This window comes from Cutibacterium nasicola (assembly GCF_051303185.1).
In the GTDB taxonomy this organism is placed as follows: Bacteria; Actinomycetota; Actinomycetes; order Propionibacteriales; family Propionibacteriaceae; genus Cutibacterium.
Genome location: NZ_JBPPGE010000001.1, coordinates 690,161 through 737,566 on the forward strand (window position 1 = coordinate 690,161; position 47,406 = coordinate 737,566).

Annotated in this window: 45 protein-coding genes, 1 other RNA gene, 3 pseudogenes and 1 riboswitch (1 of these 50 running past the window's edge); of the genes and pseudogenes, 23 read left to right on the forward strand and 26 right to left on the reverse strand. The window is 63.3% G+C overall.

The annotated features are described in order from the left end of the window. The 4 genes from ACSJJT_RS03260 to ACSJJT_RS03275 all read left to right on the forward strand — a co-directional run. Window positions 1-142 carry the end of a lipoyl synthase gene (locus ACSJJT_RS03260; RefSeq protein WP_435916901.1) on the forward strand. The gene continues 851 nt to the left of window position 1, outside the view, so only the last 142 of its 993 coding nucleotides appear in the window; its start codon lies off the left edge, out of view; it ends in the stop codon at window positions 140-142. Between the two features lie 227 nt (window positions 143-369). Continuing rightward, on the forward strand, window positions 370-1,140 hold the full coding sequence (locus ACSJJT_RS03265) for a DUF4191 domain-containing protein (RefSeq protein ID WP_435916902.1): 771 nt from the start codon (window positions 370-372) through the stop codon (window positions 1,138-1,140). Window positions 1,141-1,147: 7 nt separating this feature from the next. Next, window positions 1,148-2,950 carry an ABC-F family ATP-binding cassette domain-containing protein gene (locus tag ACSJJT_RS03270; protein ID WP_435916903.1) on the forward strand — a complete coding sequence of 601 codons (1,803 nt, stop codon included), beginning with the start codon at window positions 1,148-1,150 and terminating at the stop codon, window positions 2,948-2,950. Window positions 2,951-3,039: 89 nt separating this feature from the next. Beyond that, on the forward strand, window positions 3,040-4,134 hold the full coding sequence (locus ACSJJT_RS03275) for a glycosyltransferase 87 family protein (protein WP_435917057.1): 1,095 nt from the start codon (window positions 3,040-3,042) through the stop codon (window positions 4,132-4,134). A gap of 7 nt (window positions 4,135-4,141) precedes the next feature. Here the strand turns inward: ACSJJT_RS03275 and ACSJJT_RS03280 are convergent, their stop codons facing one another. The 4 genes from ACSJJT_RS03280 to ACSJJT_RS03295 form a co-directional block, all read right to left on the reverse strand. After that, complete coding sequence (locus ACSJJT_RS03280) at window positions 4,142-4,594, reverse strand: PTS sugar transporter subunit IIA (RefSeq protein WP_435916904.1); 453 nt, start codon at window positions 4,592-4,594, stop codon at window positions 4,142-4,144. Continuing rightward, window positions 4,594-4,824 carry a PTS sugar transporter subunit IIB gene (locus ACSJJT_RS03285; RefSeq protein ID WP_435916905.1) on the reverse strand — a complete coding sequence of 77 codons (231 nt, stop codon included), beginning with the start codon at window positions 4,822-4,824 and terminating at the stop codon, window positions 4,594-4,596. The genes ACSJJT_RS03280 and ACSJJT_RS03285 overlap by 1 nt, the downstream gene beginning before the upstream one ends. A gap of 129 nt (window positions 4,825-4,953) precedes the next feature. Beyond that, entirely contained in the window at window positions 4,954-5,202 is a 249-nt protein-coding gene (locus ACSJJT_RS03290) for a PTS sugar transporter subunit IIB (protein ID WP_435916906.1), read from the reverse strand. Next, window positions 5,202-5,924, reverse strand: coding sequence for a GntR family transcriptional regulator (locus ACSJJT_RS03295; RefSeq protein WP_435916907.1), 723 nt, complete (start codon window positions 5,922-5,924; stop codon window positions 5,202-5,204). Before ACSJJT_RS03295 ends, ACSJJT_RS03290 begins: the two co-directional genes overlap by 1 nt. Before the next feature lie 213 nt (window positions 5,925-6,137). On the opposite strand from ACSJJT_RS03295, the gene ACSJJT_RS03300 reads away from it, so the two are divergent. Further along, window positions 6,138-7,526 (forward strand): PTS transporter subunit EIIC, encoded by a 1,389-nt coding sequence (locus ACSJJT_RS03300; protein WP_435916908.1) that lies wholly within the window; start codon window positions 6,138-6,140, stop codon window positions 7,524-7,526. Window positions 7,527-7,590: 64 nt separating this feature from the next. Here the strand turns inward: ACSJJT_RS03300 and ACSJJT_RS03305 are convergent, their stop codons facing one another. From ACSJJT_RS03305 to ACSJJT_RS03315, 3 genes are read right to left on the reverse strand one after another with little or no spacing between them, the layout of a single operon-like run. After that, entirely contained in the window at window positions 7,591-8,199 is a 609-nt protein-coding gene (locus ACSJJT_RS03305; RefSeq protein WP_435916909.1) for a DedA family protein, read from the reverse strand. A 23-nt stretch (window positions 8,200-8,222) separates the two neighbouring features. Further along, window positions 8,223-9,335 (reverse strand): glycosyltransferase, encoded by a 1,113-nt coding sequence (locus tag ACSJJT_RS03310; RefSeq protein WP_435916910.1) that lies wholly within the window; start codon window positions 9,333-9,335, stop codon window positions 8,223-8,225. Window positions 9,336-9,340: 5 nt separating this feature from the next. Next, window positions 9,341-9,763 carry an RDD family protein gene (locus ACSJJT_RS03315; RefSeq protein ID WP_435916911.1) on the reverse strand — a complete coding sequence of 141 codons (423 nt, stop codon included), beginning with the start codon at window positions 9,761-9,763 and terminating at the stop codon, window positions 9,341-9,343. A 112-nt stretch (window positions 9,764-9,875) separates the two neighbouring features. Between ACSJJT_RS03315 and glnA (ACSJJT_RS03320) the strand changes: the two genes are divergently transcribed. Beyond that, a complete protein-coding gene (glnA, locus tag ACSJJT_RS03320; RefSeq protein ID WP_435916912.1) occupies window positions 9,876-11,297 on the forward strand; it encodes a type I glutamate--ammonia ligase in 1,422 nt (473 codons plus the stop codon). A 116-nt stretch (window positions 11,298-11,413) separates the two neighbouring features. Here the strand turns inward: glnA (ACSJJT_RS03320) and ACSJJT_RS03325 are convergent, their stop codons facing one another. The 3 genes and pseudogenes from ACSJJT_RS03325 to ACSJJT_RS03335 form a co-directional block, all read right to left on the reverse strand. Then, on the reverse strand, window positions 11,414-11,821 hold the full coding sequence (locus tag ACSJJT_RS03325; RefSeq protein ID WP_435917058.1) for a hypothetical protein: 408 nt from the start codon (window positions 11,819-11,821) through the stop codon (window positions 11,414-11,416). 356 nt (window positions 11,822-12,177) lie between these two features. Beyond that, window positions 12,178-12,285: pseudogene (locus ACSJJT_RS03330) on the reverse strand (YdcF family protein); the annotation flags it as partial. An 81-nt stretch (window positions 12,286-12,366) separates the two neighbouring features. After that, window positions 12,367-12,993 carry a hypothetical protein gene (locus tag ACSJJT_RS03335; RefSeq protein WP_435916913.1) on the reverse strand — a complete coding sequence of 209 codons (627 nt, stop codon included), beginning with the start codon at window positions 12,991-12,993 and terminating at the stop codon, window positions 12,367-12,369. A gap of 22 nt (window positions 12,994-13,015) precedes the next feature. Between ACSJJT_RS03335 and ACSJJT_RS03340 the strand changes: the two genes are divergently transcribed. After that, window positions 13,016-14,191, forward strand: a complete 1,176-nt coding sequence (locus tag ACSJJT_RS03340) for a Nif3-like dinuclear metal center hexameric protein (protein WP_435916914.1) — start codon at window positions 13,016-13,018, stop codon at window positions 14,189-14,191. Window positions 14,192-14,290: 99 nt separating this feature from the next. Further along, window positions 14,291-15,517, forward strand: a complete 1,227-nt coding sequence (locus tag ACSJJT_RS03345; protein ID WP_435917059.1) for a threonine/serine exporter family protein — start codon at window positions 14,291-14,293, stop codon at window positions 15,515-15,517. Here the strand turns inward: ACSJJT_RS03345 and ACSJJT_RS03350 are convergent, their stop codons facing one another. Continuing rightward, on the reverse strand, window positions 15,518-18,469 hold the full coding sequence (locus ACSJJT_RS03350; protein WP_435916915.1) for a bifunctional [glutamine synthetase] adenylyltransferase/[glutamine synthetase]-adenylyl-L-tyrosine phosphorylase: 2,952 nt from the start codon (window positions 18,467-18,469) through the stop codon (window positions 15,518-15,520). A gap of 129 nt (window positions 18,470-18,598) precedes the next feature. Here ACSJJT_RS03350 and ACSJJT_RS03355 point away from each other — a divergent pair, with 129 nt between their 5' ends. Beyond that, window positions 18,599-19,402, forward strand: coding sequence for a sterol carrier family protein (locus ACSJJT_RS03355; RefSeq protein WP_435916916.1), 804 nt, complete (start codon window positions 18,599-18,601; stop codon window positions 19,400-19,402). A gap of 12 nt (window positions 19,403-19,414) precedes the next feature. Here the strand turns inward: ACSJJT_RS03355 and glnA (ACSJJT_RS03360) are convergent, their stop codons facing one another. Then, window positions 19,415-20,716, reverse strand: a complete 1,302-nt coding sequence (gene glnA / locus ACSJJT_RS03360) for a type I glutamate--ammonia ligase (RefSeq protein ID WP_435917060.1) — start codon at window positions 20,714-20,716, stop codon at window positions 19,415-19,417. Between the two features lie 104 nt (window positions 20,717-20,820). Between glnA (ACSJJT_RS03360) and ACSJJT_RS03365 the strand changes: the two are divergent. Both ACSJJT_RS03365 and ACSJJT_RS03370 read left to right on the forward strand, forming a co-directional pair. Beyond that, window positions 20,821-20,892, forward strand: a pseudogene (locus ACSJJT_RS03365) (hypothetical protein); the annotation flags it as partial. A gap of 396 nt (window positions 20,893-21,288) precedes the next feature. Continuing rightward, window positions 21,289-21,690, forward strand: a complete 402-nt coding sequence (locus ACSJJT_RS03370; RefSeq protein WP_435917061.1) for a hypothetical protein — start codon at window positions 21,289-21,291, stop codon at window positions 21,688-21,690. Between the two features lie 4 nt (window positions 21,691-21,694). Here the strand turns inward: ACSJJT_RS03370 and ACSJJT_RS03375 are convergent, their stop codons facing one another. Then, complete coding sequence (locus ACSJJT_RS03375) at window positions 21,695-21,886, reverse strand: hypothetical protein (protein ID WP_435916917.1); 192 nt, start codon at window positions 21,884-21,886, stop codon at window positions 21,695-21,697. Between the two features lie 69 nt (window positions 21,887-21,955). On the opposite strand from ACSJJT_RS03375, the gene ACSJJT_RS03380 reads away from it, so the two are divergent. From ACSJJT_RS03380 to ACSJJT_RS03400, 5 genes are all read left to right on the forward strand, one after another. Then, the gene (locus ACSJJT_RS03380; protein WP_435916918.1) at window positions 21,956-23,341 is read left to right on the forward strand and encodes an FtsX-like permease family protein; all 1,386 of its coding nucleotides are present in this window, start codon (window positions 21,956-21,958) and stop codon (window positions 23,339-23,341) included. Beyond that, on the forward strand, window positions 23,338-24,066 hold the full coding sequence (locus ACSJJT_RS03385; RefSeq protein WP_435916919.1) for an ABC transporter ATP-binding protein: 729 nt from the start codon (window positions 23,338-23,340) through the stop codon (window positions 24,064-24,066). Before ACSJJT_RS03380 ends, ACSJJT_RS03385 begins: the two co-directional genes overlap by 4 nt. Window positions 24,067-24,298: 232 nt before the next feature. Beyond that, window positions 24,299-25,039, forward strand: a complete 741-nt coding sequence (map, locus tag ACSJJT_RS03390; RefSeq protein ID WP_435917062.1) for a type I methionyl aminopeptidase — start codon at window positions 24,299-24,301, stop codon at window positions 25,037-25,039. Between the two features lie 158 nt (window positions 25,040-25,197). Beyond that, the gene (locus ACSJJT_RS03395; RefSeq protein ID WP_435916920.1) at window positions 25,198-27,471 is read left to right on the forward strand and encodes a carbon starvation CstA family protein; all 2,274 of its coding nucleotides are present in this window, start codon (window positions 25,198-25,200) and stop codon (window positions 27,469-27,471) included. Continuing rightward, entirely contained in the window at window positions 27,468-27,683 is a 216-nt protein-coding gene (locus ACSJJT_RS03400; RefSeq protein WP_435916921.1) for a CstA-like transporter-associated (seleno)protein, read from the forward strand. The genes ACSJJT_RS03395 and ACSJJT_RS03400 overlap by 4 nt, the downstream gene beginning before the upstream one ends. Before the next feature lie 22 nt (window positions 27,684-27,705). Here ACSJJT_RS03400 and ACSJJT_RS03405 read toward each other — a convergent pair whose 3' ends face one another. From ACSJJT_RS03405 to ACSJJT_RS03435, 7 genes are all read right to left on the reverse strand, one after another. After that, complete coding sequence (locus ACSJJT_RS03405; RefSeq protein ID WP_435916922.1) at window positions 27,706-28,338, reverse strand: (2Fe-2S) ferredoxin domain-containing protein; 633 nt, start codon at window positions 28,336-28,338, stop codon at window positions 27,706-27,708. Beyond that, window positions 28,335-29,126, reverse strand: coding sequence for an ABC transporter ATP-binding protein (locus ACSJJT_RS03410; protein ID WP_435916923.1), 792 nt, complete (start codon window positions 29,124-29,126; stop codon window positions 28,335-28,337). The genes ACSJJT_RS03405 and ACSJJT_RS03410 overlap by 4 nt, the downstream gene beginning before the upstream one ends. Further along, window positions 29,123-30,157 carry a FecCD family ABC transporter permease gene (locus tag ACSJJT_RS03415; RefSeq protein WP_435916924.1) on the reverse strand — a complete coding sequence of 345 codons (1,035 nt, stop codon included), beginning with the start codon at window positions 30,155-30,157 and terminating at the stop codon, window positions 29,123-29,125. Before ACSJJT_RS03415 ends, ACSJJT_RS03410 begins: the two co-directional genes overlap by 4 nt. After that, on the reverse strand, window positions 30,154-31,167 hold the full coding sequence (locus tag ACSJJT_RS03420) for an ABC transporter substrate-binding protein (protein WP_435916925.1): 1,014 nt from the start codon (window positions 31,165-31,167) through the stop codon (window positions 30,154-30,156). Before ACSJJT_RS03420 ends, ACSJJT_RS03415 begins: the two co-directional genes overlap by 4 nt. A 41-nt stretch (window positions 31,168-31,208) precedes the next feature. Continuing rightward, window positions 31,209-31,394: riboswitch (cobalamin riboswitch) on the reverse strand. Window positions 31,395-31,729: 335 nt separating this feature from the next. After that, the gene (locus tag ACSJJT_RS03425) at window positions 31,730-32,260 is read right to left on the reverse strand and encodes a site-specific integrase (RefSeq protein WP_435916926.1); all 531 of its coding nucleotides are present in this window, start codon (window positions 32,258-32,260) and stop codon (window positions 31,730-31,732) included. Window positions 32,261-32,475: 215 nt separating this feature from the next. Next, window positions 32,476-32,844, reverse strand: coding sequence for an antitoxin HicB (locus ACSJJT_RS03430; protein WP_435916927.1), 369 nt, complete (start codon window positions 32,842-32,844; stop codon window positions 32,476-32,478). 505 nt (window positions 32,845-33,349) lie between these two features. Beyond that, window positions 33,350-34,495 (reverse strand): HNH endonuclease, encoded by a 1,146-nt coding sequence (locus tag ACSJJT_RS03435; protein WP_435916928.1) that lies wholly within the window; start codon window positions 34,493-34,495, stop codon window positions 33,350-33,352. Between the two features lie 348 nt (window positions 34,496-34,843). On the opposite strand from ACSJJT_RS03435, the pseudogene ACSJJT_RS03440 reads away from it, so the two are divergent. Continuing rightward, window positions 34,844-35,752, forward strand: a pseudogene (locus ACSJJT_RS03440) (N-acetylmuramoyl-L-alanine amidase); the annotation flags it as partial. A gap of 16 nt (window positions 35,753-35,768) precedes the next feature. On the opposite strand, the gene rnpB reads toward ACSJJT_RS03440, so the two are convergent. Further along, window positions 35,769-36,150: RNase P RNA component class A (gene rnpB, locus ACSJJT_RS03445), an RNA gene on the reverse strand. A 52-nt stretch (window positions 36,151-36,202) separates the two neighbouring features. Next, window positions 36,203-36,940: a zinc ribbon domain-containing protein gene (locus ACSJJT_RS03450; protein ID WP_435916930.1), complete on the reverse strand. Its 738-nt coding sequence runs from the start codon at window positions 36,938-36,940 to the stop codon at window positions 36,203-36,205. Between the two features lie 421 nt (window positions 36,941-37,361). Here ACSJJT_RS03450 and ACSJJT_RS03455 point away from each other — a divergent pair, with 421 nt between their 5' ends. After that, window positions 37,362-38,858, forward strand: a complete 1,497-nt coding sequence (locus ACSJJT_RS03455; RefSeq protein WP_435916931.1) for an aminopeptidase P family protein — start codon at window positions 37,362-37,364, stop codon at window positions 38,856-38,858. A gap of 58 nt (window positions 38,859-38,916) precedes the next feature. Here ACSJJT_RS03455 and ACSJJT_RS03460 read toward each other — a convergent pair whose 3' ends face one another. Further along, a complete protein-coding gene (locus ACSJJT_RS03460) occupies window positions 38,917-39,423 on the reverse strand; it encodes a YflT domain-containing protein (RefSeq protein ID WP_435917063.1) in 507 nt (168 codons plus the stop codon). A 107-nt stretch (window positions 39,424-39,530) separates the two neighbouring features. On the opposite strand from ACSJJT_RS03460, the gene ACSJJT_RS03465 reads away from it, so the two are divergent. The 3 genes from ACSJJT_RS03465 to ACSJJT_RS03475 all read left to right on the forward strand — a co-directional run bounded on the left by ACSJJT_RS03465 (window position 39,531) and on the right by ACSJJT_RS03475 (window position 42,530). Continuing rightward, window positions 39,531-40,796 (forward strand): magnesium transporter MgtE N-terminal domain-containing protein, encoded by a 1,266-nt coding sequence (locus tag ACSJJT_RS03465; protein WP_435916932.1) that lies wholly within the window; start codon window positions 39,531-39,533, stop codon window positions 40,794-40,796. Next, window positions 40,789-41,313, forward strand: a complete 525-nt coding sequence (locus tag ACSJJT_RS03470) for a DUF1003 domain-containing protein (RefSeq protein WP_435916933.1) — start codon at window positions 40,789-40,791, stop codon at window positions 41,311-41,313. Before ACSJJT_RS03465 ends, ACSJJT_RS03470 begins: the two co-directional genes overlap by 8 nt. Window positions 41,314-41,375: 62 nt before the next feature. Then, window positions 41,376-42,530: an Mrp/NBP35 family ATP-binding protein gene (locus ACSJJT_RS03475; RefSeq protein WP_435916934.1), complete on the forward strand. Its 1,155-nt coding sequence runs from the start codon at window positions 41,376-41,378 to the stop codon at window positions 42,528-42,530. A 76-nt stretch (window positions 42,531-42,606) separates the two neighbouring features. On the opposite strand, the gene ACSJJT_RS03480 is transcribed toward ACSJJT_RS03475, so the two are convergent. Together ACSJJT_RS03480 and dapA are read right to left on the reverse strand one after the other, a co-directional pair. Further along, the gene (locus tag ACSJJT_RS03480; RefSeq protein ID WP_435916935.1) at window positions 42,607-43,020 is read right to left on the reverse strand and encodes a sec-independent translocase; all 414 of its coding nucleotides are present in this window, start codon (window positions 43,018-43,020) and stop codon (window positions 42,607-42,609) included. A gap of 50 nt (window positions 43,021-43,070) precedes the next feature. Next, on the reverse strand, window positions 43,071-43,952 hold the full coding sequence (gene dapA, locus ACSJJT_RS03485) for a 4-hydroxy-tetrahydrodipicolinate synthase (RefSeq protein WP_435916936.1): 882 nt from the start codon (window positions 43,950-43,952) through the stop codon (window positions 43,071-43,073). A 69-nt stretch (window positions 43,953-44,021) separates the two neighbouring features. Between dapA and ACSJJT_RS03490 the strand changes: the two genes are divergently transcribed. Continuing rightward, window positions 44,022-44,675 (forward strand): O-methyltransferase, encoded by a 654-nt coding sequence (locus ACSJJT_RS03490; RefSeq protein ID WP_435916937.1) that lies wholly within the window; start codon window positions 44,022-44,024, stop codon window positions 44,673-44,675. 78 nt (window positions 44,676-44,753) lie between these two features. Here ACSJJT_RS03490 and glgC read toward each other — a convergent pair whose 3' ends face one another. Beyond that, a complete protein-coding gene (gene glgC / locus ACSJJT_RS03495; RefSeq protein WP_435916938.1) occupies window positions 44,754-45,980 on the reverse strand; it encodes a glucose-1-phosphate adenylyltransferase in 1,227 nt (408 codons plus the stop codon). A gap of 142 nt (window positions 45,981-46,122) precedes the next feature. On the opposite strand from glgC, the gene glgA reads away from it, so the two are divergent. Then, entirely contained in the window at window positions 46,123-47,310 is a 1,188-nt protein-coding gene (gene glgA, locus ACSJJT_RS03500) for a glycogen synthase (protein ID WP_435916939.1), read from the forward strand. Window positions 47,311-47,406 lie beyond the last annotated feature (96 nt).

The following is a 47,406-nucleotide window of genomic DNA, read 5'->3' on the forward strand; positions in this document are numbered from 1 at the left end:
GAGTGGCCCACTGGTGCGCTCCTCCTACCGCGCCGGACGTCTCTACCGTCAGGCCATGGAGGCTCGCGGGGAGAAGCCGGTCACCATCGTCACCGGCTACCGGGACGGGGAGAAACCGGCTCCGTTTGCCGCCAAGGAGTAATCAGAGGAGCTTGATCAGCTTGACGAGGGGCAATGACGACCACCCCGAAAGTCAATGAGGATGATCGACGCGACAACGAACAAGGCCACGGCAACTCCTCCCCGGCCGTGACGCCAGGCGGCGGTGCCCCGGGTACATACGGAGGAACCACGTCGAAGTAGGGTCGCCGTCACGAAACCGGTAGAATGCCGCGGAGTCCGTCCATCAACGTCGTCGGGAGCGTGTCAATGCCCAAGAGCCAGGCAGCCAAGGAACTCGCCGCCAAACAGAAGGCGCAGGCCAAGGCCGAGAAGGAGCGTCGCAAGAATTCCGACAATCCCAAGGACTGGAGCACCGGCAAGCAGCTCGTCGAGACTTTCAAGCTGACCCGCCAGGTTGATCCCCAGCTCCTCTGGTGGGTCATTGGCGCCTTCGCCCTTGTTGTCGTGGCGATCACCGTCCTCGGTCTCATTTTCACTGACCTGTGGTGGGCTTGGCTCATCGTCGGCATCTTCGCTGGCGCCGCTACCGCCATGTGGGTATTCCAGGCGCGCGCCAAGCGTTCCATGTACACCCGCTTCAAAGGCCAGACCGGCTCAGCCGAGGTGGCTCTCTCCCTGCTGGACAAGAAGAAGTGGACCTCCACCCCGGCGATCGCCTTCACCCGACAGCAGGACGTCGTGCACCGCGCCGTCGGACCGGCCGGGATCGTCCTCATCGGCGAGGGCCACGGCAACGGTCTGCGCAATCTGCTGGCCACCGAGACCAAGCGTCACGAACAGGTCGCCTACGGTACCCCGGTGACCTCGCTCATCATGGGCGACGGCAAGGGTGAGGTTCCGCTGGAGGACCTCGACAGGCACATCAAGAAGCTGCCCAAGGCCCTCAACGCCTCCCAGGTGGACGAGGTCGTCAACCGTCTCAATGCCCTCGACGCCATGCGTCCGAAAGTGCCGCTACCCAAGGGCCCGATGCCCAATTCCATGAAGGGCGCCCGCGCCGCCATGCGGGGACGCTGAGCCTCCGTTGGCCGGCACGAATCTCGTCAACGCCGATCGCATCTCGAAGTCTTGGGGCACACGGACGGTCCTCTCGGAGACGTCCCTGGGACTCTCGACGGGAGATGTCATCGGCGTGGTGGGGCGCAATGGGGACGGAAAATCCACCCTCCTGGCCCTTCTCACCGGCTCGTTGAAACCCGATTCCGGGACTGTGACGCGCACCAATGGGATTTCCATCGGGGTGCTCGCCCAGGCCGAATTCCCCAAGGGCGACGAGACCGTCCGTGACCTTGTCGTCGGTGGCCGTCCCGACCATGCCTGGGCGGCGGATCGCAAGGCTCGCCCGATCGTTGAGGACATGCTCACCGACATTGACCTCGACCGTCCCATGGCCGATCTGTCCGGTGGTGAGCGCCGTCGGGTTGCCCTGGTCTCGATCATGTTGGGTGACCACGACCTACTCGTCCTCGACGAGCCCACCAACCACCTCGACGTCGAGGCCGTCGCCTGGCTGGCGGGGCAGCTGCGCCACCTCCAGGAGCGCGGTGTGGCCATGCTCGTCGTCTCCCACGACCGCTGGTTCCTTGACGAGATCTGCACCGACATCTGGGAAGTCCACGACGCCACTGTTGAGGCCTATGAGGGCGGATACTCCGCCTACATCCTCGCCCGGGTGGAGCGAGCCCGCATCGCCGCCAGCAACGAGGCCACGCGTCAGAATCTGGCGCGCAAGGAGCTGGCATGGTTGCGTCGCGGCGCCCCCGCCCGCACTTCCAAACCTCGTTACCGCGTCGAGGCCGCGAATGCCCTCATCGCCAATGTCCCCGAGCCCCGCGACAAGCTGGAACTGGCGCGGTTCTCCGCGGCCCGGCTGGGCAAGGACGTGCTGGATCTCAAGGACGTCACCGTAACCGTCGCTTCCGACGAGCTGGGCGTGCGCACCCTGCTGGACAACGTGACATGGTCGATCGGACCAGGCGACCGAATCGGCCTGGTCGGCGTCAATGGTGCCGGCAAGACCACTCTGCTGAATCTCTTCGACGGATCCCGCCAGCCTGACTCCGGCCGCGTCAAGCAGGGCAAGACTCTGCGGCTTGCCCATCTGCGTCAGGAGGTGGACGACCTCGACGCGACGACGACGGTGCTGGAGTCGGTCAACGATGTCAAGGCGAGGACGAAGCTTGCCACCGGGCGCGACGCCTCTGCCGCGGACCTGTTGGAAGGATTCGGGTTCACCGGACAGAAACTCGTCACCCGTATCGGCGACCTCTCTGGTGGTGAACGCCGGCGTCTTCAACTATTGCGTCTCCTCATGGATGAACCGAACGTCCTACTCCTCGACGAGCCAACCAACGACCTGGACATCGACACATTGCGTCTCCTGGAGGACTATCTCGACTCCTGGCCAGGAACCCTCATCGTCGTCTCCCACGACCGTTGGTTCCTGGAAAGGGTCTGCGACGTGGTGTGGGCCCTCATGGGCGACGGGACGGTCGCCCTGCTTCCCGGAGGGATTTCACAGTATCTGGAGCACCGTCGCAACCGTGCGACCGGCCCGTCGAAGTCGAGCCGCGTGGGCACCGAGAGCTCCCAGCAGAAGGTCAACACCGCTGCTCTGAGGCAGGCTCGCAAGGACATGGACCGGATTGACCGCAAGATGGGCAAGGTCCGCGACAAGCTGGCCTCGTTGCACGAGGAGATGGCTACCAAGGCCGACGACTACCATACCCTCGCCGACCTGCAGACGAAGGCCAATGACCTTGACGAGCAGATGTCGAGTCTGGAGGAGCAATGGCTGGAGGCTGCCGACGTCGTGGAGAATCAGTGATGGCACGCGGTGATGGTCCCCGGATCCGAGGATCCGGGATGTGGCCCACGATCGTTGTCTTGGTCATCACCGTGGCGTGGACGCTCATCATGCCCAATCCGACCGACCTCAGGATCTACCGGGACTGCGTGCGAGCCATGCTGGACGACCCGGACAAGCTGTACACTGCCACCTCGGTCAGTGGTCTGGGATTCACGTACCCACCCTTCGCCGCAATCGCCCTCGTCCCGTTGTCCCTCCTGCCGTTCCGCGCCGCGACGATCCTCCACTGTGCCGTCAGCGCGACCGCTCTCGTCATCATGATCGACGTGACGTGGCGGCACTGCGGACGTCGACCATCGGGCATCGTGACGGCCGCTGTCGCCGCAATCCTGGTGGCCAGCGAACCGATCGCCAAGAGCTTCTCCTACGGCCAGGTCAATCTTCAGCTGGCTCTCCTGGTCATCCTTGACGTCTTCGTTCTTCCACGCGCATGGCGCGGCGTCGGCGTTGGTGTGGCCACCGGATTCAAGCTCACCCCCGGCATCTTCGCGCTGTGGTACCTCGTCACCGGCCAGTTCAAGGCAGCACTGCGGGCCGCTGCTGTCGGAGTGTTAACAATGGCTCTCGGCTTCGCCATCGCACCGACGGCGTCGTGGAGGTACTGGACCCACTACATGGTCTCCCCGAAGCGGCTCGGCGGGCTGACCTGGGCTGGCAACCAATCCTTGTCAGGGATGCTGTTACGACTGGGACGAGGAGAGCTCACCCCAGTCTGGCTCATTCTGGTCGTCCTCTGTTGTCTGCTAGCCGGGATCGCGTCTCGTCGGCTGTGGCAGCAAGGAGGGGCCGATCGGGTGTGGTCCCTGCTGTGCGCGGGAATCTGCGGATGCCTCGTGAGCCCGGTGTCATGGTCCCATCACTGGGTGTGGACCGCGCTGATCATCGTCGCAGGACTGGCAGATCGACGCCGAGCCCGCCACTGTCTCGCCCTACTCTGGGCCTTCGCCACCCTGACATGGATGGTCTGGTGGTTCCCAGCAGGTCATGACCAAGAAGTTGCTGCGCCTTGGTGGCAGAAAGTCCTCACCGACTCCTACGAGATCCTGGGTGCCGGGTCCCTCCTCGCCTTGGCCTGGAGCCACCGTGCATCAGTCGCACGGCATGAGGAGGGCGGACCGTCATCCGGCCCGCCCCACCCGTAACGCTCACTCACGCCACTGTGAACAAGTGATCACTACTGCTCACCGACTGGCCGACAGGGGCGACATCACCGAGCTTGTCAGGGGCGGTGTCGAGAACGATGACTGGGCACACCACGCTGCGCCCTCCCTCGGCGACACGGGCGGGGTTCCACGTGATGAGCTCGTCTCCGACGGAAACCTCTGCGCCCTCCTCGGTGTGAAGGGTGAATCCCTCCCCTCCCAGCTGGACGGTGTTGATGCCAAGATGCACCAGCATCCCGAATCCGTCCGCCTCAATGACGAAGGCGTGCGGGTGCAGCTTGACGAGGCGCCCCGACACCGGCGCCACGACGGTGACATCGCCGTCGCCGGAGGGATGCAGGGCGACACCGGGACCCACTAGGCCCTGTGCGAACACCGGATCGGGGACCTCGGGCAGGGCCACCAGGGTGCCATTGAGAGGAGAGAGGACCGAGGTCATCAGCGCAGGTCCTCGATGTCCTCGGCAAGGGTGTCAGCCTCGGGTCCGACGACCACCTGGACGGACGTTCCCTGCTGGACGACGCCGAATGCACCGGCAGCCCTGAGAGCGGCCTCGTTGACGAGGTCGGGGTCGTCAACCTCAACGCGCAGCCGGGTGATGCAGGCCTCGAGGTCGCCAATGTTGTCGTCGCCACCGAGGGCCGTCAGGATCTGTTCTGCCTTGCTCATGATGTCTCCTTGTCGTGGCTCGAGGTGCACTCCGCCGTGGAGGATCCCCGAACACATACTGACCCACCTTCCAAGTGGTCCAGACAATTAACACTGAACTCCATCGGGCCGCCGGATGTCAAGAGGCGGTCAGGCCTCGTGATCCTCTCCCCACAAATCCTCCAGGTCGGAGGCAAGCAGGTCCGCGTCAGGTCCGACGATCACCTGGACGCCCTGTCCCTGCACCGTCACACCATGGACGCCAGCACGACGCAGCGCTTGCTCGTCGACCTGCCCGCAGTTTCGGACCTGACAGCGCAAACGGGTCACACACGGCTCGATCGACACCACGTTGTCGACTCCCCCCAACGCTGCCAAGATGTGTTCAACACGCTTCATCACGAGCCTCCTCGAGGTGGATACAGGGTCCTGCGCGGCCCGGAGATCGGCACCCACAGTTTGTAACGGTCTCCCCGGTACCAGGACCGGGAGTAGGCAACGGCAAGATCATCGGCATAGGTACGGCGGTTGATGGCCAGCAGAGGCGATCCCACCGGAATGTGCAACAGCTCACAGATCACCGCATCCCCGCTGACGGCCTCAATGGCATCCTCCCCCCAGGTGGGGACGAGACCAGCGTTCGCCAAGACCCCGTAAATGCTCGCGGGTACGCCATTCGCCAGTAGATTCGGCATCACTCGTGTGGAGATCCAGGTTCTCTCGACTACCATCGGAACCCCGTCGGCCAACCGCACCCGGTAGATGAAGTGGACGGATTCACCGGGCTCAATCCCCAGCCAGACGGCCACGTCCGGGGCCGCCGGCAACTCTTCCCCGCGCAGCACCCGTGTATCGGGAATCATGCCACGTTGACGCATTTCCTCGTTGAAGGACGAGATCCGTGACTGGACGTCAACCTTCGGAGCCCGGACATAGGTCCCACTCCCGCGGCGACGTTCCAGCCGTCCGCTGTTGACCAGCGAATCCACCGCCTGGCGGACCGTCATCCGTGAGATTCCGAAACGTTCGGCAAGCTCACGCTCACTGGGAACGACATCTCCGACCGACAGGCGGGTGTCGATGAGCTCGACGAGATAATCCCGCACGGTCACGTACTTCATGCGTGAATTATGCCCCGGATGCAGGGTTGACCACCGAGGGGAGATCCAACCCGACCGAAATGTTCACGTTCACACATTCTGCGCACCCTCTTGAGGTGGCAGTACCGGCGGCCTACACTTCATCAGGTGGTCCATACCACACCATGGACCACCTGATGCCGAACCGATGTGGGCAAAGGCGTCGGACATGAGAACTCACTGCGGAGGAACTCCATGGCGAAAGACGCTGTTACCACCAGCACGAAGAAGAAACGGCAGATACCCGGGTTCTCCCAGATGCAGCGCATCGGACGCTCCCTCATGCTGCCCATCGCATCCCTGCCGGTCGCAGCACTGCTCATGCGATTCGGAGCGGCCGATGTGCTGGGCGCGGACGGCGTGGCCAGGCACGCATCCTGGATGCAGCCGGTCGCTGATGTGCTCGCCGGCGCCGGTGGCGCGATCTTCGACAACCTGCCCCTCATCTTCGCGCTCGGCGTGGCTGTCGGTTACGCCAAGAAGGCCGATGGTTCCACCGCACTGGCCGCCCTCATCGGCTACCTCACCTTCACGGGCGCGGGCACCTCCGACAAGACCCAGGGTGGGGTCCTGCACGCACTGGCCCCATACTTCGCCAAGGACACCGGAGTCATCAACTACGGCGTCCTTGGCGGCATCGTCATCGGCATCATCGCCGCCAAGATGTACGAGAAATACCGCCGCACCAAGCTGCCGACCTACCTGGCCTTCTTCGGCGGGCGTCGCTTCGTTCCGATCGTCACCGCTGCGGCCTCGGTGGTCGCCGGTGTCATCATGGCCCTTGTCTATCCAGCCTTTGACTGGCTGTTCAACAAGCAGGTCGGCGGGTTCATCATGACCCACGGGTCGAACCCGGCCACCGGATTCGTCTTCGGCACCATCAACCGTCTGCTCATTCCCTTCGGCCTGCACCACCTGCTCAACTCCCTGCCGTGGTTCCAGCTCGGTAGCTGCACCAATGCCGCCGGCGAGACCCTGCACGGCGACATCACCTGCTTCTTCAGTGGCACGGCCGGCACCAATGCCTGGACCGGCTCTTTCATGACCGGGTTCTTCCCGATCATGATGTTTGCCCTGCCCGGTGCTGCCCTGGCCATTTACCACACCGCCAGGCCGGAGCGTAAGAAGATCACCGGTGGCGTCATGCTGTCGGTCGGCCTGACCGCCTTCCTCACTGGTATCACTGAGCCCCTCGAGTACGCGTTCGCCTACGTAGCCTTCCCGCTGTACCTCGTGCACGCCCTGCTCACCGGCTCGTCCTTGGCCCTGTGCAACGCTCTGGGCATTAAGGACGGGTTCGGATTCTCGGCCGGCCTGACCGACTACATCATCAACTTCGGACGAGCTGCCGAGCTGTCCGGCAGCGCAGGAAAGGTCCTGCTGCTCCTTCTCATCGGTCTCGTCTACGCCGCCATCTACTACGTGGTGTTCCGATTCGCCATCACGAAGTGGAACCTGCGCACCCCTGGCCGTGAGGAGGACGGTGACGAGTCGAACGCCGGGACCAGCGTCTTCGACGAGGCCCAGCTCGCCGCCACCAAGTCCACCGGCAAGGAGAACGCCCAGAAGGAGGGCCGGGCCTGATTCCACCCCCTCCCATCGCATGACGGCGCCCCCTGCACGCCGGAGGCGTCGTACCCATTTGCCCTCAGTCGTTCTGCGGAGCGGGCATCACTCGCCGCAGGACCTGATCCAGAATGACGCCAATGACGATTGCACCAGTGATCCCGACCGTCGCGGCGAGGATATGGTTGTTGCCCAGAAAACTTGCCGCGCCAGCACCAATCGCGGTGGCATATCCAGCCCACAGAACCCCGGCCAACGTGTCAACAGGAAAGAATACGCGATAGGAAAAGCGGGTGGCCCCCGCCATGGTATTGACGATGACACGCCCGCCGGGAATGTATCGGGCGACCAGGATGCACAACGGCCCGCGCACTCGCAGTTGGTGAGTCGCCCAGGTGACGGTCTTCTGCCGTTTCGGCCCACCGTTGAAAAGTTTGGTGTGTCCGAGCTGACGCCCAATCCAGTAGGCAATGTTGTCCCCGCACATCGCACCGAATGCTGCCACCGGGATGATTAGCCACCACGGCGGATGTCCTATTGCTGCCAGGGCGACGACGAAGGACTCGCTCGGGACGGGTGGGAAGAACCCGTCAATGGCGCACAGTCCCCACAGCACCGCAACAACCCAGGAGTGGGAGGCGTTGGCCGCGATGACGCCGTTGACGCTCGCCATCCATGCGGTCAGATCCATGTCTGCCAGTCTTCCACCCGGGCTCAATAGGTCGTCGCATGGCGGGAGATCGCCCGTCGGTAGACTGCCTCCAGCTGATCAACGACGGGACCAGCCGCGAATCGGGAGCGAGCCTGCCATGCGATCGCCTCGCGGTCCCATGACCGACCGAGCACCTGTTGCAGACCATCTGCCAACGCATCGACGTCCCTCACCGGGACGACCACGCCGTTGCTGTCGTCGATGAACTCCTGCGGACCACCGCAGGCCGTCGTCAGCACCGGTAGGCCAGCCGCCAAGGCTTCGGCACAGGCGACCCCGAAGGTCTCGGAGTGGGAGGCCAGGGCAAAGGCGTCAGCACCCGCGAGCTCTTCCGCTATGCGCTCTCGCGGCTGGGTACCCAGCAGGACGACATTCGTGTTGTTGGCCGCAATGGCCTCCAGGGGCCGACGTTGTGGTCCATCCCCGATGATGCGCAGCTGAATTCCGGGCAACTGCTCGACGGCATGGGCCAGTTCGACCACTCCCTTGCCAGGATTGAGGGTGGCGACGCTGACGACCACCGTTCCTTCATGGCGCCGTGCCGGACGGTCGAAGAGGTCGACATCAACGATGTTGGGCACGACCGTCGAGGTGACCCCGTACCCGGCCAACCTCGAACTCAGGCCTTGGGAGACGCTGATGACGGCGTCAGCCCGGTCCCCGGCGACGGAAATGTCCTCCTGGAGACGTTGGTCCGGGTTCGCCAGATGGGAATCATGTTCGGTCCACACCAGCGGTCCGGGACAATCGGCCCGTGCCGCAGCGGCGGCAAATCGTGCAAAATGAGCATGGACGACGTCAGGTGTCCCCCACTCCGCGATGACGGTCCGGTGCAGCCGTCGGGCTGCTCTGGCGTGCACCCGGTGATCGGCGCGTGCGGACACCGCCCCCAGCGGGACGTCCAGCCTCGCCACCGTGATGCCGTCATTGCGTTCCGCGGCGTGCTCGACACGCGTGCCAAACTTGCGCCAATGCCGAATGGACCGCGCGTCGAGGACAGCCAGCACGACCTCGTGGGCCTGCTGTCGTAGCGCCACTGCCTGGTCATACTCGAAGAGTCCTCGCAGCGGAGCTTCCGGGCTCGGAATCCCCCGAGACAAAACCATGACACGCATATGACTCACTTGCGATCGACGACGACGGTGCCGTGCACGAGGTCGTCGGGACCTCTCCTTTCGGCTCTGATGACGAGAGTGGGAACGACGAGGCTTGTCATAGATGTATGCACGATCGCTCGCCGCCCCCTGATGAGGCCAAGGGCACCAAGCGGGACGCCGGCCATCCGAGCGACAATCTGGCCGAAGGACCCGCCTGCCATTGTCGTGAAGAACAGGAACTCAAGGCAGAAGACCGCCATCGGCATCCACATGGGCCAATCGCCGCCTCGAATCACTGTCTGCCCAACAATCGATCCGGCAAGCACCACGGATGCTCCCAGGCCGACGATGAGCGCACCGATGCGCTCGTCCCGACTCGCCGGCGATCCACACCCTTCCGCGGGCAACCCAATCGGGGTGCCTGGTGCTGCCTCGATCCCACTCACCCGATGAATTCTACCGGCAGCAGCTGTTACACGCTCGAAACACAACGGTGACGGCTGAGCAACCCGTACGGACTACCGTGAACACATCACCAGTCGTGTCGATGGAGGAAAGATGTTCGAAGGTCCCGACGACCTGCTCGCTTATGTCAAGAAGGAAGGCATCGAGATGATCGATGTCCGCTTCTGTGACCTCATCGGTGTCATGCAGCACTTCACCGTACCCGCCCGAGAGTTCGACAAGGACCAGTACGAGAACGGTCTGGCCTTCGACGGATCCTCCATCCGGGGCTTCCAGAAGATCAACGAGTCGGACATGGCTCTGTTGCCCGACCCGACGACCGCCTGGATCGATCCGTTCCGCGAGCGCAAGACGCTCATCGTCAACTTCAACGTCCACGACCCGATCACCAAGGAGGCCTACAGTCGCGACCCGCGCAACATCGCGCTCAAGGCCGAGGCGTACCTCGCTTCCACCGGCATCGGCGACACTGCCTTCTTCGCTCCCGAGGCCGAGTTCTACGTGTTCGACGACATCCGCTTCGACACCCGTCAGAACACCTCGTACTACTCGATCGACTCCGAGGCCGGCGCCTGGAACACCGGACGTACCGAGGACGGCGGCAACCGCGGTTACAAGGTGAAGTACAAGGGTGGTTACTTCCCGGTGGCCCCCACCGATCACTTCGGGGACCTGCGCGACGAGATCGTCACCATCATGGAGGGTCTGGGTATGCAGGTCGAGCGCGCCCACCACGAGGTCGGCACCGCTGGCCAAGCTGAGATCAACTGGCGTTTCAACACCCTGTCCCGCGCAGCTGACGACGTCATGAAGTTCAAGTACATCGTCAAGAACGTCGCCTGGCAGCACGGCAAGACGGCGACCTTCATGCCGAAGCCGATCTTCGGTGACAACGGGTCGGGCATGCACGTCCACTCCTCGCTGTGGGAGAACGGCGAGCCTCTCTTCTTCGACGAGTCCGGCTACGCACAGCTGTCCGACATGGCTCGCTACTACATCGGCGGCATCCTCAAGCACGCCCCGTCGCTGTTGGCCTTCACCAACCCGTCGGCCAACTCCTACCATCGCCTGGTTCCGGGCTTCGAGGCCCCAGTCAACCTGGTGTACTCGCAGCGCAACCGCTCCGCCTGCATGCGTATCCCGATCACCGGCCCGAACCCGAAGGCCAAGCGTGTCGAGTTCCGCTGCCCTGACCCCTCGGCCAACCCGTACATGGCCTTCGCCGCCCTGCTGCTCGCGGGTCTGGACGGCATTCAGAACAAGATCGAGCCGCCGGCCCCGGTCGACAAGGACATCTACGAGCTGCCTCCGGAAGAGCACGCTGTCATGGATCAGGTCCCGGGCAGCCTTGGTGCCGTCCTCGACAATCTCGAGGCCGACCATGAGTTCCTGCTTGCCGGTGACGTGTTCACCCCGGACCTCATCGAGACCTGGATCGAGCTCAAGCGTGGCGACCTGGCTGCCCTGCAGCAGCGTCCGCATCCCTACGAGTTCGACCTGTACTACGACATCTGAGTCGACCTGACGTGATCCCGTGACGAGGGGGACGACTTCGGTCGTCCCCCTCGTCACGTCGTGGAGAATTGGGCCCGATACACGAAGAGCGTGCGAACCGTGGGGCGCGGTTCGTTTCAGTCCAGAAACCGCACGGTCCCCTGAGGGATCGGGATGGCGTCAGAACCATTCGGCCCAGTCGAGGATTCATCTGTCAGTGCGTGGACGTCGCCTAGGTCCAGACAGCCCTCGAGGATGGCCGTCGTCGTCCCTACCGTTGCGACGAGCCGTCGTGCTCCGCGGTGCTCACAGTCACCATTGCTATGCCAGGACAGTTCCCAGCCCGAGACCTTTCCGGGAGCCAGCCGTTTCGGTATGGACTTGGAGTCATCAAGCTGCCACGCCACCGGCACGAACTCTCCTGTCTCGGTGGCCTGTTGAAGTTTCGGCATGGCGGGCAGGCTCATCGTCGACGTGCCGCAGTTACGGATCATGAGCCGGGTCACTCGTGCTCCCAGCGCCGCCCCGACGTCGTCAAACCCCATTGCCACTTTCTCGCCCTGCCGACACGTCAGAGCGCCCCCACCGCCGCCAACGCTGGTCACCCGTTGTGGGGATGTGCTGGGTTGGGGACGAGGATGCGGCGAATACCTCGGCGTCGAGGTCACCGACGAGGTCGGGACAACAGCCTCGGGAACCGCTGGGATCGGTCGCGAGCACCCAGAAACGACGACCGCTGCCGCGATTGCGCCAGCTATCAGACACCAGATCCTCGTTCGAACACCACCGCCGCCATCGGCCAGAACACCAGCACGAGAACCAGCATGACGACGTTGAGCCACGGCTGCACGCACGGCGTGATACGGATTCGTCACAACGATCACCGATGGATTCTAACGCTCCCCAGGATCATCGCCGGGGAAACGCCCGCCACGGCCCACGGTTCGAGCCGGGAGAAGACGGACCTCAGGCACCACGCCATGAGGACCACCAACGAGGCGTACAAAGCGAAGATCGCGAGGCATGTCGCCGGACCGGCGATCATCCATCACACCTTCCCCGTCGTGGCATTGCAGTGGCAGAACATGCATCAGTCTGACCACACTACCGATCCGTGGACGGGCTTGGGAGATTCCAGCTGGTCGGGGTTCCCAGCGTGCTCGGGGTTCGGCGTGGCCGGTGGCTTCACCGTGGGGATGAAGCATCCTTCGCCACTCACGACCTTGCCGGCAATCTCAACCGACATCACCTGGAGGTGGGGACCACAACTGCCTTGCCCAGGCCACGACAAGGTGACCTTGCGCCACATTCCGGTGAGCACTTCTCCCGGAATGACACCGTACGAGTCCCATGCGATCTTGACGGGCGAACCGGCGGACGTCACCTCGATCGTCGGCACGGCAGGCACGGCCAAGGGTTTCTCAGTGCAGTTCCGGACGATCAGTTCAACGGAGTTGGTTCCCTCCTTCGCCTTCATCGGAGACATCTGGACGACCGGTGCTGACCCCTTGCACGCCGGAACGGCCAGAGTACTTGCGCCGGAGGCTCCCTTCGACGGTGTCGGCTGCGCTGGCTGAGGAGGAACCGAGTTGGCAATCGGTGTTGCCCCGGGTTGATTCGCCATGTCGGAAACGGTTGGGGGCTTCTCGGCGCACCCTGCTGCAGCCATGACGGCAGCCAGGCACACAAACATCGTCACTGGTCGGGGAGCAGTCATACCTCCAAGCTACCGTGAACCCATGGCAGCTGATACATCCCACACCGCCTCCCCTTCTGACGCCCGTGTGACCGTTGGTCGAGTACGTGACGTGCTGGACCAGTGGTACCCGCCATCCCTGGCGGAGTCGTGGGATGCGCCGGGGTTGGTGTGTGGAGACCCCGACGACACCGTCACGAAGATCGTCTGCGCACTGGAGGCGACCGACGAGGTCGTCAATGCCGCCATCGAAGCCCATGCGGACATGCTCGTCGTCCATCACCCACTTCTCATGAGGGGAGCCACATCCGTGGCCGCCGACACCGCCAAGGGACGCATCATCCACCGCCTCATCCTTGACCGCATCGCCCTCATGAGCGCTCACACCAACGCCGACGCTGCCGTTGGCGGTGTCAACGACGTCCTCGCAAGGCTCCTCGGCGTCATCGTCGTACGACCCCTTGAACCCGTCACCCAGACCGTGGATCTGTGGGGGGTTCAGGTGCCTGTCGACTGTGCCAAGGCGCTGCGTCATGCCCTCTTCGATGCTGGCGTCGGGCGCTTCGACGGTTATGACCAGTGCAGCTTCGAGACGGTTGGGCACGGCCAGTTCCGCCCGCTCGATGGCTCCCATCCCACCCTCGGCACGACCAATGAGGTCGAAACCGTTGAGGAGGTGCGCATCCACGTCGTTGCCCCCACCTCGGCACGCTCCGCGGTGCGCTCAGCTCTCATTGATGCCCATCCCTATGAGGTGCCTGCCTACGACGTGACGGCCATCGACTCCGGAACCCGCCCCGGCCCCACCACGCCAGGAATCGGTCGCATCGGCCACCTCGATGAAACGATGACGCTGCGCTCCTTCACCCAGCGGGTCTCCGAGCGTCTCCCCCGCACCGTCTGGGGAGTGCGGGCTGCCGGAAACCCGGACCAACCCGTCACCACCGTGGCGCTGTGTTCCGGAGCGGGAGACTCCCTCCTCGACGCCGCGGCAGCCAGCGGCGCTGATGTCTACCTCACCAGCGACCTGCGCCATCACCCTGCCGACGAACATCTACGCGTCGGAGGACCAGCCCTGGTCGACACCGCTCACTGGGCCTCCGAGTCGCCGTGGTGCGCAGATGTGGCACGACGTCTCCACGCGGAACTTGGTCTGCCCTGTCGGGATCTGGGCATCCGAACCGACCCGTGGACCATTGGAACCGCAGTGGCACAATAAAGGGACGTGACAGGCACTGATTCCCCGAGCCCCACCGACGACCTGAGACACGACCACGAATTCGTCAATGACACCGAAGCCGTCATCCGGCTGGGATCAATGTTGCTGTCGTCCGGTACCGGGTCCTACCGGGTGAAGAGGGCCATGTCGGACGCCGGTCAGGCCCTCGGCATGGACCGTATCGACGCCACCGTCGGACTCACCGAGATCACCGCTACCGCCCACCGCGGAGACAACTTCCGCACCGTCGCCCGCGAGGTGTACCGGGTTCGCGTCGACTCCTCCCGGATATCATCGTTGGAGGAGTTGGCCCATCATCTGCCGGCAGGCACCACGGGACGTGACTTGGAATCACGGCTGGACCACATCTCACGAACCGTGAGTCCGAAATGGGCCGAGTGGCAGACCGTCCTGGCAGGCGGGGTCGCGTGCGCCGGATTCGCCATCCTCAACAAGTTCTCGCTGGCCGACTCCCTCGTCGTCCTGGTGGCGGCCTCGGTCGGACAGTTCGTGCGTGGTCGTCTCAACCGACGCTGGCTCAACCAGTTCGGGGTGGCGGCTCTCGCCTCGAGCGCGGCCTGCCTGGTCTACCTACTGCTCGCTGACTTGTTGACCGGGGCCGGCCTGCACACCATCCACGGTCCCGGATACGTCGCCTCGTTGCTGTTCCTGGTGCCTGGGTTCCCGATGATCACCTCGATCCTCGACATGGTCAGGATGGACTTCACGGCCGGTCTGAGCCGAGCGACCTATTCCGTCGGCCTGATTCTGGCAGCGACGATGTCCGCCTGGGTGTTCTCGGCTGCCACCGGGCTGCAGCCGCTACCGGCCCAGACGGTTTTCCCGAATCCTTGGGCTTGGCTGGCCTATGCCCTCGCAACGGCGTGCGGAGTTGCCGGATTCGCCATCCTCTTCAACTCGTCGCCGCGCATGGTCGCCTGGGCAGCAGCATTGGGAGTGTGTGGGAACCTGTGCCGTCTGGCCTTGGTCAACGTCCATCTACCAGTTCAGCTGGCAGCCGGTGTCGGTGGTCTCGTCATCGGCTTCCTCGCCAGCCCGCTGTCAGCCAGGACGAAACTGCCACGTATCACCTTGACCGTCCCGGCCTGCGTCATCATGGTCCCGGGGGCTGCGATGTACCGCACCGTCTACTGGCTCAACGGCGAGGACATGACGAAGGCCCTTACTTTCGGAGCTGACGCCGTCCTCACCGTCATCCTCATCGCCTGCGGACTTGCCGTAGCCCGGATGTGCACCGACCCGGCTTGGGCCCGCAACCTTCCGGTGCCCAGCCCGCACGCCTTCAAGTTCTCCGATCAGGACTGATCACTGGTTCCAGAACACGGCGTCAACGACCTTGGACGCACGCCGACAGTGCCGCAGGTGGTCCTCGATGAGCTGTTCAGAAGCTCCTCGGCCCATCCTCAGAACCCGTGCGATGACGTCAAGATCAATGGAGTCCGAGGGGATGACGTCGCTGGGACGCCCCCGCACCACCGTGATCGCATTGCGCAGTCGGCTGGCTGCCAACCAGGAATCGCGCAGTTCTGCATGCTGCCCGCTGTCAAGGTATCCGGAAGCCAGTGCAGCGTCGAGGGCCTCGATCGTCGACGTCGTGCGCAGTGCAGGCTCCGTGCCAGCATGCTGCAGCTGAAGAATCTGCGCAGTCCACTCGATGTCGGACAGACCCCCCGGCCCGAGCTTGAGATGACGTCTCGGATCGATCCCACGCGGAATCCGCTCAGACTCCATTCGTGCCTTGAGCCTACGGATCTCGGCCAACTGGCTGGACGTCAGGCCATTGGCCGGGTAACGCAGGTTGTCGACGCACTGGAGCAGCGCAGTCGTCAGCTCTGGGTCTCCGGCGCCGTGGTTCGCCCGCAAGAGAGCCTGGGACTCCCAGGTGCTCGACCACTTCCCGTAGTACGTGCGATAACTCTCCAGGCTACGAACCATCGGCCCGGAGCGACCCTCCGGACGTAGGTCCGCGTCGAGCACCACAGCTGGATCTGCACCGTTCCTGCCGAGCAGGTTGCGCAACCTGGTGACGATGCGCAGTGCCTTCTCAACGGCGCCCGGACCGTCCCCGACGACGAAGAGGCAGTCGGCGTCGGAACCGTAGGACAACTCCCGGCCGCCCCAGCGGCCCATTGAGACGATCCCGATCGGGGGGGCATCCTCAACTCCTCGCGAGACTGCGCCCAGTGCTGCGTCGATCGTCGCTCCCGTCAGATCGGTGAGGGCCTGACCAATGCGCAGGGTGTCGGTGACGTCGAGAGTGTCGGCCACCAGAATCCGGAACAATTCACGACGCCGCACCGCTCGGATCGCCCCGACCGCCTCCTCGACATCGTGATGGCGTCTGGCGACGGCATTCATCTGGCGAGTCAGGTCATCGCGGTCTAGCGGGGTCAAGTCATCGTCAACGAGTACCTGTGCGGTCTCGGGGGCGCGGGTGAGGACGTCGACGGCATATCTCGACGTCGCCAGCACTGTTGCCAGTCGTTGAGCCATCGCCCCCTCGTCGCGCATTGCGCGCAGGTACCACGGTGACTCTCCCAGAGCCTCGGAGACCTGGCGGAAGGCCAGCAGGCCATTGTCAGGACTGGGGCCGTCGGCCAGCCAGGCGAGCATGGCCGGCATGAGGGCTGTCTGGATACGCACTGCTCGGCTGGTACCACTGGTGAGGGCCTCGATGTGACGCAGACCGGCGTCCTCGTCATGGAATCCCAAGGCACTCAGCCGCACCTTGGCAGCCTCCGGGCTCATCCGCAGATCCTCGGTGGGGATCCGGGCAACAGCCTCCACCACTGGTGAGTAGAACACCTGGCCGTGAGTCCGCAGGACTGCCTTCGAGGTCGCGGTCCACACACCGCGCACCTCGTCGGGGGTGTGCAGCCCGACTGCCCGAGCCAGCCTGCGCAAACCTGACTCATCATCAGGAAGGAGGTGGGTACGACGCAACCGGAACATCTGCACCCGATGCTCCATCACCCGTTCCAGCCGGTAGGCCTCCTCGAGACGTTCAGCTGCGCCTCGGGAGATGTAACCACCAGCAGCCAGTGCGCGCAGAGCAGGCAAGGTGGCTCTCACCCGCAGCGACTCGTCGTGACGTCCGTGAACCAGCTGCAGCAACTGGGCGGTGAATTCGACGTCCCGCAATCCGCCCGCACCCAGCTTGATCTCGCGTCCCTTCTCCTTGGCCGCGATGAGGGAGACGACCCGGGTTCGCATGGCGCGGGTTTCCGGGACGAAGCCCTCGGCCTCTCCGACCTGCCACACCATCGGTGAGACCATCTCGACGAATCTCTGACCCAAATCGAGGTCACCGGCCATCGGGCGAGCCTTGAGGAGTGCCTGGAACTCCCAATTCTTCGCCCATTTCTCGTAGTAGGTGGACATCGAGTCCATGGTTCGCACCAGTGGGCCGGCATTGCCCTCGGGACGCAGGGCAGCGTCGACCTGCCAGATCGAGCCCGCTGCGGAATGAGCCGAGCAGATCCGTGCCACCGAGGCTGCCAATGTGGTGGCGATGTCAACAGCCCGAGCTCCTGAGATGCCCTCGCGGGCCGGCTCAGCGACATGGATGACGTCGACGTCGGAGATGTAATTGAGTTCTTGGGCCCCGCACTTTCCCATTGCGATGACGGCCAGCCGGGCGTCGGCGTGGTCCGGACAGTCAGCGCGCGCCAAAGCCAGTGCGGCGGTGACGATGGCATCAGCCAGGTCTGCCAGTTCACCGGCGATGTCCTCGATGATCTCGGTCGGGTCGGCTGCGCCGACGTCTCGGCAGGCGATCCGCACCAGATGACGTCGGTTGGCCAATCTCAGCCGATCTGCTGCCGAGCCGGTGGGCGTCTCGGCCACCAGGAACTCACCATCCTGGTGAGCTCCGACGACCTCGAGAAGATCCTCGCGGATCTGGTCACGACTGTGGCGCACGGGATCATGAGCAATGTCGTCCAGGTCGTCCGGATGGGTGATGAGGTGGTGACCCAACTCCCTGGAGGCTCCCAGGAGGCGCACCAGTCGGCATGCCGAGTCATCGGCGCCAAGCAGGTCGATGACACGGTGCGGGGATTGCCGTGAAAGATCTGCCAAGGCGTCGAGGGCAAGATCAGGGTCACATGACGTCTCGAGATGATGCTCCCATCCCGCCAGTCGGTTGGGGTCAGCCCCGATCGTTTCTGTCACACGACGGTGGTGGGTCAGGGCCGCCTCAGCGTCCATCACTCCCAAGCGCAATAAGTCCACCCTGACACTCGGCTTGCGATCCACCGTGACCACCCCCTTGAGGGCACATTAGCCGACGAGGGACACTGACGTGTTGCTCAGTCGTTACGTCAGTGTCGAATGGGTGTACGGTCCCTGCAACTAGCTTCTCCTAGTGTCCTTGAGGTGACGATCATGGCAGCACGCACAGAACGCGGCGTGAGGCGGTTGGCGACGACATGGGTGGCCACCGCCCGCTCGTTGCTGCCGCCGGCCACGAGCGGGACTCCCGGTCCTGCCGATGCGCGACTGTGGGGACGTCACCACATCGCCCACCTCATGGTCATCCTCACCGACACCTTGCAGACCGTCACCACCCCGACGACGATCAGGCCGATCACCCTGGCCAGAGTGGTCGACGAACGTCGCAAGGCCGCTGGAACCTTGACGACAATCGGCGATGACGTCGTCGCCAACGACACCGCCACCCGCCTTGCCAGTCAGGGCCAGCATCTTCTCAGCGAGGTCGAATCGGTTCTGCTGGCCTCTCCGGGCCCCTCGGCGACGGTGGAGTCCCTCGTCGGCCCGGTCCGTGTGACTGACCATCTGCGAGCAACCCTGCTTGCCATGGTTGCCATGGGCCTACACGACGGGGGCGACGTCGCGTCGGTCGCCATCACCGAGAGCTGCCGGACGCTCGCAACCGTCCTTGACGAGTCCCACGGCGGACGCACCATCGAGCTGCGGGTGCCCCCGGCCTGTGCGGTCCAGTTGGCGGCCACCGAGTCGGGACCGAACCATCACCGTGGGACCCCTCCCAATGTTGCCGAGATGGATCCCGTCACCTTCTTGCAGCTGGCCACTGGCTTCTCCCACTGGCAAGAGATGCGCGAGGCAAGACGGGTCCAGGCTTCCGGGTCCCACGTCGACGACGTCGCCGACATCCTGCCGGTGGTGAACATGGCCGGAGTTCTCGACAAGATCCTCGCCGAGGACTGATCGGCCTCTCGCTCACAGGTGGGGCAGATAACGATCCAACTCGAACTGGCTGACCTGTCGGTTGTACTCCTCGAACTCCGCCCGCTTGTTGCGCAGGAAGAAGTCGTAGACGTGCTCGCCGAGGGTCTCGGCCACCAGCTCGGACTCCTCCATGCACCGGATGGCGGCACCCAGGCTCTGTGGCAGCCGTTTGATACCGAGGGCATGGCGCTCCCGAGCCGACAGCTGCCAGACGTCGTCGGAGGCCTCCTCTGGAAGCGGCAGCTCCTTCTCGATACCGTCCAGACCAGCAGCCAGTACCAAGGAATAGGCCAGGTACGGGTTCGCAGCCGAATCAATGGAGCGCAGCTCAACCCGCGCCGCCGACGCCTTGTCCGGCTTGTACATCGGGATCCGGACGAGGGCCGAGCGGTTGTTACGTCCCCAGCAGATGTAGTTGGGGGCCTCCCCCCCGCCCGAGAGCCGTCGATACGAGTTCACCCACTGATTCGTGACGGCGGTGATCTCCGGAGCGTGGTGAAGCAGGCCCGCCACGAAGTGTTTGGCCACCGGCGACATGCGGAACTCGTCAGCCACGTCGTAGAAGGCATTGGTGTCGCCCTCGAACAGGGAGACGTGGGCGTGCATTCCCGATCCGGCGTGGTTGGTGAAGGGCTTGGGCATGAAGGTGGCCTTGATGCCCTTGAGGGAGGCGATCTCCCGAATGACCACGCGGAAGGTCATGATGTTGTCGGCCATCGTCAGGGCGTCAGCGTAACGCAGATCAATCTCGTGCTGACCGGGAGCGGCCTCGTGGTGACTGAACTCCACCGAGATACCCATCTGCTCCAGAACGTTGATGGCGTCACGACGGAAGTCGGTGCCCGCGCCCAGGGTGGTGTGATCGAAGTAGCCGCCGTTGTCGAGGGCGACGGGAGCCCCACCAGGCTGGTGCTCCTCCTTGAGCAGGTAGAACTCGATCTCCGGGTGCACGTAGAAGGTGAACCCCATGTCAGCGGCCCGGGCCATCGTCTTCTTGAGGACGTGACGCGGATCTGCTGCCGAGGCCGTGCCGTCGGGATTGGTGATATCGCAGAACATCCGAGCGGTGCCGGTGCCCGAGCGCCACGGCAGCACCTGGAAGGTGGCCGGGTCAGGATGGGCCACCATGTCTGCCTCGTAGACGCGGGCGTAACCCTCAATAGCCGAACCGTCGAAACCGACGCCTTCGGCAAAAGCACCCTCGACCTCAGCGGGGGCGATGGCGACGGACTTGAGTGATCCCAGGACGTCGGTGAACCACAGCCTCACGAAACGAATATTGCGTTCCTCCATGGAACGCAGGACGAAATCATTCTGCCTGCTCACCCCTCCAGTGTGCATGGCGCGTGTTTCGAGCGGGTAACAAGCGCGCTGAAACGTCTCGGTAGACTACCGACATGGCTTCGGGTCCTCAGGCAGGGTGGTATCGAGATCCTGATGGCACCCCAGATCGCTATCGCTGGTTCGACGGCGAGCGCTGGACGGACCGCACCGCCACCTCCCCAGAGCCTTCTCCGCAACGCAGCGGAAGGCGGAAGCCTGGCAACAATGGTGGCCGCGGTTCGGGCTGGGTGTGGGCACTCATCGTCGTGGTGCTCATCGTCGCCGTCATTGCTGCTCTCGGTCTGCGACAACACACGGCATCCGAGCACCACGCAGAACCCGATCTCAATTCCTCCTCACCGACCATCTCGGCGTGGAACGAGAAGTCGAGCACCCCGTCGGCCAGCTCCTCGGCGGTCACTTGTCCGCAAGGCCAGCACCCCGGGGACTCGGACACCACTGACGGCCGGTTGCATGGTGGTGGCGTCTCGGTGGACTCCATCCCCAACTGGCGTCACCAGAACCTGGTTCTGCCGTGGGTGATGGGTCAGTCGGCGCAGATTGATGACGTCTACCCCGGTTGGATGAGCGTGTCCGGGGTCGGTGGCCTGCCGGTCGCAGAGGGATTCTCCGATCCCCAGACCGCGGCATCGATGATGATGGACTGCTTCGCCAGCTCTGACTACTACATGGGCTACACCGGTGAGAAGGAGCTTCGCTCGGAAGCCCTCACGATTGATGGTCATTCGGCCTGGTGGAAGCGCAACGAGATCTACGTGACGCTGCCGAATCTGCCACAAGTGCGTGGTGACGTTGTCGACGTGGTGGTTGTCGACACCGACGAGACCGACTTCCTTGGCATGTATTTCAATTCAGCCACGATCGGGGACTCCGCCCGCCAAGCTCAAGTCGATCACGCCAGAGAATCACTGACAGTGGGCTGAGAACTCACTCATCTTCCAGATCGTTGAACTGCGGATCATTGTCCCAGACGTCGTCGCGCGCTTCCATTGTCTCCAATGCCTCAGCCGCCGTTTGCAGGTTCGAGTATCGGCCGGGGCGATCGGCAGCCTGACAGTGGTCAGCCCCTTCAACGGTGTGGTGCCATGAGCACCAGAAGCCTTCCTGCCCGTCAGCCATGAGTTCTCCTCACCCCCGATTGATACGATTCAAGCCCCACACGCCCCTTCCTTCGATTGGTGAAGCTTCATGACCTTCAGAATTGCCATGAATTCGGTCATCAAAGGCGCGACATCATGGCTGACTCTCATCGTGGCCTCGGTAGTGCTCATGGTGGTAGTGACGCTGAGCCTCGGCCTTGTCGTCGCCGGGGCGAGCACCCAGGGAGAGGCCCAAGAAGCCTATGCATCAATGGGAGGGGTCTCATTGGGATTCACCGTGCTTACTGGGCTGGCATCCTTCCGACTCGTGGTAAGCATCTGTGTCGGACTGCAACGTCGGGACGTCGCATTGTGGCAGATCGTCGGCGTCATGCCAGCCGCCGCCTTGGCCATCATGGCTATCGAGGTCGTGCTCGTCACGGTGATCTCGGGGCTGATCGGAGCGTTAGTCGCCGTGGCGCTCTGGCCCGGCTATGCCAGCCTCGTTGATGGCAGTGGACTGCCGCACAGCGATGTGCTCGCTGGACCGCTACCTGCCCCGGCAACGGTCATCGGAGTGGCGACAACGGCTGTTGTAAGCCTGTTGTCAGGACTCAGATCGGCAAAGAAGACTGTTCGCGCGAATCTGGTCGCAAGTTCCCAGCAAGACACTCCGGCGCACACCACGGTAGGCGTCAAAATTGCTACTGCGATGGCAGCGCTCACGCTCACCGCCGGGGCAGTGACGCTCTACATTGTGATTGGCCGCACGGATCGAGTGACCAACCCCGAGCAGGTGGCCGAACTCCTCACGTCCTATCCGGGAATGGGCCTACTGGACTGCCTGATATTCGCAGTGGTCGCCGGGCCGGTGACGCGCTTCCTGACGGTGACGATGAAGGCTGTCCCTGCTGGAATCCCTGGATTCCTCGCCTCCCGCGAAGCCGCTGCCAGACCGGCACTCACTCGTGCCCTCATCGTGCCCATCACCCTGGCAGCCGCCGCCGTTGGCGTCATGTCCAGCTGGATCAAGGTGGTGGCAACGGTCATGGACACCAGCGCCCCCGGGACGGATTCAGTTTCAGCCCCACCACGATTGATGGCCTTGTTGTTCGGTGGCCCACTCATCGTGGCGTGCGTATGCGCGGCCTCAATCGTGTTCGCTACCGCGTCCCACCGACGCCGTGACAACGCACTGCTTGCCGTATCGGGAGCCACGACTCGTGACATCCGGACCAAGATCTTCGTCGAAACCGCAATCTATGCCGTGATCTGCCTGGTGTGTTCGTACGCAATCGTCATCACCAACGAGATCGCCATGGCAACCGCTTTGTCTGCTGGACCAGCAGGTTCAGTACCAATTCAGGCTCCTGACTGGAAGGCCGCCGCCGTCGTGGCATTTGGTATCTCCCTGACCCTCGTCATGCTCCTCATGATCACGACATCTGGTATGCGCCGGGAGCCGGTCGCCGTCGTCTTGGGATCGCGCTCATGACGGCACTGATTAGCGCACGCGACGTGCACAAAGGATTTGGTCGCGGCTCCCAACGTGTAGACGTTCTCAAAGGCGTCGATTTTGATGCCCATCCAGGCGAATTCGTCGCCATTGTCGGTAGCTCAGGGGCCGGGAAATCGACCCTTTTGTACTGCTTGTGTGGACTCGTCGCAGCCGACAGCGGTCAGATCAGCCTGGCCGGAAATGATCTGGGCTCGGCAGGCAGATCACGGTTGGCACGAATCCGCCGCGACCATGTCGGGTTCATCTTCCAAGACCTCAACCTCATCAGTTCTTTGAACGTACGCGACAATGTTGCCTTGCCGGCCCGTCTCACCGGGATGAAACCCCGTAGGCGCGACATCATGGATGCCCTGGAAACAGTCGGACTCACGTCTTGTGCCGGTAAGTACCCCAATCAGCTATCCGGTGGCCAACGTCAGCGAGTAGCCATCGCGCGATCCCTGGTGCGCAAACCCCAGGTCCTGTTCGCCGACGAGCCGACCGGCTCGCTGGACGTAACCGTCCGAGACACCGTCTTGGAGCTGCTACAGCACACGGTGACCCCATCGACGTCGCTGGTGATGGTGACCCACGATCTTGATATTGCCGCGACAGCGGACCGGGTGATCGTGCTCGCGCACGGACGTCATGACCAGGAGCTCACCCACCCAAGTTCGGCTGAGATTTTCGCTGCCCTGCACCGCCCCGGGGAGCATATGTGACATCGGGAATTGCCCGGCACCTCGACGCACAAGACGACGCGATCACCGAAGACCAGAAGAGAGCCAGCACTCATCGCTGATGCCCAGATCCTGGCTGCACGACCTACACTGAATTGATGTGAGTGCCATCAAGCCGTATCCCCAGAGCCCCCGTCGTCACGTCCCCGGCAGCATTGCCCGTCCCCCATACGTGGGTCTGGGCGACGTCTCGGAAACCTACGACGGCTCCCACGTGCAGAGCCCAGAGACGATCGCCGCCATGGAGGAGGCCGGTCGGATCGCGTGCGGTGCCATGCACGAGGCCGGCAAGGCGGTGGCACCGGGAGTCACCACCGACGAGCTCGACCGTATCGCCCATGAGTACATGTGCGACCACGGCGCCTACCCGTCGACCCTCGACTACCGCAACTACCCCAAGTCCTGCTGCACCAGCGTCAACGAGGTTATCTGCCACGGCATCCCCGACACCCGCCCGTTGGAGGACGGCGACATCGTCAAGATCGACGTCACGGCCTACAAGAACGGCGTACACGGCGACAACTGCTACACCTTCCCGTGCGGCAACGTTGATCAGGAGTCCCTCGACCTCATCAAGCGCACCGAGGAGTCCATGAACCGCGCCATCAAGGCTGTCAAGCCTGGTCGTTCGATCTCCATTATCGGTCGCATCATCGAGAACTACGCCAAGCGATTCGGGTACGGCGTGGTGCGCGACTACACCGGGCACGGGGTCCACAGTGCCTTCCACTCCGGCCTTGTCGTCTTCCATTACGACGAGCCGCGTTACGACGTCACCCTCGAGGAGGGCATGACGCTGACCATCGAGCCGATGCTCACTCTCGGTGACCAGTCCAATCATCAGTGGGACGACGGCTGGACGGTCCTCACCAATGACGGCTCCAGGTGCGCCCAATTCGAACAAACTCTCGTCATCGAGAAGGCTGGAGGGCGCATCCTCACCACCCTCGACTGACCCAATACCTCTTTGACAAGCCCCGGAACCAGCCATGGTCCCGGGGCTTCGATCGTGTTCTCGTGTGCGCTGTTCCACCATGAGTAAACATTAAGGTAACCTCACCGATGCCAATGGCACTGCGCGGTGCCACGACCAATCGACACAGAGGTCAACCTATGAGTTCACAGACTCACCCAGCCACCGCAGACAGTCGCGACGATCGACCCCCAACACACATCAGCGCGGGGGATCGCGCCAAGCACGACGCCTGGACGCCCGGCAAGGTCATCCTCTGGGTGATCATCTGCCTCATCGCCGGACTCGGGTGGTGGATGCTCGCCATCCACCGGGGCGAAACCGTCAACGGCATCTGGTTCGTCTTCGCCGCCGTCGGCTCGTACTTCATCGGCTACCGGTTCTACGCACAGTACATCCAGGACAAACTCGTCCATCCCGACGACGAACGAGCCACCCCAGCCGAGTATGACTACAACGGCCGGGACTTCGTGCCCACGGATCGCCGCATCCTCTACGGCCATCACTTCGCGGCCATCGCGGGTGCCGGCCCTCTCGTCGGCCCGGTGCTGTCGGCTCAGATGGGCTACCTGCCGAGCACGATCTGGATCATCGTGGGCGTCATCCTCGCCGGTGCCGTGCAGGACTACCTGGTCCTCGTCATCTCCATGCGGCGTGGCGGACGGTCCCTGGGCCAGATGGCCAAGGACGAACTGGGACGTGTCGGCGGCATCGCTGCCCTGGTCGCCACTCTGACGATCATGCTCATCATCGTGGCCATCCTCGCCATGGTCGTCGTCAACTCGCTGGCCGCCTCGTCATGGGGAGTGTGGAGCGTCGGTCTGACGATTCCGATCGCCCTTCTCATGGGCTTCTACCTGCGTCACTTGCGCCCCGGCAAGGTGCTCGAGGTCTCCCTCATCGGCATCGTCCTGCTGGTACTGGCCATCGCCTCGGGAGCCTGGATCGAAAACACCGCCATCGCCAGCACACTCCACCTGAGCAAGCTGTTCCTGGCCTGGGCCATCATCCTCTACGGATTCATCGCCGCAGTACTCCCCGTCTGGATGCTGCTGGCTCCCCGTGACTACCTCTCGACCTTCCTGAAGGTCGGCGTCATCGCGATGCTGGCCGTCTCGATCGTCGTCGTCCGACCGGTCATCACCGTCCCAGCCATGACGGTGTACGCCCACACCGGTACCGGCCCGGTGTTCTCCGGAAAACTGTTCCCCTTCCTCTTCGTGACGATCGCTTGTGGCGCCCTGTCTGGTTTCCACGCGACGATCTCCTCAGGTACTACCCCGAAGCTCATCGAGAAGGAGTCCCAGGCACGCTTCATCGGTTACGGCGGCATGCTCATGGAGTCCTTCGTCGCGATCATGGCCCTGGTGGCTGCCCTGTCGGTGGACCGTGGCATCTACTTCGCCATGAACTCACCCGCCGGAGCGACGGGCAACACCGTCCAGAGCGCGGTGGCCTACGTCAACTCACTCGGTTTGTCGGGTGTGCACACCGATGCCACCTCCCTGACGACGACGGCCAAACTCGTCGGCGAGACGTCGATCATCAGTCGTACCGGTGGCGCACCGACCCTTGCAGTGGGCCTGGCGACGATCATGCGTCAGCTCTTCGGTGGCCCGGCCATGATGAGCTTCTGGTACCACTTCGCGATCATGTTCGAGGCATTGTTCATCCTCACCTCAGTCGATGCCGGTACGCGTGTCGCCCGGTTCATGCTCTCGGACGCCCTGGGCAACTTCTGGCCGCATCTCAAGGACCACTCCTGGAAGGTCGGCTCCTGGCTCACAACCGCGATCATGGTTGCCGGCTGGGGATCGATTCTGCTCATGGGAGTCAATGACCCGCTGGGCGGCATCAACACCCTCTTCCCGCTTTTCGGCATCGCGAACCAGCTGCTGGCTGCCGTCGCCCTGTCAATCTGCCTGGTCGTGTTCGCCCGCGCCGGTCACACGTGGAGGTTGCTCATCATCTTCGTGCCGACGCTCTTCACCGCCGTCATCACGGTGTACGGCTCCTGGCTGAAGATCTTCTCCCCCGACCCGAAGATCGGTTATTGGGCCAACCACATGACGTACAAGCGAGCCATTGCCGCCGGCAAGACCTCGCTCGGCCAGGCCAAGAACATCAACGAGATGCACACCGTGGTCGGTAACACCGCCATCCAGGGGACGATGTCGATCGTCTTCGTCATCTGCGCTCTCATCGTCATGATCGTGGCCTGCATCCGCACCGTCCAGGCACTGCGCGGCCACAACATCATCAACACCGAGGATCCGGCCAGGCCGTCCCAACTCTTCGCACCCAGTGGCCTCGTCGCCAACAAGGTCGAAAAGGATCTTCAGGCCGAGTGGGACAAGTTCTACCAGACTCATCCCGAGCTTGACCTGGAGCACGTTCACAAGGAGCATGCGTGACCGACGCACCACGACATCTGCCCACCGATCCACTGTGGCGACGATGCTGGTCGTCGCTGCGGTGGTGGGTGCGCGGGGTCACCGGAGCTGACGCCTACGACAACTACCTCGAGTGGTGTCGACGCACGGGTCACGAGCCGATGCCGGAGAAGGCCTTCTGGCGTGACCAGTGTGACCGTCAGGACCGCAATCCCCAGGCACGATGCTGCTGACCCCTACCACCGGGCTTTCGTGTCAGTGACGGGAGGGCCCGGTCAGGTCCGACACGATGCGATCAAGGTTGTCCTCGGTCACCTGGATGCACTCACCATCCGGCCACACCACTATGAGAGGGGCATGATTGCATGGGAACATGCACCCCGTCACCGTGACGAGAACCTCCGTGTCCAGGGCGTGTGCCTGTGCCAGTTTCTCCTGAAGACGTGCGTGTAGGTCAGCGGCGCCGGCCGCGCTGCAGCGAGGGCCTCGACAGGTGAGCAGATGATGTCGGAAAGAGGGGAAATCCTGCCAGGCCGGGCTGTGCAACGGTGCTTCGGCGCCTGTCACGGTTCGCCACTGGCCACGGAGTTCCTGATTCGGACGGACAACCCCGACGTGCACGACAACGGTTGGCCCGTTCTCATGACCACGCACCCATTGACCAGCAACCCGCCGAAGCCAGGACAGCGGCACCGGTCCGTCGCCGCGACTCCATCCGACAAGCTCGACCCGGTCGTCGTCAACGGCGTCAAGAACATCTGCGAGCGCTGGGCCAGGGCCCTGCAAGCATGCACTCCGGTCGGCAACCACGTGACGGGCCACCACTTCCGCGCTGGCCTCGTCACAGGCATCCTCCCAGCGCAGCGAGACAGCGATGCGCGTCGTCACGGCTGCAACCTCCGCCAGGTGAATCCACGTCTGGAATCTGACCAGACCTCGCCGTCAACCCCGAAATGGTCGCGGACGAGGTCAGGGGTCAATACCTCGGAGGTCGGCCCTGCCGCGACCATCCGGCCCGAGTCCAGCACGATGAGGTCATCTGCGTAGGCAACGGCCAGGTCAAGATCGTGGATGACGGTCACCGTTGTCAGACCAAGCCCGCGCACTCTCTCCAGCAGGTCAATCTGGTGACGCAGGTCGAGATGGTTCGTGGGTTCATCCAGGAGCAGGATCTCAGGTTCCTGGGTGAGGGCTCGGGCCAACTGGACCCGCTGCTTCTCTCCTCCTGAGAGGGACGACCACGCTCGATCGGCAAGATCAGCAATCCCGGTCGACGCCATCGCGTTCTCGACGACCTCCCAGTCACGCCCCCTCCGACGATTCACGCTGCCGATCCCCCAACCTCCCAGGTGCGGGATACGACCCAGCTGGACGACGTCGCGCACCGTCAGTTCCACGTGGGCCGAAGGATTCTGCTCGAGAAGGGCCATCGTCCGGGAGCGCTGCTTGGCACCGATCTTCGCCAGGTCCCGCTCCCCCAGCCACACCCGTCCCGCGCTGGGCTTCCGCAACCCCGCCAGCAGGTGCAGCAGGGTCGTCTTCCCAGATCCGTTCAGTCCAATGACCATCGTCACGGTATTCGGCCGAATCTCCACGTTGATCCCGGACAGGATCGTCGTGCCATCGACGTCCCACCCGAGGTTCTCGGCCCGCAGAGCGGTTGCCGTCGATGTCATGATCGAGACGCCTGACGACGTAGCAGAACGACCAACACCGGGGCTCCGACAGCCGCCGTGACGACCCCGACCGGGATCTCGGTGTCAGGGCGCAAGCACCTCGCTGCGGTGTCTGACCACACCATGAGCAGAGCCCCGGCGAGGGCAGATGCCGGCAACAGCCGCGCGTGCCGTGGCCCGGTCCAGAACCTCACGATGTGCGGAACCGTCAGACCGACGAAGCCGATGGGACCGACGAAGGCGACGCTGAGAGCGGTCAGCAACGCGGTGCCCGCCATGATCATCCAGCGCACAGCGTTGACCGGTACTCCCAGGGACATCGCGCTGACGTCGCCAAAGGCGAAAGCGTCAAGGGTGTGGCACAACGCCATCCCGGCGATGAGGGCCGGAACGGTGGCGACGGCCAGGGTGATCGTCGATCCCCATCTCAAACCGGTGAACGACCCGAGGGTCCAGGACAAGGCTGATCGAGCGGCGTTCGACTCGCCGAACACCATGATCATCATGGACACCGCCGCCCCGCACAACTGTCCGACGGCCACCCCAGCCAGGATCGTCCGGCTGGCGGGTAACTCCCCGGACTTGCCAGTGGCCATGGCCAGCACCATGATCAGGGCTCCGACCGCCCCACCGAATGAGGCCAGTGCCATGAGGACGGACTGCCCCAGAGCGCTGGAGATCCCGACGATAAGGACGAAGACCGCACCGACCGAGGCTCCACTGGAGATGCCGAGCAGATAAGGATCAGCCAGGTCATTACCCGTCAGGGTCTGCAACACCGCGCCACACATCGCCAGCAGGGCACCCACGGCCATTGACCCGATGACACGCGGGGCCCGCAGCTGCCAGACGATCTGATCGTCGAGAATAGTAACGTCGGCACCCTCGATGAGGCGGAATCGTCGGGCCATCACCTTCGCGACGTCATGGACAGGAAGGTGCACCGCCCCGATTCCCAGCACCACGAGGACACTACCGACCAGGGCGATGATGAAGCCGGCGACGATCAGCCAGCTGCGCCAGCGACTCACTTGCCGGCGATCTTCGCCAGACCGTCATTGAGAGTCTTGGCACCGTCCACGAGTTCGGCACCAGGGGTGCTCTGGGAGAACGGCACGGTGACGAATTTGTTCTCCTTGACGGCCTTCATCTGGCTGAGGACGGGGTCCTTCCTCATATAGTCGATCTTCGACGTCGCCGTGGACCAGCTGGCATCGGCGACGACGATGACGTCAGGATTGGATGCGACGATCTTCTCCCAGGAGCCGTCTGACCAACCGCCGTCCAGACTGGCGAACAGGTTCTTGGCACCCACCGCATCCATGAGGAGCTGCGGACCGCCATGACCGGCACCGATGAACGGGGTCTTGTCCCCGGAGTCGAACCACACGATGGACGTACCGGTGCCGTGCTTGTTCCCGGTGACCTCCTCGAGGGCATCGCGTTGCTCGGAAATAGCCTTGTCAGCAGCCTTCTTGGCGCCGATCAGGGTTCCGACCTCGCGCATCTCCTTCCAGACGTTGTCCCAGGTCGCCTCGACTGACGGCGTGCCCTTCGGGCAGCCGAAGGGACTGATATAGGTGGCAATTCCCTGCTTCTTCAGCTCATCGCGGGTACCGACAGCCTTGTCGGTGAAGGCACTGGAATACGACGACAGTGCCAGATCAGGCTTGGCAGCAAGGAAGGTCTCCTTGGACGGGTATTCCTTGGAGAGCACCTCGACCGAGTCATAGGCCTTCTTCCACTTCGTCGGGATGTCACTGTCAAGGTACGCGGTGCCGACGAGTTTGGACTCACCGCCGATGGCCAGCACGTCCTCGGTGGCTCCCTGGTTGAGGGTCACCGCCCGCGTGGCAGGCTTGTCAAGGGTGACCTGCTGACCGCAGTTGGTGATGGTGACCGATCCAGAAGCCGATACGGAGGCGGAAGCCGATGGTGAGGACGCGGAATCCTTGGGGGCACCGGCACATCCCGCGAGCAGGAGGGTGGAAAACACCGACGCCACGAGGGCGCGGCGAAGGAATGACGAGGTGACGGGCATGAGGAAACCAACTTTCTGTGTCCGGCGTGCGCGGCCGAGTACCGACAGGGCGTCGTCAGGTGGTCTTCGGGCTCGACCTCGTCTCCGTTCCCGGCTCCTTCCCAGTGCTCACGGCACCAGTGGCGTCGGCCGGGGCAGATCAGTCATACCGCTGCGCGTCAGCTCCGGCTTCTCACCGGATTCCAGCGCTGATGGGGGCACCAGCAACCTGACCCGAGGATGTTATCACCCCCTTCGTATACCCTCCGTCAGGGGTGATTCACCTCACTTGAACCGATCACCGAAACGAATCGTCGTCTTCCGGTAAAAACTTTGTTGTAGGCGGCTCGACGCGGGTCCCGCAGCCATCCCATTCCCCTGCGGCCGTACCGGGGACGAGGGTGCGCTTGACGGTCCTCGTGACTCGGCCACGCATCCTGTCCGAGATGGACTTGGACAGGCTGGGAGTGCGAATTCCGAACTTCATCGACCCGATGACTGGAGGACGAGCCATCCTGTAAGCCAGGTCGGATGCGGAGACATCCCCGCGTGAATGAGCAGCGAGGCGTGAAAATGCCTCGGGTCATGCCACCCCGACCTCGGCCACAGCTCGAGGCCCTCCACGGCGCGACGTCACGATCGCCCCAGATCCGCCCGGCCATACGCCAGACCACCCTGGTCGCCCACACCAGCCCCTCAGGCCCCCGCCAAAGCTCTCGCGCCGCCCCTCAAGGGCCTGTCTCGCGACCCGCCCCAGCGCAATCGTGCGCACCGCCCGGGGAGTCTTCGGAGGCCCCCAGGTGGCATCAGCGCCGCCGGACAACAGCTGTCGATCAATCCTCATGCGATCGCCAGCGACTCGATCCCATGTCAGTCCGCGTAACTCCCGCTGCCTCATGCCAGTCGCAGCCACCACCACGACCATCGACCGCTGACGTGGTGTCATCACCGTCGCGATGTGATCCACCTGGTCGATTGAAAGAATCGCCAGCTTCGACGGCCACACAGCTGGCAGGCGGACCCCCACGCGCGGATTGACCTCAATGATCTCGTCATCAACAACCTGTCGCGCCGACTCGCGCCAATCCAACCGCCCCGTCATCCACCGATGCATCCACTCATCCAGCGTCACACCGGCAGCTTTGACGGACTGACCTCATGCTCGCGGATCAGGGCCGCCGCCTCCTTGTGGGCACACGAGCGCCAATGGCGCCAACCGGTCGTCCACCCAGACCACCTGCCAACGCTTCCCACGGCTCCAACGTGCACTGCGCACCCTTTTACCGCCGTTAGGGTTGGCGTCGTTCCATCGATCCCGCACATTCCCCATCAGCGGGCAAGCTGGGCGACCCTGCCCCGGGTGACACCGAGAATGGACGCACACTCAGCCATCGTCAACCCCTGCGCGCGAAGCGTCCGCACAGCTTCGCGTGAGGCGACAGCGGCGGCTGCCTGGGCCTCGATGGCTGCGCGGGTTTGTGCCCGCGCAGCCATCGCCTGATCGTATCCGCCGATCTCGGGAATAATGGTGATGTCCCAATCGTCATGACTGGTGGCCTCGTCGAGGGTGTCGAGGTAGTCGCGTACCTGCCGGTCTGCCTGGTCGAGGGTGCGAACTTGGGTGCAATTGTCGTCGTCGAGGTGGAGTTCCCATCCTCCACTCCAGCGGATGGCGTGAACAGTGAGTTGGCTGGTCATGCTTTGCTCCTCTCGATAGCCGCGAGGGCTTGCCGGACGACGCCGGGGAAACTTCGCGGATGCGTGTAATGATCACCGTGTGCGAGCCGTTGGTCCACTTCACGTGGTCACCCTTGCCCGGCGTCGAGGTGAATCCGGCGCGGGACAGGAGCTTGGCGAGTTCGCGGTACTTCATCGGCTTGACCACAACCGACAGTCTACCCCTCCTAGACACGTGCGTTTAGGAGGGGTAGACATTCGGCTGGCCGTCGCGATGCCTTCATGCCCACCTCGCCATCAGCGACACCGTCTAGCGGGGGCTCCCATGCCACGCACCAGCCCTCGAGGGGGTCTCAATCTCGGCCATGGATGATCCATACCTCGATCATGACCATGGGGTGGGACACATCTCCGCCGATGGAGACGAACAACGTAGTCAGGGCCCAAGTGGTCATGTCCGCTTGGTCCCTGACTACTCGAGTGTGCCTGGCTGCACTGAGCTGCTAATGCAGGCAAATCCATTGATTCACGCCGGATATGTCTCCCCATCATCGACACCAGCCAGTTGGCGACTCTCAATTACTGGCAGCTTGTTCGATTTCGACCTGTTGCATCTCCAGCACAGCGTTTGGAGGTTCTCGTCAACCGACAGACCGCCCTTGGACACAGGAAAAATGTGGTCAACTTCAAGGAGCAGGTGAGGCTCTTGACTGAGCGAGACTCCGCAGCTCCTGCATGTGTAGTTATCACGAGACTTAATACGCTCACGGACCGCCGATGTCATCAAGGCTCGCTGGCCAGCTGCACTCGCCCTGTACTTCACTTTATCCGATACCGTTGATATCAGTTCATCCATGACATCGGTGGTCACTTTGATGTCAGTCTTCTGACTGCTGTTCCCGCCAGCGCTGACATACTCAAACCTGTATTTAGGATAGGGGACGTCAATTGAAGATAGATCAACGCCTACTTTATCCATGAACTTTTCATGGTAGTGCTTGAGGATGAACTTCGGAGGCGTGAGGTCAGTCTCGATCGCTCGCTCACGTTCGTGCAGGTTGTCGACAGCGTTCTCCAGCCTGGACATGCGATCTGCTATTCCTTCCAAGCGCTTCACTTCGTCCTCGGTAGTGCTAATCCCGAAATACTTGATGAGGTACTTGATGGGGTCCTCGGCCGCCTTCCTGACGACCTGGAGAGAGCAGTTGTGAACGTTCACCTCAGTCAGGTGAGCGACGTTCCTGTCGCGCCGGTATGCATGGCGACTCGTGTTTTCGGTCGTGGCAAGATGAGCGTTCCCGCCAGTCCTCGAGTACCCGATTTCAAGGGAACCATCTCCGCTGATCTCAGAAGCATACTGAACGATGTCATTGTGCTCATTGACGATTTCCTCAACCTGATTGGCGCGGGAGACAAACTTGTCCGACTTGAAGTAATGGACCATCATGGTGTACCGGATGATTCGATAAACAAGATAGGCACCAACGATAGCGGCGAATACATACCAAAAGTTAATAATTAGTACGATCACTACCACAATCACAATGACTACAATTAGCCACTCCATAACCCTGTCCAATCTGTTCGAGGGTGCCCGTACGGCAACCTCCTCACACCTCGGCCCATCCGCCGGGGTCTTGGTTTTCTTCGCCCGCCTCGTCGTGTTCAGCATGGCCGTGGCAGCGATGGCTATGTCGAAGAGGATGCTCTCTGGCGGACGAGAACAGGTTAATCATAGTCACATGTGAATCTGGATGACTTCGAATGTGATGACCTGACCGCCTGGACCATCGGACATGTGTTCGATGACCTCGATCGTGTATTCGGTAAGGCTTTCCCAGTTGACCTTTATGAAACCATCAGCTGTTTCAAGCTCGAGGTCTCGGCGATTGCCGACCGTGGCGGTTTTCCCAGTCAGGCTCATCTTCGCATCAGTGAGGGAGCGGTTGTCGATTGCAGTGACGGCACGTTGCGCATCGGATGCGTCGACATGTGTGCAGGCTGGCGGCGTCGACAAGTTGCTGCTCATCATGGCGGCAAGTCCAACACGCCGGTCACCCGGCTGGTCATCCACGCCACCTGCCCAGATGTCGGATTCCCGTCCGCCTCCAAGGCAGGCAGGGCCGTCTCGACGGCGAAGTATTTCGCGTCCACGCCGCGATCGGCATCAGCGCACCATATCTGCGACATCTCCACTACGGTGCAATGCCTGCCCGAGGAGACCATCGGCTACCACGCCCCACCCAACGCTCATTCCATCGGCATCGAAATCTGCTCCGGCGGCGGCTCCCGCACCTCATTTGCGAACCCTGCTCACGCCTACACCCGTGAACAATGGCTGTCACCACAGGTATGGCCCGCCGTGGAGCGCGCCGCCACTTTGGCTCGAGAGATTTGCCGCCGCCAGCGCATTCCCACCCGCAAGCTGTCCACCGCCCAGGTTAGGGATGGCATGGCCGGCATCTGCGGCCACGACAACGTCTCTGACGCGTTCCACCAATCCGATCACGACGACCCCGGACCCTACTTCCCGTGGGACCGATTCATGGCACTCGTCCAAGGAAAACCCGCCACACCAGGAGACCTCACCATGTCCGACGTCAACACCCTCACCAATCTCATCAAGGCAGCCAATAATCAGCTCCACCACGACATCGGCGTAGTACAGACCCAAAACGGAAAACTGCGCGAACAGATCGAGAAAATCACCTGGGTCAAGAACCCAGTCACCGGCAAGAAATGGCGAATCACCGACGCCCTGAAGATCCCCGACGACGACCCCGGCATGATCGAGCCCATCACCGATGATGTTCCCAGCCGATGGCGAGCCCGACTGTGCCGCTCTCTTGCCGCTCCGCACTCGGCCCTACCCGGATCTACTAGGCCCTTTACAGCGGCACGATCGCCTCAAAACAGACAAAACCCCTAGTCATAGCGGCAATAGAGGGACGAGCCATCCTGTAAGCCGGGTTCTGTGGCCCATCAGGGCCGGTGATCATCCATCTGTGAACGCCATTACTGGCGTCCTCCAGCCTTTCGGCTGCGCAGCCTACCCGGACGCTCGGGCGAGCAGCCCTCGAACACGTCCGCGACCTCACGGTCTTCTTGGCCTTGCTCCAAGTGGGGTTTGCCGTGCCGTCACCGTCACCGATGACGCGGTGGGCTCTTACCCCGCCGTTTCACCCTCACCGGCCCACAAGCCGGCAGTTTGTTTTCTGTGGCACTTTCCCGCGGGTCACCCCGGGTGGGCGTTACCCACCACCCTGCTCTGCGGAGCCCGGACTTTCCTCGACAACTCAAGGTTGCCGCGATCACCCGGATGGCTCGTCCAACCGTTGATTCTACGGTCATCGCCGCCACCCGGGCAACGACGCACCCCTCAGAGGGACTCCCCGGTACGCACCAGGATCCGGTCGCATTCCTCGCACCGCACCACGTCGTCCTCGGCTGCTGCGGCATAGGCGCGCAGATCGGTCCCATTCGCAGCGATGCCACACGCCTCACATACCCCGTGGACGAGCTTGGCACATCCCATCCCGGTGCGCTCTCGTAGCGACTCGTAGACCTTGAGCAGGTCGGCCGGGATACCCCCCGCCTGAGTCTCGCGAGACCGGCGCAACTCGTCGAGCTCGTCGTCAATCCCCTTGAGGCCGACATCGCGAGAGGCCAGGACGGTGCGGATGTGGCCATCCAGCTCAATACGACGACGATCCGCGTCGGCGTGGGCGGCTGCTGCGTCCTCGACGGCCTGCATGGCCTCGAGCTCGGTGTCCTCCAGCAGACTGATGCGTCGTCCGAGATGCTCGATCTCCTCCATCAGCCCCTTCAAAGCTTTGTGGTCGGTGATGGAACCGGAGTCAACGGTCTTCTGATTGCGCTCCATGCGGGCACGGGCCGGCTCGAGGTCACCCTCGATGCGCTCCTGCTCCATCTTGGCGTCCGACAGCGCGGTCGACTTGGCGACGACCTCCTCCGCTAGGGTCCTGCGCTGGACAGCGAGGTCCTTGAGCTCGGCCAACTCCGGCAGGGTCTGGCGACGGTGCTCGGCCTGGGCGATCAGACGGTCGGTCCGTGCAAGATCGAGAAGCTTCCACTGATCCTGTGCCGCGGCTTTCACGCTGACCTCCTAGGTTCCGGGCCCTGTACCCGTTGAGCGTGAGCAGGCCCTGTTGACATGTGAGGCACAGCCTACCTCTCGTCGGTTAGGTGATGCGCATGGACGACAACCTGCCCAGCAGCGAATATGGTGTCCCGGTCCGCTGCGTTACTGTCTCGTGACAGTCATCCTTCGCCGGAGACACGACCGCCACCTCATGTCTTGTGGAGGAGTACGCCCGTAGCGGGGGAGAGGACTTCGCCAACCGTCAGGAGTGACATTCAGCTCACCTGGAGTTCTGGACCTCGCCGACATACTATCGAAGATCTCGGTGATCCTGATCGAGATCACGGACGAGACGGTCGTCGTCTGCCAGCACTTCCATGTCATCGACACCTACACTGGAAGTCACACCCATCAACCAGCGGAGGTCCTGACACACATGACCGAGACGAAGTCGTCAGATCTGAACGAACAGACGGAGCACGCCGAGGAACAGAAGGTCCCCAAGCGTCAGACCCCGTTCTCCAAGGCCTTCGTCGACTTCATCCCCACGGACTGGGCCCCTTACCCCGACGAACTCCCTGAGGCCCTCGGCTCCGTGCCCTCGGCGGCTGCCCACCGTGACGTCTTGGCCGCCCGCTTCGACGGGGGCCGACTCGTCATTCCGGCCGGACATCTCGTGCGCCGCAACAATGACTGCGACTACCCCTTCCGACCCAACACCACCTTCGCCTACTACTCGGGCCTGGGTACCGACCGGGAGCCCAATGCGGTGCTCGTCGTTGACACCACTGCCGAGACCCGCGACGTGCTGTACTTCAAGCCCCGTGCCCCGCGCACCGACCGGGAGTTCTATGCCGATTCGACCTACGGAGAGATGTGGGTCGGCAAGCGTGAGTCGCTGGAGGAGATGGCGGCCATGACTGGGCTGACCTGCCGCGACATCTCCCAGCTCAACGACGCCCTGTCGACCGATGACGTGACGGTTCGTGTCATTCGTGACGCCGACGAGAACGTCACCGCGACCGTCGACTCCCTGCGTACCAAAGGCTGCGAGGAAGCCGACGAGGAACTCTACGAGTTCTCCTCAGCGGCTCGTTTCTGCAAAGACGACTGGGAGGTCGAGCAGCTGCGCGACGCCTGCCGCAAGTCCAAGGTCGGCTTCGAATCCATGATCGCCGAGATTCCGGAGGCCGTTCGCAAGGGACGCGGTGAGCGCTGGATGGAGGGCACCTTCGGACGGGTCGCCCGTCACCTCGGCAATGAGGTCGGCTATGGCTCGATCTGTGCTGCCGGTGACCACGCCAACACCCTGCACTGGGTGCGTAATGACGGCGACTTGCGTCCTGGTGAGCTCATCCTCATTGATGCCGGTGTCGAGGTCGATTCCCTCTACACCGCCGACATCACGCGTACCCTGCCGATCTCGGGCACGTTCTCCCCGGCACAGCGTCGGGTCTACCAGGCCGTCCTGGAGGCCCAGGACGCTGCTGCTGCCGTCGCCAAGCTCGGACACGACCACGCAGAGATCCACCAGGCGGCCATCCGCGTCATCTGCGAGTACCTGCACGAGTGGGGAATCCTGCCGGTCAGCGTCGAGGAATCCCTCTCGCCCGAAGGTGGCCAGCACCGTCGTTGGATGGTTCACGGCACCTCTCACCATCTCGGCATGGACGTCCACGACTGCAACCAGGCACGTCGTCAGGACTACTCCGGACCGTTGAAGAAGGGCATGTGCATCTCTGACGAACCGGGCATCTACTTCAAAGAGACGGACCTGCTGGTCCCCGAGGAGTTCCGAGGCATCGGTGTTCGCATTGAGGACGACCTGTGCATCACCGAGGGTGAGCCCGAGTGGCTGTCCAAGGACTGCCCCCGTCAGATCGACGAGGTCGAGGCCTGGATGGGCGACATCTGGGGACGCGTCTCCCATTGATCATCAGCACCCGCCGCTGGTCACACGCACTGACGATGCGCAGTGATCCCGACGGGGATCAGCCCTGGAATGCCTTGGCCCTCATGAAGGGCATCTCGGCAACCATCTCCCGGGCCTTGGCAGCCACCTTGTGCTCGGCCAGCACCTCATAATGAGTGGCGAGAACCTGCTGGACGGAGTTGAAATCGCGCTCCCCACCCGACATCGCGTACGTGATGGCAGCCGTGATCATCCCGATGATGACGCCCACGAGAAGACCCGTCAGCAGCACCACGAAGATGGCCTCTCCGGTGGTGAAGAACATCATCATGAGGCCGACCAGCAGGCCCATGCCAAGTCCGGAGACGGCACCCTGGCCGAGCACCGAACCCCAGGTACGACGACCGGTGACTCGCTCCATCGTCTTGAGGTCGGTTCCGACGATGCACAAGTTCTCGACCGGGAACTCCTTGTCGGACAGCTCATCGACAATCTTCTGGGCCGTCTCGTAATCGTCGACTACAACGACCGACTGCGGGTATTCAAGAGTGAACATGGCACTTGCCCTGCCCGGCATCACACTCATCGTCACAACTACCTCCTTGATCTGGACCACAGTGTACGGACAGCCAGCGACAGTCCCCAGTCGTCAGGTCACGCATCGTCGCTGGCCCTCCAGGTAGATTGTGCGAGGTGAACAGGTCCCAGTCGGTATTCATTTCTCGGATTCGTGGCCTTCCCGTCATGGATGCCAGTGGCGATCAGGTCGGCAAGGCCAAGGACGTCGTCGTCCAGATGCGTATCCCTGGCCGCGCCCCACTCGTCCGTGGCCTCGTCGTCGAGCTCTTCGCCCGTCGGCGGATATTCGTGCCCATGGCCCGAGTGCACGCCATCGACGCGGTGCAGATCATGATCTCGGGAACCGTCAACACACGGGTGTTCTCCCGCCGCGTCTCCGAGAACCTCGTCGTCGAGGACCTCTTCGACCGCACCTTCACCCGTAATGGCATACAGGTGTGGGTGATGGATGTCTCGATGGCCCCGGTGCGCAGTCGCGAGTGGGAGATCAACGAGGTGGCTCTCGCCGAGTCCGGACGGGGCCGATTCATCCGCAAGACCCCCAGCAACCCGACCATCGTCGACTGGCGCGAAGTGCCCTCCCTGGTACTGGCCTCCCGGCAGTCCACCGAGCGCACCATCGCCGAGATGCACGAGATGAAACCGGCCGACATGGCCCGCGAGTTGCACGACATGAATCCTCGTCGTCGCGCCGAGGTGGCCATGGCCCTCGACGACGACCAACTTGCCAACGCCATCGAGGAACTGCCAGAGGACGAGCAGGTCTCCCTCATCACCATCCTGGACCGTGACCGCGCCGCTCACATCCTCGAGGAGATGGACCCCGACGACGCCGCCGACCTCATCAAGGAATTGCCGGACACCACAGCTCACCAGTTGCTGGCCCGCATGGAGCCTGACGACGCCGAGGACGTCCGCTCCCTGATGGCCTACGACGAGTTCACCGCCGGCGCCATGATGACCCCAGAGCCGGTCATCGTCGCCCCCGATGCCACCGTTGCCGACGCCCTGGCTCTGGTCCGCATCGAGGACATCACCCCTGCCGAGGCTTCCATGGTCTTCGTGTGTCGTCCTCCCACCGAGACCCCGACCGGTCGGTATCTGGGAGCGGTGCACGTCCAACGCCTGCTGCGCGAACCACCCTCGACGATGGTCTCGGCCATCATTGACACTGATCTCGAGCCCATGCGCACCGACACCCCGGTGGGTGCGGTGAGCCGATATTTCGCCACCTACAACCTCGTCGTGGTCCCGGTCGTCAACGAGACGAACCAGCTCGTCGGGGCCGTGGCCGTTGACGACCTGCTCGACCACCTGCTGCCCGCTGACTGGCGAGGCGACCAGATGGACGGTGAACTCTTGGAGGTGAACCATGGCTGACGGCGATCAGAGGACCTACGATGCCGATCGTCTCGACATTCCGGGACCGCGCAAGGCCAAACGCCCCAAGGTGCAGCTGGACTCCGAGAAGTTCGGCCAGTTCGCCGAGGCCACCGCCAGGTTCATGGGAACCGCGAAATTCCTCGCCTACATGACGGTCATCGTCCTCACCTGGGTGATCTGGAACCTCGTTGCGATCTACAAGCTGCGCTTCGACCCGTACCCGTTCATCCTGCTCAACCTGTTCTTCTCCACCCAGGCGTCCTACTCGGCCCCTCTCATCCTGCTGGCCCAGAACCGTCAGGAGGACCGTGACCGGGTGTCGATGGCCGAGGATCGCCGGGTGGCTGCCCAGTCCCGCGCCGACATGGAGTTCCTGGCCAGGGAGGTGGCCTCCATCCGAATGCAGATGGGCGAACTGGCCACCCGCGACTACCTACGCTCCGAACTGCGCGACGAATTGCGCTCCCTCCTGGAGGAGATTGAGGCCACTCCGGCGCCCTCCGGATCTCGCTGATCGGAATCGGTTCGCGACCGGCGAGTTGTCCGAGGGGCCCAACGGTGTGTAGACAAGTCAGCATGAGCACCGATAACCCGTTGGTCGAGGCCATTGCCGAAGCCCTCACGCACGTCAATGACCCCGAGATCAAACGCCCCATCACCGATCTCAACATGGTTGATGAGATCACCGTTGACGACCAGGGGCGTGCCTTCGTCCGCGTCCTGCTGACCGTGTCCGGATGCCCCCTCAAGACTGAGCTGCGCGAGCAGGTGACCGAAGCCGTCCGCGGTGTCGACGGGGTCACCAGCGTCTCCGTGGAACTCGGCACCATGACCGACGAGCAGCGTGACGCCCTCAAGGTGCAGCTGCGCGACGGCGTCCCCGAGCGCGTCATCCCCTTCGCCCAGCCCGGTAACACCACCAAGGTCATTGCGGTGTCCTCCGGCAAGGGTGGCGTCGGCAAGTCCTCCGTGACCGTCAACCTGGCCCTGGCCTTGGCCCGGCTGGGCCGCGAAGTGGGTCTGCTGGACGCTGACATCTACGGCCACTCAGTGCCCGACATGCTTGGCCTGGGTGAGGCCCACCCCACTCCCCTCGACGACATGTTGCTGCCGGTCCCCGGTCTGGGCATCAAGTCGATCAGCATCGGCATGATGAAGCCCAACAAGTCCGACGTCATCGCCTGGCGCGGCCCGATCCTCGATCGCGCCCTCACCCAGCTGCTGGCTGACGTCCACTGGGGCGACCTCGATTACCTCCTCATCGACCTTCCGCCCGGCACCGGCGACGTCGCCATGAGCCTGGGCCAGAAACTGCCCAATGCCGAGGTGCTCGTCGTCACCACCCCGCAGCAGGCTGCCTCCGAGGTCGCTGAGCGCGCCGGAACGATGGCCGGAATCATGCAGCAGCACGTCATGGGCGTCGTCGAGAACATGTCCTGGTTGGAGGTCACCGCCCCGAAGTCGGGCGAGACCTTCCGCGTCGATCTCTTCGGCAGCGGCGGTGGCCAGAAGGCCGCTGAGGCCCTGTCGGAGCGTCTGGGCACCGAGGTCCCGCTACTGGGCCAGATTCCGCTGGACGTCGATCTACGCAGCGGCGGCGACAGAGGAGACCCGATCGTCCTCGCCCACCCGGAGTCCCCAGCTGCCAAGGCCATCCACGACTTGGCGGGCACCATCGATTCCCGCCCGCGTGGACTGGCCGGGATGAACCTGGGAGTTTCTCCAGTCTGATCAACCATCACGAAGAATGGGTCCCCGTCAGTACTGACGGGGACCCATTCTTTTCTGGATCATCTGCGAGGCAAAATCAGGTCGCCTCGGTGTCGAAGGGCACCGGCTGGCTGAAGTCATGCACCGCCTCCGGACTCGACCCCGACGGCGCCTCCGGCAGCCCTTCCGAGTTGCGGATGTCCGCCAGGCCCAGGTCAAGGTCGGATCGAACGTCAGACAGGTCAGACTTGATCTCGTCAATGTCATCCTGCAGACCGTCCAGGACGTACTTCCGCACGAAGTTCTGCGGCTTGAGGTCTTGGTAGTCGAGGTCAGCAAACTGCGGCCCCAGCTCACTACGGAGCTGATCCCTCGTGCTGTTCGCGATGTTCTTGAGGTAGTGGTAGACGCGCGCCGCCTTGCGGGCCATCTCGGGCAACTTGTCCGGCCCAAACATGAGCACAGCAATGATGACGAGTACCGCGATTTCCGCTGGACCTGCTGTGGACATGCCCTATACCTTACCCCGGAACTTGACCTTCCAATGTCGCCACAGAGCTGTCACAGCCGAGTGCGATCCAGCAGATCGAAGAAGGTCTCGGTCTGCTCAGTGGTCGGCATGGTTTGGGGAAGACGGACCCCACCGACGTCAAATCCCTGGTGCGCCAGTCCGGCCTTGACCATGGTGACGCCCTGGGCGGCGAAGACTCCGATGAGAACCGGCAGGATTTCGCGGTAGATCGCCAGGGCCTCGTCAATCCGTCCCTCGATATAGGCGTCAATGACCTCGTGCATTCGCTTGCCGGTGAAATGAGTCGACGTCCCGACGACTCCGACTCCACCGACCGACAACAGGGCAGGGGTGATGGCGTCATCGCCGGAGTAGTAGGCCAAGGCGGTGTTGGCCATCACCGTGGCCGACTCGACGACCTGCCCCTTGGCGTCCTTGACGGCCACGATGTTGGGATGGTCGGCCAGCTCGATGAGGGTCTCCGTCTCGATCGGAGTCCCGGTGCGACCGGGAATGTCGTAGAGCATGATCGGCAGGTCGGTGGCGTCGGCAACGGTGGTGAAGTGCTCGATCAGTCCAGCCTGCGAGGGCTTGGAGTAGTACGGGGTGATGGCCAGAAGGCCGTCCGCGCCAGCCTCGGCAGCCTGGCGGGCCAGTTCGACGGTGTGGGCGGTGTCATTGGTCCCGACCCCGGCGACGATGGTGGCCCCCGGCCCGACGGCCTCGGCGACGGTCCTGATGACGTCAGCCTTCTCGGCATCAGTGGTCGTCGGGGACTCCCCGGTCGTGCCATTGACGACGAGGCCGTCATTGCGCTGCTCGTCAACGAGTTTGTGCGCCAATTCGCCGACTCGACGCAGGTCGACCACCCCTTCGGACGTCATCGGAGTCACCATGGCCGTGAGCAGACGGCCGAAAACGGGAGCGGACATGCGAGACCTCCTTGTGTACTTGGTGCCCATGGTAGCCACGAGATGGCCCCGGCGGGCTAGGCTGTTCGTGTGAGTCCAGCACAGCCCAGACATCAAGTCCCAGACGCCCGGTCGTGGGAGTACGCCGACGGCTTCGTCGCCCCCTCCCCTGCCTTGCAGGAGGCCCGCGAGGCCGCACGCGCCGATCAGTGGGAGGTGCTCGGCAACGGCACCACTGCCCTGCTGACCTTCCTGGCACGCACGATGCAAGCCAGCAACGTCGTCACCGTCGGTACCGACGTGGGCGTCTCAGCCCTGGCCCTGTTGGAGGGCATGACTGCCAAAGGCGTGCTGACCAGCATCGACCCCGATGCCGAGCACCAGGCTGCCGCCCGCAAAATCCTCTCACTGGCACGAATCCACTCCAACCAGGTGCGTCTTATCACCGGCACCCCACTGGACGTGCTGCCCAAGCTGCGCGACGACGCCTACGACATGGTCCTCATCAACGGTGACCGGCTGGAATACGTCGAGTACGTCTCCCAGGCGCTACGTCTGCTGCGTCAGAGCGGAGTCGTCATCGTCAATGCCGCACTGGCCAACAATCACGTCGCTGACCCTGACAACGAGGACGACGACACCCTCATCATCCGCGAGACCCTCGACTCGGTGCTGGAGACCGAGGAGTTCACCCCTGTCCTGCTGCCGGTGGGCGAAGGTCTGCTGCTGGCGATGAAGGGATGATCCCATCAACCACGACGAAGTGGAGTGGCCCCCCGGATCACCGGGGAGCCACTCCGTGCGTCCTGTAAATCGTCCCGATCAGTAGGGGACGGTGATTCCCTTGCCGACCACTGTCACACCACCCGGGGAGACGGTGAATCCGCGAGCGCGGTCGTGGTCGTGGTCCACACCCACCTGAGCCCCGTCGGGAACGATGACGTTCTTGTCGAGGATGGTGCGATGGATGGTGGCGTTGGACCCGATCGTCACGTTGTTCATGACGATCGACTCGTCGACACGAGCCCACCTCTCGATGCGGGCGCGTGGACCCAGCACCGTGCGGTAGATGTCGGTTCCGGAGATGATGCATCCAGCCGAGACCAGGGTGTCATCGCAGGAACCACGCATCACGAACTTGGCACCAGGGGCCTGCTCCTGCATGGTCCAGATCGGCCAGTCAGGGTTGTACAGGTTGAACTCCGGCTCGACCGACACCAGGTCCATGTGCGCGTCGTGGTAGGCGTCGATGGTGCCCACGTCGCGCCAGTAGTCGGCGTCCTTGCCGGTGTGACCCGGAACCTCGTTGTCGCGGAAGTCATAGACCTGAGCATCGGAGGCGTTGACGAACCTGGGGATGATGTCTCCGCCCATGTCATGGCGCGAATCGGCGGTGTGGGAATCGTCGTGCAGAGCCTGCACCAGGGCCTCGCGGCTGAAGATGTAGTTACCCATGGAGGCGAAGGACTCGTCCGGGGAGCCCGGCAGGCCAGGCGGATCAGCGGGCTTCTCGAGGAACTCAGTGATCCTGTGGTTCTCGTCAGCATCGATGATTCCGAAGGCCGAGGCCTCCTTGCGGGGCACCCGAATCCCGGCGACGGTGCATCCCAGACCGGAATCAATGTGGTACTGCAGCATGGCGTCAACGTCCATCCGGTAGATGTTGTCGGCACCGAATACCACGACGTAATCGGGATCCTGGTCGTTGATGAGATTGAGGGACTGGTAAATGGCGTCGGCGCTGCCGAGGTACCAGCGAGGTCCGAGACGCTGCTGAGCCGGGACCGGGGTAACGTACGACCCCAACATCGTTGACATCCTCCACGTGATGGAGATGTGACGGTCGAGGGAGTGCGACTTGTACTGGGTCAGCACCGCGATCTGGGTGAGGCCCGAGTTCGCCAGGTTCGACAGCACGAAGTCGATGAGCCGGTAGGTACCACCGAACGGCACGGCTGGTTTGGCACGGTCCATCGTGAGGGGCATGAGGCGTTTGCCCTCACCGCCAGCGAGGACGACGGACAGAACCTTGGGACGCGTCTTTGCCATGGCCCTCAATCTACCGCCACCGAGCCTCTGAGAGGCAATGGTTCGGGCCTTGAACGGCCAATGTCGTGGAGGGTTCCTGATTCGTTGACGACAAGGTCACCCCATTGACCCATCAACGCCGTCTTTGTGGGACGATCACGTCATGTACGTGTCCGTTCTGACCCGCGAATACCCTCCTACCATCTACGGAGGTGCCGGCGTCCACGTCGCGCAACTCGTCCCTCATCTGCGCAACCTCATCGACGTCGATGTGCAGTGCATGGGAGAACCACGAGAGGGAGCCACCGCCCATGCCGAGAACTACCCGGGGGGCGCCAACGGCGCGCTGCGGGCCTTCGGAGCTGACCTGTCCATGGTCGATGCGATCCCTGACGAAATCGATCTCGTCCATTCCCACACCTGGTACGCCAATCTCGCTGGTCTGCTGGCCGGCGTCTTCCATGACGTCCCGCATGTCATCAGCGCCCATTCCCTGGAGCCCGACAGGCCATGGAAGGCCGAGCAACTGGGTGGCGGATACCGGCTGTCCTCGTGGGCCGAGAAGACGGCCTACGACGCCGCCGACGCCATCATTGCGGTCTCCGATGGCATGCGCAACGACGTCCTGCGGGCCTACCCGGAGCTCGACCCGGACAAGGTACACGTGGTACGCAACGGCGTGGACACCGAGGAGTTCCACCCCGTCACCGGGACCGACGTCTGCCGCGAGATCGGCATGGATCCGGAACGCCCGTCAGTAGTCTTCGTGGGACGCATCACCCGTCAGAAAGGCCTGATCCATCTGGTGCGCGCCGCTGCCGAACTCGACCCCGACACCCAGCTCGTCCTGCTGGCTGGGGCCCCGGACACCCCCGAGATCGGTGAGGAGTTCAAGAAGGCGTTCGACGAGGTGAGAGCGTCCCGTCAGGCCCCGGTCATCTGGGTTCAGGATATGCTGCCACGCCCGTCAGTCCGTCAGGTTCTCTCGGCTGCCACGGTCTTCGCGTGCCCCTCGGTCTACGAACCGCTGGGTATCGTCAATCTCGAGGCCATGGCCTGCGCCACGCCGGTGGTCGCCTCCCGGGTCGGTGGCATCCCGGAGGTCGTCGTCAACGGGACGACCGGCCACCTGGTCGACGGGGCCCCGACCGACTCCTCGACCCCCGAGCAGGTCGCCGCCTTCGAGTCGGCCTTCGCCGCAGCGATCAACGACCTCACCCGCGATCTCGAACGCGCCGAGGCGTTCGGAACCGCTGGACGTCAGCGCTGCATCGACGAGTTCTCCTGGGCGCGGATAGCCGAGCAGACCGTTGAGGTCTACAAGGCCGCCATCACACGTCACAACGCGTAAGTACCCCGTATGAACACGGTCGTGGGGGGGGGGGGGGGGGGGGGGGGGGGGTGGGGGGGGGGGGGGGGGGGTGTGTTGGGATACACAAGTGAGAAG

Coding starts and splice junctions, on each gene's coding strand:
- ACSJJT_RS03430 (WP_435916927.1), bottom strand. CDS start 32,844: ATGACCAGCCAACTCACTGTTCACGCCATCCGCTGGAGTGGAGGATGG.
- dapA (WP_435916936.1), bottom strand. CDS start 43,952: ATGTCCGCTCCCGTTTTCGGCCGTCTGCTCACGGCCATGGTGACTCCG.
- ACSJJT_RS03370 (WP_435917061.1), top strand. CDS start 21,289: ATGGGTCAGTCGGCGCAGATTGATGACGTCTACCCCGGTTGGATGAGC.
- ACSJJT_RS03455 (WP_435916931.1), top strand. CDS start 37,362: ATGACCGAGACGAAGTCGTCAGATCTGAACGAACAGACGGAGCACGCC.
- ACSJJT_RS03420 (WP_435916925.1), bottom strand. CDS start 31,167: ATGCCCGTCACCTCGTCATTCCTTCGCCGCGCCCTCGTGGCGTCGGTG.
- ACSJJT_RS03335 (WP_435916913.1), bottom strand. CDS start 12,993: ATGACTGCTCCCCGACCAGTGACGATGTTTGTGTGCCTGGCTGCCGTC.
- ACSJJT_RS03295 (WP_435916907.1), bottom strand. CDS start 5,924: ATGAAGTACGTGACCGTGCGGGATTATCTCGTCGAGCTCATCGACACC.
- glgC (WP_435916938.1), bottom strand. CDS start 45,980: ATGGCAAAGACGCGTCCCAAGGTTCTGTCCGTCGTCCTCGCTGGCGGT.
- ACSJJT_RS03470 (WP_435916933.1), top strand. CDS start 40,789: ATGGCTGACGGCGATCAGAGGACCTACGATGCCGATCGTCTCGACATT.
- ACSJJT_RS03310 (WP_435916910.1), bottom strand. CDS start 9,335: ATGCGTGTCATGGTTTTGTCTCGGGGGATTCCGAGCCCGGAAGCTCCG.
- ACSJJT_RS03300 (WP_435916908.1), top strand. CDS start 6,138: ATGGCGAAAGACGCTGTTACCACCAGCACGAAGAAGAAACGGCAGATA.
- ACSJJT_RS03480 (WP_435916935.1), bottom strand. CDS start 43,020: ATGTCCACAGCAGGTCCAGCGGAAATCGCGGTACTCGTCATCATTGCT.
- ACSJJT_RS03275 (WP_435917057.1), top strand. CDS start 3,040: ATGCCCAATCCGACCGACCTCAGGATCTACCGGGACTGCGTGCGAGCC.
- ACSJJT_RS03375 (WP_435916917.1), bottom strand. CDS start 21,886: ATGGCTGACGGGCAGGAAGGCTTCTGGTGCTCATGGCACCACACCGTT.
- ACSJJT_RS03280 (WP_435916904.1), bottom strand. CDS start 4,594: ATGACCTCGGTCCTCTCTCCTCTCAATGGCACCCTGGTGGCCCTGCCC.
- ACSJJT_RS03435 (WP_435916928.1), bottom strand. CDS start 34,495: ATGCTGAACACGACGAGGCGGGCGAAGAAAACCAAGACCCCGGCGGAT.
- glnA (WP_435916912.1), top strand. CDS start 9,876: ATGTTCGAAGGTCCCGACGACCTGCTCGCTTATGTCAAGAAGGAAGGC.
- ACSJJT_RS03305 (WP_435916909.1), bottom strand. CDS start 8,199: ATGGATCTGACCGCATGGATGGCGAGCGTCAACGGCGTCATCGCGGCC.
- glgA (WP_435916939.1), top strand. CDS start 46,123: ATGTACGTGTCCGTTCTGACCCGCGAATACCCTCCTACCATCTACGGA.
- ACSJJT_RS03385 (WP_435916919.1), top strand. CDS start 23,338: ATGACGGCACTGATTAGCGCACGCGACGTGCACAAAGGATTTGGTCGC.
- ACSJJT_RS03355 (WP_435916916.1), top strand. CDS start 18,599: ATGGCAGCACGCACAGAACGCGGCGTGAGGCGGTTGGCGACGACATGG.
- ACSJJT_RS03325 (WP_435917058.1), bottom strand. CDS start 11,821: ATGGGGTTTGACGACGTCGGGGCGGCGCTGGGAGCACGAGTGACCCGG.
- ACSJJT_RS03425 (WP_435916926.1), bottom strand. CDS start 32,260: ATGCATCGGTGGATGACGGGGCGGTTGGATTGGCGCGAGTCGGCGCGA.
- glnA (WP_435917060.1), bottom strand. CDS start 20,716: ATGGAGGAACGCAATATTCGTTTCGTGAGGCTGTGGTTCACCGACGTC.
- ACSJJT_RS03475 (WP_435916934.1), top strand. CDS start 41,376: ATGAGCACCGATAACCCGTTGGTCGAGGCCATTGCCGAAGCCCTCACG.
- ACSJJT_RS03340 (WP_435916914.1), top strand. CDS start 13,016: ATGGCAGCTGATACATCCCACACCGCCTCCCCTTCTGACGCCCGTGTG.
- ACSJJT_RS03410 (WP_435916923.1), bottom strand. CDS start 29,126: ATGACATCGACGGCAACCGCTCTGCGGGCCGAGAACCTCGGGTGGGAC.
- ACSJJT_RS03290 (WP_435916906.1), bottom strand. CDS start 5,202: ATGAAGCGTGTTGAACACATCTTGGCAGCGTTGGGGGGAGTCGACAAC.
- ACSJJT_RS03265 (WP_435916902.1), top strand. CDS start 370: ATGCCCAAGAGCCAGGCAGCCAAGGAACTCGCCGCCAAACAGAAGGCG.
- ACSJJT_RS03345 (WP_435917059.1), top strand. CDS start 14,291: ATGTTGCTGTCGTCCGGTACCGGGTCCTACCGGGTGAAGAGGGCCATG.
- ACSJJT_RS03380 (WP_435916918.1), top strand. CDS start 21,956: ATGACCTTCAGAATTGCCATGAATTCGGTCATCAAAGGCGCGACATCA.
- ACSJJT_RS03285 (WP_435916905.1), bottom strand. CDS start 4,824: ATGAGCAAGGCAGAACAGATCCTGACGGCCCTCGGTGGCGACGACAAC.
- ACSJJT_RS03395 (WP_435916920.1), top strand. CDS start 25,198: ATGAGTTCACAGACTCACCCAGCCACCGCAGACAGTCGCGACGATCGA.
- ACSJJT_RS03460 (WP_435917063.1), bottom strand. CDS start 39,423: ATGAGTGTGATGCCGGGCAGGGCAAGTGCCATGTTCACTCTTGAATAC.